This window comes from Novosphingobium sp. (assembly GCF_036803765.1).
GTDB lineage: Bacteria > Pseudomonadota > Alphaproteobacteria > Sphingomonadales > Sphingomonadaceae > Novosphingobium.
Genome location: NZ_DAIRTS010000013.1, coordinates 54431 through 111597, shown reverse-complemented (window position 1 = coordinate 111597; position 57167 = coordinate 54431). Strand labels below are relative to the sequence as shown.

51 protein-coding genes (2 of these 51 running past the window's edge) are annotated in these 57167 nt (G+C 67.8%); 31 read left to right on the top strand and 20 right to left on the bottom strand.

The features are described from left to right. The 3 genes from V7Q48_RS10755 to cobT form a co-directional block, all read left to right on the top strand. Nucleotides 1–407: the 3' end of a TadG family pilus assembly protein gene (locus tag V7Q48_RS10755; RefSeq protein WP_333838060.1), read on the top strand. The gene continues 1231 nt to the left of window position 1, outside the view; the window shows 407 of its 1638 coding nt (coding positions 1232–1638); its start codon lies off the left edge, out of view; the stop codon is at nt 405–407. A gap of 140 nt (nt 408–547) precedes the next feature. After that, complete coding sequence (gene fsa, locus V7Q48_RS10750) at nt 548–1201, top strand: fructose-6-phosphate aldolase (RefSeq protein WP_333838058.1); 654 nt, start codon at nt 548–550, stop codon at nt 1199–1201. Between the two features lie 56 nt (nt 1202–1257). Beyond that, on the top strand, nt 1258–3078 hold the full coding sequence (cobT, locus tag V7Q48_RS10745; protein ID WP_333838056.1) for a cobaltochelatase subunit CobT: 1821 nt from the start codon (nt 1258–1260) through the stop codon (nt 3076–3078). 372 nt (nt 3079–3450) lie between these two features. Here the strand turns inward: cobT and V7Q48_RS10740 are convergent, their stop codons facing one another. Next, on the bottom strand, nt 3451–3867 hold the full coding sequence (locus V7Q48_RS10740) for a MerR family transcriptional regulator (RefSeq protein ID WP_333838054.1): 417 nt from the start codon (nt 3865–3867) through the stop codon (nt 3451–3453). A gap of 182 nt (nt 3868–4049) precedes the next feature. Here V7Q48_RS10740 and V7Q48_RS10735 point away from each other — a divergent pair, with 182 nt between their 5' ends. Together V7Q48_RS10735 and cysS are read left to right on the top strand one after the other, a co-directional pair. After that, nucleotides 4050–5483 carry a hypothetical protein gene (locus tag V7Q48_RS10735; RefSeq protein WP_333838052.1) on the top strand — a complete coding sequence of 478 codons (1434 nt, stop codon included), beginning with the start codon at nt 4050–4052 and terminating at the stop codon, nt 5481–5483. 85 nt (nt 5484–5568) lie between these two features. After that, nucleotides 5569–7041, top strand: a complete 1473-nt coding sequence (gene cysS / locus V7Q48_RS10730) for a cysteine--tRNA ligase (protein WP_333838050.1) — start codon at nt 5569–5571, stop codon at nt 7039–7041. Nucleotides 7042–7078: 37 nt separating this feature from the next. On the opposite strand, the gene V7Q48_RS10725 is transcribed toward cysS, so the two are convergent. Next, nucleotides 7079–7759: an RBBP9/YdeN family alpha/beta hydrolase gene (locus V7Q48_RS10725; protein ID WP_333838048.1), complete on the bottom strand. Its 681-nt coding sequence runs from the start codon at nt 7757–7759 to the stop codon at nt 7079–7081. 254 nt (nt 7760–8013) lie between these two features. On the opposite strand from V7Q48_RS10725, the gene V7Q48_RS10720 reads away from it, so the two are divergent. From V7Q48_RS10720 to V7Q48_RS10700, 5 genes are all read left to right on the top strand, one after another. Beyond that, nucleotides 8014–8790: a polysaccharide deacetylase family protein gene (locus V7Q48_RS10720; protein WP_333838046.1), complete on the top strand. Its 777-nt coding sequence runs from the start codon at nt 8014–8016 to the stop codon at nt 8788–8790. A gap of 20 nt (nt 8791–8810) precedes the next feature. Then, complete coding sequence (locus V7Q48_RS10715) at nt 8811–9932, top strand: glycosyltransferase (RefSeq protein WP_333838045.1); 1122 nt, start codon at nt 8811–8813, stop codon at nt 9930–9932. A gap of 85 nt (nt 9933–10017) precedes the next feature. Continuing rightward, on the top strand, nt 10018–10917 hold the full coding sequence (locus V7Q48_RS10710; protein ID WP_333838043.1) for a hypothetical protein: 900 nt from the start codon (nt 10018–10020) through the stop codon (nt 10915–10917). Beyond that, entirely contained in the window at nt 10914–11462 is a 549-nt protein-coding gene (locus V7Q48_RS10705; RefSeq protein WP_442947124.1) for a DUF2141 domain-containing protein, read from the top strand. The genes V7Q48_RS10710 and V7Q48_RS10705 overlap by 4 nt, the downstream gene beginning before the upstream one ends. Next, nucleotides 11462–12634 carry a glycosyltransferase gene (locus V7Q48_RS10700; RefSeq protein ID WP_333838042.1) on the top strand — a complete coding sequence of 391 codons (1173 nt, stop codon included), beginning with the start codon at nt 11462–11464 and terminating at the stop codon, nt 12632–12634. The genes V7Q48_RS10705 and V7Q48_RS10700 overlap by 1 nt, the downstream gene beginning before the upstream one ends. Nucleotides 12635–12683: 49 nt before the next feature. Here the strand turns inward: V7Q48_RS10700 and V7Q48_RS10695 are convergent, their stop codons facing one another. After that, nucleotides 12684–12995 (bottom strand): 5'-nucleotidase, encoded by a 312-nt coding sequence (locus tag V7Q48_RS10695; RefSeq protein ID WP_333838040.1) that lies wholly within the window; start codon nt 12993–12995, stop codon nt 12684–12686. A gap of 115 nt (nt 12996–13110) precedes the next feature. Between V7Q48_RS10695 and V7Q48_RS10690 the strand changes: the two genes are divergently transcribed. Genes V7Q48_RS10690 through V7Q48_RS10670 form a run of 5 tightly spaced genes read left to right on the top strand, consistent with a single transcriptional unit; the run spans nt 13111 to nt 22151 of the window. Further along, nucleotides 13111–14592, top strand: coding sequence for a DUF4403 family protein (locus V7Q48_RS10690; RefSeq protein WP_333838038.1), 1482 nt, complete (start codon nt 13111–13113; stop codon nt 14590–14592). 23 nt (nt 14593–14615) lie between these two features. Continuing rightward, nucleotides 14616–15314 (top strand): trimeric intracellular cation channel family protein, encoded by a 699-nt coding sequence (locus tag V7Q48_RS10685; protein WP_333838037.1) that lies wholly within the window; start codon nt 14616–14618, stop codon nt 15312–15314. Between the two features lie 39 nt (nt 15315–15353). Then, nucleotides 15354–18749, top strand: coding sequence for a transglutaminase family protein (locus V7Q48_RS10680; RefSeq protein ID WP_333838035.1), 3396 nt, complete (start codon nt 15354–15356; stop codon nt 18747–18749). A gap of 4 nt (nt 18750–18753) precedes the next feature. Then, the gene (locus V7Q48_RS10675; protein WP_333838034.1) at nt 18754–21258 is read left to right on the top strand and encodes a circularly permuted type 2 ATP-grasp protein; all 2505 of its coding nucleotides are present in this window, start codon (nt 18754–18756) and stop codon (nt 21256–21258) included. Beyond that, nucleotides 21255–22151 carry a transglutaminase family protein gene (locus V7Q48_RS10670; protein ID WP_333838033.1) on the top strand — a complete coding sequence of 299 codons (897 nt, stop codon included), beginning with the start codon at nt 21255–21257 and terminating at the stop codon, nt 22149–22151. The genes V7Q48_RS10675 and V7Q48_RS10670 overlap by 4 nt, the downstream gene beginning before the upstream one ends. Nucleotides 22152–22242: 91 nt before the next feature. Here the strand turns inward: V7Q48_RS10670 and V7Q48_RS10665 are convergent, their stop codons facing one another. Both V7Q48_RS10665 and ettA read right to left on the bottom strand, forming a co-directional pair. Continuing rightward, complete coding sequence (locus V7Q48_RS10665; RefSeq protein ID WP_333838032.1) at nt 22243–22551, bottom strand: hypothetical protein; 309 nt, start codon at nt 22549–22551, stop codon at nt 22243–22245. A 120-nt stretch (nt 22552–22671) separates the two neighbouring features. Then, a complete protein-coding gene (ettA, locus tag V7Q48_RS10660) occupies nt 22672–24351 on the bottom strand; it encodes an energy-dependent translational throttle protein EttA (protein ID WP_333838031.1) in 1680 nt (559 codons plus the stop codon). Between the two features lie 240 nt (nt 24352–24591). On the opposite strand from ettA, the gene V7Q48_RS10655 reads away from it, so the two are divergent. After that, nucleotides 24592–25977, top strand: a complete 1386-nt coding sequence (locus tag V7Q48_RS10655) for a M20/M25/M40 family metallo-hydrolase (RefSeq protein WP_333838030.1) — start codon at nt 24592–24594, stop codon at nt 25975–25977. Between the two features lie 45 nt (nt 25978–26022). Here V7Q48_RS10655 and V7Q48_RS10650 read toward each other — a convergent pair whose 3' ends face one another. After that, on the bottom strand, nt 26023–27084 hold the full coding sequence (locus V7Q48_RS10650) for a sensor histidine kinase (protein WP_333838029.1): 1062 nt from the start codon (nt 27082–27084) through the stop codon (nt 26023–26025). A gap of 202 nt (nt 27085–27286) precedes the next feature. On the opposite strand from V7Q48_RS10650, the gene V7Q48_RS10645 reads away from it, so the two are divergent. The 3 genes from V7Q48_RS10645 to trxB all read left to right on the top strand — a co-directional run bounded on the left by V7Q48_RS10645 (nt 27287) and on the right by trxB (nt 29848). Then, nucleotides 27287–28396 (top strand): PAS domain-containing protein, encoded by a 1110-nt coding sequence (locus V7Q48_RS10645; RefSeq protein WP_333838028.1) that lies wholly within the window; start codon nt 27287–27289, stop codon nt 28394–28396. Beyond that, nucleotides 28393–28785: a response regulator gene (locus tag V7Q48_RS10640; protein WP_333838027.1), complete on the top strand. Its 393-nt coding sequence runs from the start codon at nt 28393–28395 to the stop codon at nt 28783–28785. Before V7Q48_RS10645 ends, V7Q48_RS10640 begins: the two co-directional genes overlap by 4 nt. Nucleotides 28786–28879: 94 nt before the next feature. Beyond that, nucleotides 28880–29848 carry a thioredoxin-disulfide reductase gene (gene trxB, locus V7Q48_RS10635; protein ID WP_333838026.1) on the top strand — a complete coding sequence of 323 codons (969 nt, stop codon included), beginning with the start codon at nt 28880–28882 and terminating at the stop codon, nt 29846–29848. Between the two features lie 86 nt (nt 29849–29934). Here trxB and V7Q48_RS10630 read toward each other — a convergent pair whose 3' ends face one another. Beyond that, the gene (locus tag V7Q48_RS10630; protein ID WP_333838025.1) at nt 29935–30450 is read right to left on the bottom strand and encodes a sterol desaturase family protein; all 516 of its coding nucleotides are present in this window, start codon (nt 30448–30450) and stop codon (nt 29935–29937) included. A gap of 153 nt (nt 30451–30603) precedes the next feature. Here V7Q48_RS10630 and V7Q48_RS10625 point away from each other — a divergent pair, with 153 nt between their 5' ends. The 5 genes from V7Q48_RS10625 to leuD all read left to right on the top strand — a co-directional run bounded on the left by V7Q48_RS10625 (nt 30604) and on the right by leuD (nt 33910). Beyond that, complete coding sequence (locus tag V7Q48_RS10625) at nt 30604–30984, top strand: hypothetical protein (protein ID WP_333838024.1); 381 nt, start codon at nt 30604–30606, stop codon at nt 30982–30984. Nucleotides 30985–31088: 104 nt separating this feature from the next. Further along, nucleotides 31089–32519, top strand: a complete 1431-nt coding sequence (leuC, locus tag V7Q48_RS10620; RefSeq protein ID WP_333838023.1) for a 3-isopropylmalate dehydratase large subunit — start codon at nt 31089–31091, stop codon at nt 32517–32519. A gap of 29 nt (nt 32520–32548) precedes the next feature. Then, the gene (locus tag V7Q48_RS10615) at nt 32549–33028 is read left to right on the top strand and encodes a DNA-deoxyinosine glycosylase (RefSeq protein WP_333838022.1); all 480 of its coding nucleotides are present in this window, start codon (nt 32549–32551) and stop codon (nt 33026–33028) included. 58 nt (nt 33029–33086) lie between these two features. Further along, nucleotides 33087–33251, top strand: coding sequence for an isopropylmalate isomerase (locus tag V7Q48_RS10610; RefSeq protein ID WP_333838021.1), 165 nt, complete (start codon nt 33087–33089; stop codon nt 33249–33251). A 65-nt stretch (nt 33252–33316) separates the two neighbouring features. After that, nucleotides 33317–33910: a 3-isopropylmalate dehydratase small subunit gene (gene leuD / locus V7Q48_RS10605; RefSeq protein ID WP_333838020.1), complete on the top strand. Its 594-nt coding sequence runs from the start codon at nt 33317–33319 to the stop codon at nt 33908–33910. Nucleotides 33911–33923: 13 nt separating this feature from the next. On the opposite strand, the gene V7Q48_RS10600 is transcribed toward leuD, so the two are convergent. Further along, entirely contained in the window at nt 33924–34505 is a 582-nt protein-coding gene (locus V7Q48_RS10600; protein ID WP_333838019.1) for a pyridoxamine 5'-phosphate oxidase family protein, read from the bottom strand. 182 nt (nt 34506–34687) lie between these two features. Here V7Q48_RS10600 and V7Q48_RS10595 point away from each other — a divergent pair, with 182 nt between their 5' ends. Then, nucleotides 34688–35638, top strand: a complete 951-nt coding sequence (locus V7Q48_RS10595; protein ID WP_333838018.1) for an RcnB family protein — start codon at nt 34688–34690, stop codon at nt 35636–35638. 82 nt (nt 35639–35720) lie between these two features. Here the strand turns inward: V7Q48_RS10595 and V7Q48_RS10590 are convergent, their stop codons facing one another. Beyond that, nucleotides 35721–36074, bottom strand: coding sequence for a winged helix DNA-binding protein (locus V7Q48_RS10590; RefSeq protein WP_333838017.1), 354 nt, complete (start codon nt 36072–36074; stop codon nt 35721–35723). Nucleotides 36075–36397: 323 nt separating this feature from the next. Here V7Q48_RS10590 and V7Q48_RS10585 point away from each other — a divergent pair, with 323 nt between their 5' ends. Continuing rightward, on the top strand, nt 36398–37066 hold the full coding sequence (locus tag V7Q48_RS10585) for a prolyl hydroxylase family protein (RefSeq protein ID WP_333838016.1): 669 nt from the start codon (nt 36398–36400) through the stop codon (nt 37064–37066). Beyond that, nucleotides 37057–38991 (top strand): DUF885 domain-containing protein, encoded by a 1935-nt coding sequence (locus V7Q48_RS10580; protein ID WP_333838015.1) that lies wholly within the window; start codon nt 37057–37059, stop codon nt 38989–38991. Before V7Q48_RS10585 ends, V7Q48_RS10580 begins: the two co-directional genes overlap by 10 nt. On the opposite strand, the gene V7Q48_RS10575 is transcribed toward V7Q48_RS10580, so the two are convergent. Both V7Q48_RS10575 and V7Q48_RS10570 read right to left on the bottom strand, forming a co-directional pair. Beyond that, on the bottom strand, nt 38945–40558 hold the full coding sequence (locus V7Q48_RS10575; RefSeq protein WP_333838014.1) for a phytoene desaturase family protein: 1614 nt from the start codon (nt 40556–40558) through the stop codon (nt 38945–38947). The two genes, V7Q48_RS10580 and V7Q48_RS10575, sit on opposite strands and share 47 nt — an antisense overlap. After that, the gene (locus V7Q48_RS10570) at nt 40555–41835 is read right to left on the bottom strand and encodes an aromatic ring-hydroxylating oxygenase subunit alpha (protein WP_333838013.1); all 1281 of its coding nucleotides are present in this window, start codon (nt 41833–41835) and stop codon (nt 40555–40557) included. Before V7Q48_RS10570 ends, V7Q48_RS10575 begins: the two co-directional genes overlap by 4 nt. An 83-nt stretch (nt 41836–41918) precedes the next feature. Between V7Q48_RS10570 and betI the strand changes: the two genes are divergently transcribed. Beyond that, entirely contained in the window at nt 41919–42512 is a 594-nt protein-coding gene (gene betI / locus V7Q48_RS10565; protein ID WP_333838012.1) for a transcriptional regulator BetI, read from the top strand. A gap of 305 nt (nt 42513–42817) precedes the next feature. Here betI and V7Q48_RS10560 read toward each other — a convergent pair whose 3' ends face one another. After that, complete coding sequence (locus V7Q48_RS10560; protein WP_333838011.1) at nt 42818–45484, bottom strand: EAL domain-containing protein; 2667 nt, start codon at nt 45482–45484, stop codon at nt 42818–42820. Nucleotides 45485–45641: 157 nt separating this feature from the next. Between V7Q48_RS10560 and V7Q48_RS10555 the strand changes: the two genes are divergently transcribed. Further along, complete coding sequence (locus V7Q48_RS10555; protein WP_333838010.1) at nt 45642–46442, top strand: alpha/beta fold hydrolase; 801 nt, start codon at nt 45642–45644, stop codon at nt 46440–46442. A 30-nt stretch (nt 46443–46472) separates the two neighbouring features. Here V7Q48_RS10555 and V7Q48_RS10550 read toward each other — a convergent pair whose 3' ends face one another. From V7Q48_RS10550 to V7Q48_RS10520, 7 genes are all read right to left on the bottom strand, one after another. Further along, nucleotides 46473–47906, bottom strand: coding sequence for a globin-coupled sensor protein (locus V7Q48_RS10550; protein WP_333838009.1), 1434 nt, complete (start codon nt 47904–47906; stop codon nt 46473–46475). A 161-nt stretch (nt 47907–48067) separates the two neighbouring features. Then, nucleotides 48068–49186 carry a DNA polymerase III subunit beta gene (gene dnaN / locus V7Q48_RS10545; RefSeq protein WP_333838008.1) on the bottom strand — a complete coding sequence of 373 codons (1119 nt, stop codon included), beginning with the start codon at nt 49184–49186 and terminating at the stop codon, nt 48068–48070. Nucleotides 49187–49401: 215 nt separating this feature from the next. After that, nucleotides 49402–49935: a hypothetical protein gene (locus V7Q48_RS10540; protein ID WP_333838007.1), complete on the bottom strand. Its 534-nt coding sequence runs from the start codon at nt 49933–49935 to the stop codon at nt 49402–49404. After that, nucleotides 49932–50696 (bottom strand): 3-oxoacyl-[acyl-carrier-protein] reductase, encoded by a 765-nt coding sequence (gene fabG, locus V7Q48_RS10535; RefSeq protein WP_333838006.1) that lies wholly within the window; start codon nt 50694–50696, stop codon nt 49932–49934. Before fabG ends, V7Q48_RS10540 begins: the two co-directional genes overlap by 4 nt. A gap of 51 nt (nt 50697–50747) precedes the next feature. After that, complete coding sequence (locus V7Q48_RS10530) at nt 50748–51140, bottom strand: GxxExxY protein (RefSeq protein ID WP_442947123.1); 393 nt, start codon at nt 51138–51140, stop codon at nt 50748–50750. Nucleotides 51141–51182: 42 nt separating this feature from the next. Further along, nucleotides 51183–52121 carry an ACP S-malonyltransferase gene (gene fabD / locus V7Q48_RS10525; protein WP_333838005.1) on the bottom strand — a complete coding sequence of 313 codons (939 nt, stop codon included), beginning with the start codon at nt 52119–52121 and terminating at the stop codon, nt 51183–51185. A gap of 32 nt (nt 52122–52153) precedes the next feature. Next, complete coding sequence (locus tag V7Q48_RS10520) at nt 52154–52990, bottom strand: LD-carboxypeptidase (protein WP_333838066.1); 837 nt, start codon at nt 52988–52990, stop codon at nt 52154–52156. A 286-nt stretch (nt 52991–53276) separates the two neighbouring features. On the opposite strand from V7Q48_RS10520, the gene V7Q48_RS10515 reads away from it, so the two are divergent. Continuing rightward, on the top strand, nt 53277–54692 hold the full coding sequence (locus V7Q48_RS10515; protein ID WP_333838004.1) for a glutamate ligase domain-containing protein: 1416 nt from the start codon (nt 53277–53279) through the stop codon (nt 54690–54692). Between the two features lie 4 nt (nt 54693–54696). On the opposite strand, the gene V7Q48_RS10510 is transcribed toward V7Q48_RS10515, so the two are convergent. Then, complete coding sequence (locus tag V7Q48_RS10510; RefSeq protein WP_333838003.1) at nt 54697–55233, bottom strand: GNAT family N-acetyltransferase; 537 nt, start codon at nt 55231–55233, stop codon at nt 54697–54699. 497 nt (nt 55234–55730) lie between these two features. Here V7Q48_RS10510 and rpsA point away from each other — a divergent pair, with 497 nt between their 5' ends. Further along, nucleotides 55731–57167, top strand: partial view of a 30S ribosomal protein S1 gene (gene rpsA, locus V7Q48_RS10505; protein WP_333838002.1) — the 5' portion only. It continues 264 nt past the right edge of the window; 1437 of the gene's 1701 nt are visible here — the first part of the coding sequence; the start codon lies at nt 55731–55733; its stop codon lies beyond the right edge, outside the window.

The window sequence follows — 57167 nt, the reverse complement described above, 5'->3', positions numbered from 1 at the left end:
TGACCGACATGACCAGCCCGATGCCGCTTGGCACGGCGACGCTCGCCAACATCACGCTGCTCAAGATCAACGGCTATTCGAACGTCGCGCTGGGCGGCACGCATGCGCAGACCGTGACGTTCTCGCGCGCCGAGATCGACCGCCGCGCGGTGCGACAGGTGGTGACCGACGACATCGTCACCGGCATCGCCGCCTCCGTGCTGCGACAGACCAAGCTGACGGTCGCCACCGGCCTGCTGACGGTCAATGCCTCGCTGGTCACGAGTGCGGTCGGCACCACGCTCGGCACGCTCGGGCCGGGCCTCGACAGCGTGCTCAACGACCTCACCGCCGCGCTCGGGGTGCGGCTGGGCGCGGCCAATGTCGCGGTGGACCAGGTGCGCTGCGGCATGCCGGTGCTCATCTGACCATGCGCCAATGCCTCTTGATAGCGCTATCAATTGCCGCTTCCCAAGATTGCGGATGATGTGTCACAAGGCCTGACAGTCCGCGGCGCCTCGCCTATAGGGGCCGCGGAATCGCCTTCACCGCAGGAAAGCTCGCACCCATGAAGTTCTTTGTCGACACGGCCGACACCGCCGAAATCGCCGATCTTGCCGCCACCGGCCTGCTCGACGGCGTCACCACCAACCCCACCCTGATCGCCAAGTCGGGCCGCGACTTCATCGAGGTGACCAAGGAAATCTGTGGCCTGACGCATGGCCCGGTCTCCGCCGAAGTCGTCGCCCTCGATCACGAGACGATGATGCGCGAGGCCGAAATCCTGCGCAAGATCGCCGACAACGTGTGCATCAAGGTGCCGCTGACCGTCGACGGCCTCAAGACCTGCAAGAAGCTGACCGGCGACGGCACGATGGTCAACGTCACGCTGTGCTTCTCGGCCAACCAGGCGCTGCTCGCCGCCAAGGCCGGCGCCACGTTCATCTCGCCCTTCGTCGGCCGTCACGACGACAACGGCTTCGACGGCATGGACCTGATCCGCGACATCCGTCTGATCTACGACAACTATGCCTTCGAGACCGAAATCCTCGTCGCCTCGATCCGCCACGGCGTTCACGTGCTGGAAAGCGCGCGCATCGGCGCGGACGTGATCACCGCCCCGCCGGCGGTCATCAAGGGCTTGTTCAAGCACGTCCTGACTGACAAGGGTATCGAAGGGTTCCTTGCAGATTGGGCCAAGACCGGCCAATCTATCGGTTGATGATGACCGATGCGCCCCGGCCGCCGTGCCGGGGCGCCTGACTTACTGGACCTGACTTGGCTGCCGAATCCCCCCTCGATACCTTCCGTTCCGTGCTCACCGGCGCCTCGCGCGCGATTGCCGAGCAGCCCGAGGTGGAAGTGGCCTGGACCTCGGACCAGGCGAGCCAGACCGGCAAGCTGATGCGCGTGCCCATGCCCGGCCGTGCCCTGCCCGAGGCGCAAGTCGCCGAGGCGCGCGGCGCCGCGGATTCGATGGCGCTGCGCCTGAGGCACCATAACGAGAGCATCCACCAGGCCGGCGCGCCCGCCGACATGCTCGCCCGCGCCTGCTACGACGCGGTCGAACGCGTCCGCTACGAGGCGCTCGGCTCGGACGGTTACGCCGGCACGCGCGAAAACCTGGGCGCCGTGACCGCGCTGCGCGTCGCCGCCGATCCGATCTCGCGCGCGACCAAGCCCGAGGAAGTGCCGCTGCCCACCGCGCTCTCCCTCATCCTGCGCGAAAAGCTGACCGGGCAGCCGGTGCCGGCGCTGGCGAAGGTCGGCACCGACATGGTGCGCAGCTGGATCGAGGCACGCGCCGGCGAGGACATCGCGCGGCTGGGCGAGACGCTGGACGACCAGAAGGCCTTCCAGAATCTGGCGCTCAGCATGCTCGGCCATCTCGACCTCACGCAGGCCGCCGCCCCCGAGGATAACGAGAGCGAGGACAGCGAAGACGAGAACGAGGAAGACGACGGCACCGAAAAGCCCGAGGAAGCTGAAAGCTCGGCCGACGAACAGCAGCCGATCGAGCAGGCTGGCGACACCTCGGAAGGCGACGACGAGGGCGACCCGCAGGAGGACATGGACCGCCCGGACGACGCCGCCGACGCCGACATGGCCGACGAGGGCGAGGACGGCATGCTGCCCACCCGCCCCAATCGGCCGTGGACCGAGCTGCCCGAAGACTTCGACTACAAGAGCTACACCACCCGCTTCGACGAGGTGATCGCGGCCACCGACCTGTGTGACGAGGTAGAGCTGACGCGTCTGCGCGCCTATCTCGACACGCAGATGAAGGGGCTGCAAAGCGTGGTCACGCGGCTTGCCAATCGGTTGCAGCGTCGCCTCATGGCCGCGCAGAACCGCAGCTGGGACTTCGACCAGGAAGAAGGCCTGCTCGACGCCGCCCGCCTCGCGCGCGTGGTGATCGCGCCGGGGCACTCGCTGTCGTACAAGATCGAGCGCGATGTCGAGTTCAAGGATACCGTCGTCACGCTGCTGATCGACAATTCCGGCTCGATGCGCGGCCGGCCGATCTCGATCGCCGCGATCAGCGCCGACATTCTCGCGCGTACGCTAGAGCGTTGCGGGGTGAAGACCGAAGTGCTCGGCTTCACCACCCGTGCGTGGAAGGGCGGGCAATCGCGCGAGGCCTGGCTCGCCGGTGGCAAGCCCGCACATCCCGGCCGCCTCAACGACCTGCGCCACATCGTCTACAAGAAGGCCGACGAGCCGTGGCGCCGCGCCCGCAAGAACCTCGGCCTGATGATGCGCGAGGGTCTGCTCAAGGAAAACATCGACGGCGAGGCGCTGCTCTGGGCGCACACCCGCCTGCTCGCCCGGCCCGAGGATCGCCGCATCCTGATGGTGATCTCCGACGGCGCGCCGGTCGACGACAGCACGCTCTCGGTCAACCACGCCGGCTATCTCGAGCAGCACTTGCGCCGCGTGATCGAGTGGATCGAGAAGCAGAGCCCGGTACAGCTGGTCGCCATCGGCATCGGCCACGACGTGACGCGCTATTATCGCCGCGCCGTGACGATCATGGACGTCGAGCAACTGGGCGGCACGATCGTCGAGCAGCTGGCCGACCTGTTCGAAGTGGACTGATGAGCGTTGATCCGAGAACCGTTCTGTCGCCCCGGTCACGGCTGAAATCGCTGCACGTCGTTCTTCGTTGGGCAAAAGACTGGTCTCTTGCACTGGGAACGTGGGACGATCACGACAACCGGGTGTTGCTGATAAGGTGGAACGGAAACGAAAACCGACCGTCGGGCAACCCAGTGTCGCACGGCTACCCTACCTGGTTTGTAATGCCGCCGGATTTTCATAGCACAGCGCTAGCACACGTTGCCGAACCAAACCGTTCAAAGGCGATGTCGTGGTTAACTGGCGGCAATCCATCAGACTGGAACCAACCATCATCACCGCAAGAATGACATCGCTTCAGATGATGCAAATGGCCTACCAAGTATAGCGTCCTCACCCCTCGAAAGCGGAGAGGATCGGGCACGGACCGCCGCTGCCCGTGGCGCAATCGTCGACGAGGCGGCCGAGCGCGGCGCGCGCGTTGGTCAATTCCTCGATCCGCGCGTCGAGCGCGGCCAGCCGCGCCGTCGCCACGGCCCGGACTTGTGCCCGATCGGCCTGGGCGTCGAGTTGCAGCAGCCCGCCGATCTCCTCGAGCGAGAACCCGGCGGTCTGTGCCGAGCGAATGAAGCGCAGACGGCGCAAGTCTTCCGCACCATAGCGGCGGACCACCGCACTGCCGGTGCCGCGTGGCGGGCAATCGAGCAATCCACGCCGCTGGTAAAAACGGATCGTCTCGACCCCCACCCCGCCAAGGCGCGCGAGCGTGCCGATCGTCATCGCCCGCGTGGCACCCTGCACATCGTTCATCACTTCACCACTCCGTCACCCCGGGCGAAGACCCGGGGTCCCGCTTTGAAACCTCGAGCGCCGCCAGTGAAAGCGGGATCCCGGGTCTCCGCCCGGGATGACGACGCTATGCTCATCATTACCTGGCGCCCTATCAATCAAACCTTGACTCTGTACCGTGGTACGGAGGGTAAATGCCGCGCATGACCAGTTTCGACAAGTCCGCATTTCCCCTCGCCCTGGCCTTTGCCGCCATTGTGGCCGGCGCGCCCATGGCTGCCGGCGCGCAGACTGCCGACCCCGCCATGCCCATGGATCACACGATGCCCATGGACCATGCCATGCCGATGGACCATGCCATGCCGATGGACCATGCCATGCCGATGGACCATGCCATGCCGATGGACCACAGCGCGCACGACATGGCCGGCATGGACGCCATGCACGGGATGAAGGGCATGCTCGGGCCCTATAGCATGATGCGCGACGCCTCGGGCACTGCATGGCAGGCGGATTCGGCGCCGATGCAGGCGATCATGGGCCACACCGGCGATTGGTCGACGATGATCCACGGCATGGTCACGCTGATCTACGACAAACAGGGCGGCCCGCGCGGCGCGGACAAGACCTTTTCCACCTCGATGCTGATGGGCATGGCGCAACGCCCGCTCGGTGGCGGCACGCTCACATTGCGCGGCATGGGCAGCCTCGACCCGCTCATGGGTCGCAGCGGCTATCCGCTGCTGCTGGCGACCGGCGAGACGGCGGACGGCCGCACCCCGCTGATCGATCGCCAGCATCCCCATGACGCGCTGATGGAACTGTCGGCCACCTATTCGCATCCGCTGACCGACGGGCTCAGCGGCTTCGTCTACGCCGGTATGCCAGGTGAGCCAGCGCTGGGGCCGGTCACTTTCATGCACCGCTTTTCGGGGATCGCGAATCCCGAAGCACCGATCGCGCATCACTGGCTGGATTCGACGCACGTCACGTTCGGGGTCGTCACGGCCGGGCTCACCACGCGCCGCGTCAAGCTCGAAGGATCGGTGTTCACCGGGCGCGAACCGGACCAGAAGCGCTGGAATTTCGACAAGCCCCGGTTCGACAGCTGGTCGGCCCGCGTGACGTTCAATCCGACCGACAACCTCTCGTTGCAGGTCAGCCATGGCTATCTCAAAAGTCCCGAGCAGCTGACGCCCGACGACAATGAGCATCGCACCACCGCTTCGGCCACCTGGAATCGCGCGCTGGGGCCGGGCCGCACCTGGCAGACGACCTTTGCCTGGGGGCGCAATCGTCACAGCGGCGGCGATCACCACGCTGCTCAGGATGAGGCGCCGAGCGATGCCTTCCTGCTCGAGAGCGCGCTGCAATGGCGCCGCTGGACCGCGTTCGGCCGCGCCGAGAACGTCGACAAGGACGAACTCTTCCTCGAACCCGACCCACTCGCCGGCCAGCGCTTCAACGTCAGCAAGCTGACGCTCGGCGGCTATCACAGCGTCCCGCTCGGCCCGCTCGCCTTCGATCTCGGCGGGCTCGTCAGCGGCTACGCCCTGCCCCATGCGGCAGAGGCGCGATACGGCGGGCATCCCACCAGCTTCATGCTGTTCACCCGGCTGCGGATCGTCGGCCGCTGAGCGCGACGGAAGACCGCCCCACCCGGCGCCTCCCGATACACAACCCGATTGACCGCGCGCCCCCCGGCGGGGCAAGGCGCAAGCCATGACCGATACCGCTGCCCCGCTCGTCCTGTTCAACAGCCTGACCCGTGCGCTCGAGCCGTTCGCGCCGGTCCATCCCGGCGAGGCGCGGGTCTATTCGTGCGGGCCGACGGTCTACAATTATCCCCACATCGGCAACATGCGCGCCTATGTCTTCGCCGACGTGCTCGGCCGCACGCTGACGTGGAAGGGTCTCAAGCTCACGCACGTCATCAACATCACCGACGTCGGCCACCTGACCGATGATGCCGATGCCGGCGAGGACAAGCTGGAGAAGGCCGCGCGCGCCAATGCGCAGTCGATCTGGGACATCGCGCGCCATTACACGCAGGCCTACTGGGCCGACATCGCCGCGCTCAACATCCGCCAGCCCGCACACTGGTCGATCGCCACCGACTACGTGCCGGCGATGATCGAGTTCGCACAGTCGATCGCCGACAAGCACTGCTACGAGCTGCCCGGCGGCCTCTATTTCGACGTCTCGACCGTGGCCGACTACGGCCGCCTGGCCCGCGCCGCCACCGACGAGGGCGAAGGCCGGATCGAGCAGGTCGAGGGCAAGCGCCACCAGGCCGACTTCGCGATCTGGCGCAAGACCCCCGCCGGCGAGACCCGCCAGATGGAATGGGACAGCCCCTGGGGCAAGGGCGCGCCGGGCTGGCATCTCGAATGCTCGGTCATGTCGGGCAAGCTGCTAGGCTTCCCCTTCGATATCCACACCGGCGGCATCGACCACCGCGAGATCCATCACCCCAACGAGATCGCGCAGAACCAGGCGTTCTGCTGCGCCGGCAGCCTTTCAGACGCGGCCAATTCGGGCGCGAACGTGTGGATGCACAACAACTTCCTGGTAGAACGCTCTGGAAAGATGAGCAAATCCTCGGGCGAGTTCCTGCGCCTGCAACTGCTGATCGACAAGGGCTATCATCCCCTCGCCTATCGCCTGCTGTGCCTGCAGGCGCACTATCGCAGCGAGCTGGAGTTTTCGTGGGAGGGTCTGGGCGCCGCGCTCACGCGCCTCAAGCGCATGGTCATGGCGGTCAGCCAGCTGCGCGAGCGCGCCGGCGAAGGTGTGGCTGCCGCGGACTGGGCGCAGCACCCCAAGGTCGCGCCGCTCTTGGCCCGCTTCGATGCCGCGATCAGCGAGGACCTCAACACCGCAGTCGCGCTGACCGTGCTCGACGAGGTAATCGCGCTCAAGAAGATCGACGCGGGCGTCAAGCTGGCCGCGATCACGGCACTCGACGACGTGCTCGGGCTGGGTCTTGCCCACCTGACGCGCACCGACCTGCGCCTGCGTCCGGTGGCGGCGACGATCGACGAGGCGGAGATTGCCGCCATCGTCGACCAGCGCGCCGCCGCCCGGGCCGATAAGGACTTCAGCCTCAGCGACGCGCTGCGCGATCGGCTGGCCGAGCAGGGCGTCGAGGCGATGGACGGCGACCCGCTCGGCTGGGACTGGCGCCTCGGCTGATCGCCGGGCGCTACCCACACCATCGAGAGCGGCGCGATCAGGCCCCCAAGCGGCGCAGCGCCGGATCGAGCGTCGGGCGCGGGATGGGCGTGTAGCGCGCCGGTGCGTCGTCGAGCGAGAGCGGCCGGGGCAGCAGCCGGTTGAGCAGCAGGCGTCCAAACGCCCAGTCGCCAAGCGCGGAATCGGCGTTGATGTGGCCCACGGCGCCGGCGTCGGCATAGCGGGCGCCCCATTGCCGCGCGATCCGCCGCGTCGCACCCGGCGTGGCATAGGGATCGTCGCGGCTGCCGACCACGATCGAGGGAAACGGCAGCTCGTGCGACGGCAGCGGCGCGAACCGCGTCAGCCGGCGATCCTTGACCGCGTCCTCGACCTCGGGCGGCGCGACCAGCAGCGCGCCGATCACCGGTTGTTCGCGCGGCCCGCTGGCCAGCCGCTCGTATTCGGCCCACCACGCCACGGCCATGCAGCCCAGGCTATGCGCGACCAGCACCACTGGCCGTTCGGCGACGGCGTGCGCGCGCTGGATCGCCAGCGCCAGCTTGTTGACCCAGGTGTTGCGATGGGGATCGTCCCACAGCCCCAGATCGACGCGATGGCAGTCGGGCAGCGTCTGCTCCCAGCGGGTTTGCCAGTGCTCGGGGCCGGAATTGCAGAGGCCCGGCACGGTCAGGATGACCGGATCGGCGCGCTGCGAAACAGCATGTTCATGCGCCATACAAGCTCTCCCTCGAAAAGACGCCGCTGACCGACTCGCCATGGCATCGTGAAGCCTTCGAAACGTAACTCAACCGCCGCGATAGACAATTGACGATCGCTCAAGCGACGCGGGCCTGCGCCGATCCGCGCAGGGCCGGTTCGCGAGGGCGTCGCGGGGCGAACCGCCTGCCCCGTTGCAATTTGCCCCGGATTGCAGCAGGCCCCGCAGCGCCTGTACCGACAAGCCTCACCCAGGAACCGTAGCGCCGCCGCATGACCGCCCACGAAACTTCCGAACCCCGCCGCCGGCTGCTGGCCTCGATTCACGACGTCAGCCCGCGATTCGAGCGCGAGGTCGACCAGTTGGCCGAGCGTCTGAGCGGCCATCTCGGCACCGGGCGGTTTGCCATGCTGGTCATTCCCGATCACTGGCGCAGCGCGCCCCTGGCCGGCAATGCCGCGTTCCAGGCGCGGCTGCGCGGCTGGGCCGACATGGGGATCGAGATGTTCCTGCACGGCTGGTGCCACAAGGACGAGACCCCGGCGACCGAGGGGCTGGCCGGCTTCAAAGGCAAGCACATGACCGCCGGTGAGGGCGAGTTCCTCAACCTGCCCTACGAGCAGGCCCGCGCGCGGATGGTCGAGGGCCGCGCGCTGGTCGAGGACATCTTGGGACGCCCGGTCACGGGGTTCATCGCGCCGGCCTGGCTCTATGGCGACGGCGCACACCGCGCGCTCGACGAGCTCGGCTTCGCGCTGGCCGAGGATCACATGAAGGTCTGGCGCCCCGGCAGCGGCGAAGTGCTGGCCAAGGGCCCGGTCATCACCTGGGCGAGCCGCAGCAAGGCGCGTATCCGGTCCTCGCTGTGGTTCTCCGCGCTGGCACGCCAGGCCCTGCCGCTCACCCGCACCGTGCGCGTGGCGGTTCACCCCGGCGACACCACCGTGCCCGCGCTGCTGACCTCGATCGACCGCACGCTGGCCGGTTTTGCCCGCACGCACCAGCCGTCGCGCTACGCTGGCCTCAGCGGCCCGGCCGGACTGTTTTGACGCATCGCGACCGGCGCGCCTTGCGCATCCTGACTTTCCTCCACAGCTTCGAGCCGGGCGGTGTCGAGCGGGTTGCACTGCGCCTGCATGGCGCGTGGCTGGCGCAGGGCGCGGATGCGCGGCTGGTATTCGGCCGCACCGGTGGCGCGATGCGCCGCGAATGGCCGGGCCTGGCGTTCGAGGTCTTCCCCGGCATCGGCGTGCCGACCTCCGCGTGGGAAACGCTGTGGATGATGTGCCGCCTGCCCGGCGCGATCCGCCGCCATCGCCCCGACGTGCTGTTCTGCGCAGGCAATTCCTATACCGTCGTCGCCGTGACGATGCGGCTGCTGCTCGGACGCCGCTGCCCGCCGATCCTCGCCAAGATCAGCAACGACTTGTCACGCGCCGACCTGCCCGCGCCCGCGCGGCCGTTCTACCGGCTATGGCTGCGCATCCAGGGGCGGATGCTTCACCGCCTCGTCGGCATGGCCGAGCCGATGCGCGCAGAACTGCAGACGCTGATGCATGCGCCCGCAAACCACGTCGCCATCATCGACGATCCCGCGCTCGACGAGGCCCAGGTCGCGGCCCTCGAGACGGCGCGGCACCAGCCTGCGATCCGCCCCGCCGGTTACACCGGTCGCCGCTTCCTCGCCATCGGGCGGCTCGCAGGGCAGAAGAACTTCCCGCTGCTGCTGCGGGCCTTTGCGCGCATGGCACGGCCGGATGATCGGCTGGCGATCCTTGGCGAAGGCGGTGCCCGGCGCAGCCTCGAGGCACTCGCCGCAGCGCTCGGCATCACGGACCGGGTTGCTCTGCCCGGCCACGTCAACCCGGTGGCCGATGCACTGCTGGCCGCCGATGCGCTGGTGCTGTCGTCGGACTACGAGGGCGTCCCCGCCGTCGTGCCCGAGGCGCTGGCGGCGGGCCTGCCGATCGTGTCCACCGATTGCAGCGTCAGCATGGCCGATCTGCTCGGCCATGGCCGCTTCGGCCTGCTCGTCCCCGTGCGGGACGAAGCCGCGCTTGCCGATGCGATGAACCGCATCGGTACCATGCCCTTCGACATCGACGCCGCGCGTGCGCAGGCCCGGCGCTTCACCGTCGAGATCGCCGCCCGGCGCTATCTCGAGGAAATGGAGCGCCTCGTCGATGGCTGATGCCTCCCCCGACAGCGGCGATGATAATCGCGATGGCGCCGCGCCCCGGTTCGCGGTAACGCCGCCTGCGGCTGAACGAGATACAATGACAACACCAGCGATTCCCGAAACCGCCCCCGTCGAGAGCGGCCTGCGCAAATGGAGCGCCTATCTGGGGCCGGTCGTCTCCGTGGCGATCCTGTGCGCCGTGCTGTACCAGTTGCGCCAGCTCAACTGGCCGATGGTCATCTCGATCATCCCGCGCTCGCCGACGATCTGGCTGGTGCTGGCCGCCAGCTATTTCGCCGGCCCGATCGCCGACTGGGTGATTTTCCGCAAGCTCTGGGGCATCCCGCTCTCGGGCCTTGCCCCCCTGCTCAAGAAGCTGGTCGGCAACGAACTTCTGCTCGGCTATGTCGGTGAAGTCTACTTCTACGACTGGGCGCGCCGCCATGTGAAGATGGAGGGCTCGCCGTTCGGCGCGGTCAAGGACGTGGCGATCCTGTCCGCGCTGGCCGGCAACATCACCACCATCGCCATGCTGGCGATCACCTGGCCGCTTATCAGCCCGCTCGGCTTCGGCGCCGACGGCAAGGTGCTGGTCGGCTCGATCGTGGTGGTGCTGGTCACCTCCGGCCTCATCATGTTCTTCCGCAATGGCCTGCTCAGCCTGCCGCGGCGCGACCTGTGGTTCGTGTTCAACGTCCACTCGGTCCGCATCATCGTCGGCACCGCGCTCTCCGCACTGGCCTGGCACCTCATTCTTCCTGAAGTGGGCATCGGCTCCTGGCTGCTGCTGTCCACGATCCGCCTGCTCCTCGCCCGCCTGCCCTTGATCCCGAACAAGGATCTCGCGTTCGCCGGCATTACCGCGCTTCTCGTCGGCCGCGAGGTTCAGACCGGGGTCATGATCGCCATGATATCCATGCTGATCGTCGCCACCCACGTCGTGCTGTTCATCGCGCTGATGCTGCTCGATCTGGTGCAGAAGGAGAAGAACGCGTGAAGAAGCTGGCCTTCCTCGCCCCCATACTGGCGCTGTCGTCGACGCCGCTGCCGGCGCTTGCCGCGCCGCTGCCGCCCTCGACGCCCGAGCTGGGCAAGGCCGAGGGACAGTGCCGCCCCGGCGAGAGCGGCCCCTCGTTCCAAGTCGAGGTGCTCGGCCTCAAGGATCATACCGGCAAGCTCAAGCTGGAAGTCTATCCCGCCAACGACGAGGATTTTCTCGCCGACGACAACGTCCTGGTCGCGGCCGGCAAGACCTTCCGCCGCGTCGAGATCGCAACGCCCGCCGATCCCACGCCGCGCCTATGCGTGCGGCTGCCGGGCCCCGGTCGCTATACCGTCTCGGTGCTCCACGACCGCGACAACAACCGCAAGTTCAACTGGCAGCGTGACGGCATCGGTTTCTCGGGCAATCCGCGCCTCGGCTGGTCCAAGCCCAAGGCGGCAAGCGCCTCCGTTACGGCGGGCAACGGGCCCACGCCGTTGCGGATCGTCATGAACTATCGTAACGGCCTGATGTCGGTGGGGCCAATCAAGGGTACGTGATGAAGCTTGTCGATGTCTGCGCATTCTACGCGCCCAAGGGCGGCGGCGTGCGCACATATGTCGATCGCAAGCTCAAGGCCGGCGCTGCGCTGGGTCACGATGTCACGGTCATCGCGCCGGGGCAGGAAGACCGGGTCGAGGAACGCGGGCCGAACGCGCGCATCGTCTGGCTGAAGAGCCAGCTCTTCCCGCTCGACTTCAATTACCGCTGGTTTTCCGACATTCCCGCGCTCTACGCCGCGCTCGATGCGCAGAAGCCCGACTTTGTCGAGGCATCCTCGCCGTGGCGCAGCGCCAGCGTGATCGCCGAATGGCCGGGCAGCACGCCGCGCGCGCTCATCATGCACGCCGACCCGCTGTCGGCCTATGCCTATCGCTGGTTCGACCCGGTCGCCACGCGTCCAACGATCGACAAGGCGTTCGAGCGTTACTGGCGCCACCTGCGCCGGCTCGATACGCGCTACGACATGATCGTCAGCGCCAGCGCCAGCCTTTCGGAGCGGCTGACCGGCGGCGGGCTGACCCGCGTGGTCACCAATCCGATGGGCGTCGATCCGGGGATCTTCACCCCGACCCTGCGCGATACGGCGCTGCGGCGCGGCATGCTCGAACTGTGCGAACTGCCCGAGGACGCGACGCTGTTGCTGGGCGTCGGCCGGTTCGCGCCGGAAAAGCGCTGGCCCATGCTGGTCGATGCCGTCACGGCTGCCGGATCGCGCCGCCCCGTCGGCCTCGTGCTGGCGGGCCAGGGCCGCGAGCGCAAGACGATCGAGCGGCGCATCGGCCAGAACCCGCACATCCGCGTGCTCGCGCCGATCACCCAGCGCCATGAACTGGCACGCGTCATGGCCAGCTGCGACGCCCTGGTCCACGGCTGCGAGGCCGAGACCTTCTGCATGGTCGCCGCCGAAGCGCGCGCCAGCGGCCTGCCCCTGATCGCGCCCGACCAGGGTGGCGCCAGCGACCAGGCCCGCGCCTCGAACGGCTGGATCTACGAATCCGCCAATACCGCCGCCGCGACCGACGCGATCGCCGAATACTGCGTCGCGCGCGAACTCGGCCTTGACGGCCCTCGCGCCGACCTGCCGCCCCCGCGCACGATGGACGACCACTTCCGCGAACTGTTCGCCAGCTACGAAGCGGTGCTGACGGGGCAGCGCCAGGCGGCCTGAACGACGGCCTCGTCCAGGGCGAGCGGACCTGGCTGGTCCGGACCTGCGATCAAAGACCGATCTTCAACGTCAGCATTGCCGCCGGCGCGCTCGCTCCGGGCAGGCTGCGTTGCACGGCCTCGGCACGCACGTTCACGCCCGGCGCCAGTTGGACTTGCGCCACGCCCGGCGCCGTTTCGAATTTCGTCAGCGGATGAACGCGAAATTGCTCGCGATCGACGGCACAGACCACGATCGCGCCATCGGCGGCAGGCTCGCCGCACTTGCGCTTGACCGGCGCGATCCGTGCCAGGTCGAAGGCGGCGGCAGACGGGTCGGCCGGGGCGGAAATGGCGGGTGGAGGCGCGGCAGCATCGGGCATCGGTCGTCGGCTCCCGCGGGCAAGATACTAGGATTGCATGCAAAATATGGCGCCTTTAGGGCGCAGGGAACCTGCGACGAAATGGGGCGTAGTTGCGCCAAACGGGGGTTTTTGGATGCAACGAAAGTATATCGCCGGCACTGTCTGCACGATGGCCGCGGTCGTCACGCTGGCCGCGTGTCATCGCCGCGCGGTCGATGCCGCGCCGCCCGTCGCGCATGATACCATCAGCGTCCCGCCCCAGTCCTCGACCATCGCTGTGCCCATCGTTGCCAATCTCGGCGAGTTGTCCGCCGCGCTCGAACGCGAAGTGCCGCGCTCGCTGTGGACGATCGACAAGCCCGGGCAGGACTGCATGGCCTCGAAGAAGGTCGACGTGCTCGGCGTCAAGATCAAGACGCCCCGCATCAAGTGCCACATCGTCGGCGAAGTCACCCGCGGCGCCATCGCGCTGTCCGGCCAGGGGCAGGACCTCGTGGTCACGCTGCCGATCCATGCCACCGTGCGCGCGCGTGATATCGCGGGCGTGCTCAAGCAGGAGACCGCTACCGGCGATGCCGTGGTGCGCGCTCATGTCCGCCTCTCGCTGACGCGCGAATGGAAACCGCGCGCCGCGCTGGACATCGCCTACGACTGGACCAACGAGCCGGGCATCGATTTCCTCGGCCAGCGGATCACCTTCACCAGCAAGGCCGACGCCAAGCTGCGCGGCGTGGTCGCGCGGCTGGAACGGACGCTGCCAGCCGAGCTCGACAAGCTGCACCTCGAGCGGCAGATCGACAAGGCCTGGCGCAGCGCGTTCACCTCGCTCGAACTCAACGAGGCCGACCCGCCCGTGTGGATGCGCGTGACCCCGCAATCGCTCGCCTATGGCGGCTATGCCGTCGAGGGGCGCAAGCTTATCCTGCGCCTCGGCATGCAGGCGCAGACCGAGACCTTCGTCGGCAAGCGGCCACCTGATCCGGCCTCGACGCCGCTGCCGCCGATGCAGCCGCTCAAGGGCCCGCCCGGCCGGCTGCGCTTCGTAATCCCGGTGATCGCCGACTACCGCGAACTGGAGCCGGTGATCCACAAGGCGTTGGTCAAGCGGCAGGCGCGGCCGTTCGATCTGCCCGGCCTCGGCGCGATCCGTGCGCAGTTCGGCAAGGTTACCGTCTATGGCACCACGGGCGGGCGGATCGCGGTGGGCGTAGCGTTTTCAGGCAAGAGCGACGACGGCACGATTGGCCCTGCCCATGGGACGGTGTGGCTCACCGGCACCCCGGTCAACGCCGCCAATTCGCGCGTGGTGAGCTTCGGCAACCTGGCCGTGTCGGGCGTGACGGACAGCACCGGCGGCGATGTCCTGCTCCAGCTCGCCAATGCGCCCGGGCTCTCGCAGACCATCGGCACCGCGCTGGCGCAAAACTTCGAGCGCGACTACGACAAGCTGATGGGCAAGATCGGCCGCGCAATCAGCGACAAGCGGACCGGCGATTTCCTTATTCGCGCCGCGATCGACGACGTAAAGACCGGGCAACTCAAGGCCGCCGGCCAGGGCCTCTACCTGCCGGTCGAAGGCACGGGCCGGGCGACGGTGGTTCTCGACATGCGGTGAGCGGGCGGGCAAGGATGCCGGCGATGCCGCTGATCCCTGCCCTGCCCACCCATCTTCCCGCGACGCTCGCTCCTGCGGTGGCACCGGCACTGCCGCATGTCATCGGCGTGCTGGATCTCGCCGGCATTGCGGTCTTTGCGATCTCGGGCGCGCTGGTGGCTGCGCAATTGCGCCAGACGCTGGTGACGATGTGCTTCTTCGCGGTCATCACCGGCGTCGGTGGCGGGTCTGTGCGCGACCTGCTGATCGGCGCGCCGGTGTTCTGGGTGCACGACCCTTTGGTGGCGCTGGTGTGCCTCGGGGTCGCGGTGCTGTGCTGGATCACTCCGCATCGCTGGTGGCAGGGCGCCGCACTCGAATGGGCAGACGCGATCGGCTTGGGCGCCTATGCCGTGCTCGGCACGACCAAGGCGCTGGCTTACGGCATCCCGCCGGTCCCCGCGATGATCATGGGCTGCATCACCGGCTGCATCGGCGGGGTGATCCGCGATGTCGTCGCGGGCCGGCCCTCGATCCTGATGCGCCCCGAACTCTATGTAACGGCCGCGGCACTGGCCTCGGCGATGTGTGCGGCGGGACAGGCCCTGCACTTGCCCAAGGGCTGGGTCTGGGCAGTCTCCGCCGCCGCCGGCTTCGCGCTGCGCGCTGCCGCAATCCGCTTCAAGCTGGCGATCCCGCCCTATGGCGGCGACCTTGCCGCCGCCGACGTCGAGCGCGATTGACGTTGCGGTGCAGCATTATTTGCGGCACCCTCCTCCGTCATGATCAAGGCCGGCCTGCACCACCTCACCCGCTATTCCTACGATCATCCGGTGCGGCTCGGCCCGCAGGTGATCCGATTGCGGCCTGCCGCGCACAGCCGCACCGCGGTGCCGAACTATTCGCTGAAGATCAGCCCGGCCAACCACTTCATCAACTGGCAGCAGGACCCTTACGGCAACTGGCTGGCGCGCGTCGTTTTTCCCGATCCGGTCGACCATTTCCAGATCGAGGTCGACCTGCTTGCCGATCTCGTCGTCATCAATCCCTTCGACTTCTTCGTCGAGGACTACGCCGAGACCTACCCCTTCGCCTATACCGCCGAGACGCGCACCGACCTCGCGCCCTGCTTCGAGACCGAGGCCCAGGGCCCGCTGTTCGAGGCGCTGCTGGCGCAGTTCACCGGCCACGAAGGCGGGACGATCGATTTCCTCGTGGCGATCAACCAGGCGGTCAACGCCCGGGTCGGCTACGTCATCCGCATGGAGCCGGGCGTGCAAACCCCGGAGGAGACGCTCGGCGTCGGCACCGGATCGTGCCGCGATTCGGCCTGGCTGCTCGTGCACCTGCTGCGCCGGCTGGGTTTCGCCGCACGCTTCGTCTCGGGCTATTCGATCCAGCTGACGCCCGATGTCGCGGCGGTCGACGGGCCGGCCGGCGTCGCCCGCGATGTCTGCGACCTCCACGCCTGGACCGAGGTGTTCATTCCCGGCGCCGGCTGGATCGGCCTCGATGCGACCTGGGGCCTGTTCGCGGGCGAAGGCCACATCCCGCTCTGCGCCACCCCGCATTATCGCACCGCCGCCCCGATCGAGGGCGCGGTGCTCGAGCCGGTAAAGTCCGACTTCCACTTTGACATGGACGTCTCGCGCATTGCCGAGGCGGTACGCATCACCAAGCCGTTCACCGATGCGCGCTGGGCCGCGCTCGACGCGCTCGGCGCACAAGTCGATGCCGATCTGGCTGCGCAGGACGTGCGCCTGACCATCGGCGGCGAGCCGACCTTCGTCGCCGATGGCGATTTCGAGGCGCCGGAATGGAACAGCGCCGCGGTCGGGCCGACCAAGGCCTGGTACGCCGACAGGCTGATCCGCAAGCTGCGCGACCATTTCGCGCCCGGCGCCCTGCTCCACCATGGCCAGGGCAAGTGGTATCCGGGCGAGAGCCTGCCACGCTGGGGCTATTCGATCTACTGGCGCCGCGATGGCGAGCCGGTCTGGCGCGATGCCAGCCTGATCGCCGGCGATCCGGCGCCCGCGGGGGAAGCACCGCGCGCGATCGACGCCGAGGCCGCGGAGAACTTCCTGCGCGAAACCGCGCTGACCCTGGGCGTGCCCGACGACAACGTCGCGCCGGTCTATGAAGACGCGCTCGAGTGGATCGTGCGCGAGGGCGAGTTGCCCGAGAACGTCTCGCCGCTCGACCCACAGCTGGAGGACCCCGAGGTCCGCCAGCGCTTCGTGCGCGCCTTCCAGCGCGGCTTGACGACCCCGGTCGGCTACGTCCTGCCCTTGCAGCGCCAGCAGCCCTGGCAGGGCCGCGCGATGCCCGGCCAGCGCAGCTGGTATTCGGAAAAGTGGCGGGTGAGGCGCGGCGCGCTCTTTGCGGTGCCCGGCGACAGCGCGCTGGGATACCGCCTGCCGCTCAGCGCCCTGCCCTCCGTCCCGCCCTCGGCCTATCCCTATATCCACCCGCGCGACACCGCCGAGCCGCGCGAGCCGCTCGCCGATTTTCGCAGCCAGGCGGCGGAACGCGGCAGCGAAACGCGCGAGGCGCTCGCCAGCCCGTCACCCATTCCCGCCGAGCAGGCGAGCCTCGCCGTCAAGGCCACTGGCCAGGCGCGCCAGTCGCGCGTCGAGCAGGTCGCGATCGAGGGCGCGGTGCGAACCGCCATAACGGTGGAGCCGCGTGGCGATCACTTGTGCGTCTTCATTCCCCCGGTCGAGGCGCTGGAGGATTACCTCGACCTCGTCGCCTCGATCGAGACGGTGGCCGAGGAAACCCGACTGCCGGTGCGGATCGAGGGCTATCCCCCGCCGCCCGACCCGCGGCTCATGGTGCTCAAGGTCACGCCAGACCCCGGCGTGATAGAGGTCAACATCCAGCCCGCCGCAAGCTGGGCCGAATCGGTCGAGATCACGCAGACGCTGTACGACTTCGCCCGCGAGGTCGGCCTGACCGCGGACAAGTTCATGGTCGACGGGCGTGCCACCGGCACCGGCGGGGGCAATCACATCGTGCTGGGCGGGCCGAGCCTGCTCGACAGCCCGTTCATCCGCCGGCCCGATCTGCTCAAGTCCTTCGTCATCTACTGGCAGCGCCACCCGGCGCTCAGCTACCTGTTCTCGGGCCTGTTTATCGGCCCGACCTGCCAGGCGCCCCGCATCGACGAGGCGCGCCACGACGGCTTGTACGAGCTGGAGATCGCGCTGGCGCAAGTGCCGGGGCCGGACCAGCCGCAGCCGCTCGCCTGGGTGGTCGACCGCCTGTTCCGCAACCTGCTGGTCGACGTGACCGGCAACACGCACCGCACCGAGATCTGCATCGACAAGCTGTTCTCGCCCGACGGGCCGACCGGGCGGCTCGGCCTCGTCGAGTTCCGCGGCTTCGAGATGCCGCCGGATGCGCGCATGTCGCTTGCCCAGCAACTGCTGCTGCGCGCGCTCTGTGCCTGGTTCTGGCGCCAGCCGGTGGATGGGCCGCTGGTGCGCTGGGGCACGCAACTGCATGACCGCTTCATGATGCCGCACTTCGTCTGGGCCGATTTCCTCGACGTGCTCACAGACCTGCGGGGCACCGGCTACGACTTCGACCCCGCGTGGTTCGAGGCGCAGCGCCAGTTCCGTTTCCCCGTCCACGGCGCGGTATCGGGCGGCGGGGTCCACCTGGAGATCAGCCATGCTCTGGAGCCGTGGAACGTGCTGGGCGAGACCGGCGCGATCGGCGGCACCGTGCGCTATGTCGACAGCTCGACCGAGCGTCTGCAGGTCCGCGCCGAGGGCCTCGTCCCGGGGCGTCACGTCGTGACCTGCAACGGCCGCCGCGTGCCGATGACGCCGACCGGCACCCCCGGCGAGGGCGTCGGCGGGGTGCGCTACAAGGCATGGTCGCCGGCGAACTGCATGCATCCGATGATGCCGCCGCATGCGCCGCTGACCTTCGACATCCTCGATACCTGGAGCGGGCGTTCGCTCGGCGGCTGCGTCTATCACATCGCACATCCGGGCGGCCGCAGTTACGACACCGTGCCCGTCAATGGCTACGAGGCCGAAGCGCGGCGCAAGGCGCGGTTCCAGGATCACGGCCATTCGCCCGGCCCGGTGGCTGTCCCCGCACCCGAGTACCCCAGCGAATTCCCGCTGACGCTCGACCTGCGCCGTCCCGCCGGCCTGCCCTGATCGCATGGCCACCGCGCACGACCAGACCCTGCCGGCCGGCCTTGCCGGCTATCCGGCCGATGTCGCGGCGGGCGATCTCTATCGCGATGCCGCCCCCGAAGTCGCGGCGGCATGGCGCCAGACGGCGCAGGGGCTGCAGGCGCTGCGCGAGGAATCGGGCGTGGCGGTGCAGGAACTGGTCGCACGCCAGATCCTCGACCTCGGCATGGCGTTCCGCCTGACCGGCGAGGACGAGGAGCGCGAGTGGCCGCTCTCGCCGATGCCGCTCATCATCGGGGCGGGCGAATGGGCCGAGGTGGAGCGCGGCCTGATCCAGCGCGCGCGCCTGCTCGAGGCCGTGGTCGAGGACATCTATGGCGAAGGCCGGCTCGTGGCGGATGGCCACCTGCCCGCCGCGCTCGTGGCAGGCAGCCGCTATTTCGCGCGCAGCATGGTCGGCGTGGCACCGCGCAACGCCCCGCACCTGCACGTCTATGCGGTGGACCTCGCGCGCGGTCCGCAAGGGCAATGGCGCGTGCTCGAGGATCGCATCCGGCTGGCCAACGGGGCCGGCTATGCGCTGGAAAACCGGCTGGCCCTCTCGCGCGTCACCGGCGGATTGCTTACCCAGATCGGAGCGCGCCGCGTGGCGCAGTTCTTCTCGGACCTTCGCGGCGGCATTGCCCGCGCCTGCCAGCGCGAGAACCCGCGCATCGCGCTGCTGACGCCGGGCCGCTTCAACCAGTCCTATCCCGAACAGGCGCACCTTGCGCGCTATCTCGGCTTCCCGCTGGTCGAGGGGCGCGACCTGACCGTCAGCGATGCGCGCGTCTATGTGCGCACCATCGCCGGCCCCAAGCGCGTCGATGCCTTGTGGCGCTGGATCGACACCAACGCGCTCGACCCGCTGCGGTTCGACGCGCGCTCGGCCATCGGCGTGCCCGACCTGTTCGAGGCGATGGAGCATGGCGGGGTCACGCTCGCCAACTGGCCGGGCGCCGAAGTGCTCGAGGCTCCGGCTTTCGCCGCCTTCATGCCGCGCCTGTTCGAGGTCTTGCTGGGGGAAGCCCCGCTGCTGCCCAATGTCGCGACCTGGTGGTGCGGCCAGCCGCGCGAGGCCGAGGACGTGCGCGCCCGCCTCGATGACCTGATGATCACCCCGGCGTTCGGCCAGCCGGTCGAGGGCCTGCCCGGCGGGCGCCCGGTGGCCGTGCGGCGGCTCGACCCGGCGGCGCGCACCGCGCTGCTGGCCGCCATGGCGCGGCGCCCGGTCGACTATTGCGGGCAGGAGATCGTCACGCTGTCGACCACGCCGGCGCTGGTGGGCGAGAGCTTCGCCCCGCGCGCTTTCACCGTCCGTGCCTTCGTCGCGCGCAATGCTGCCGGAGCCTGGACGGTCATGCCCGGTGGCTTCGCGCGGTTGTCGTCCTCGGGCGAGATCCGCACCACGCTGATGGGCGAAGGCGACATGTCGGCCGACGTCTGCATCGTCGACAGGCCCGATGCCACGGCATTCGGCACGCCCATCGCCAAGGCGGCGGCCGCCCCCCGGCAAACCGCTCTGCCCCAAACCGTTCTGCGCGGCGGGGGCATCCTCGCGAGCCAGGCGGCAGACAACCTGTTCTGGTTCGGCCGCTACATGGAGCGGGCCGAAACCACCGTGCGGCTGGTCCGTGCCGTGCTGGGCAGCTCGATCGAGGCGGACGCCGGCGCGGGCCACAATCCCGAGGTCATCGCGCGACTGGTCGACCTGCTGGTCAGCTGGGGCGCGATCGCGCGCGAGGATGCCGATGGCCCGGTGTCCAAGGCCTGCCACGCCGCGCTGACGGATGCCGCGCGCGACGGATCGGTCAGCGCGCTGTTCGCCGCCTTGCGCGCCACCGGCCTTACCCTGCGCGACCGGCTGACCAGCGATTTCTGGCGCATCGCCAGCCGCCCGCTGCCGACGACCGACGGGCATCGCCCCGGTGTCGTGCTGCGCGCCGCGCGCGAGCTGGTCGAACGCTTGTCGGCGCTGTCGGGCCTGCTGGCGGAAAACTTCACGCTCGGCCCCTCGCGCCATTTCCTCGACATGGGCCGCCGGCTCGAACGCGCGGTGGCGCTGTGCCAGACCGTGCGCGCGCTCGCCCCGCAGATCGAGACACCCGAGGCGCTCGGCGTGCTGCTCGACCTGTCGGACAGCCAGATCACCTATCGCGCGCGCTATCTCGCCGCGCCAAGCCTCGCGCCGGTGCTCGACATGCTGCTGCTCGATCCCGCCAACCCGCGCTCGCTGGCGTTCCAGGCCGAGGCGCTGCTGGGGCACATCGCCGCACTGCCGGCGCTGGGCGAAGGCAACCTGCCCGAGCCTCCCCTGCTCGAGGCCCGCGCGCTGCTTGCCCCACTCGCCAGCCTGCCCGTGGCGGACTGGGACGTGGCGCGCATCGCCGAGACTGAACAGCGCCTCCTTGCCCTGTCCGACACCATCGCCACCCGCTACTTCCTGCAGTTCGAGAAGACCGAGCCGATCAAGGGTAGCCTGCTGGGATGATCTACGACATCCGCCACGTGACCACGGTGACTTACGCCAACCCGGTACGGCTGGCGCGGTTCAACCTGCGCCTGCGCCCTGCCCCCTGGCCTGGACAGACCGTCAGCCGCTATCGCCTGACCGTCGACCCCGAACCGTGGATGATCGAGGACGACAGCGGCCCGTTCCGCGTCAACCGCAGCCGCCTCATCATTCGCGAACCGATCGACCGCCTGACCGTCAAAAGCGGCTTTCGCGTCGATGTGGCGCCGACCGTGCTCGACGTGATCGGCCAGCCCGCCCCGACCATCGCCGAGGTGGCCGCACGTGCCGCCGCGCACCGCGATCTCTCGGCGATGGGCCCGGCCAGCTACATCTATCCTTCGCTGCTTGCCCCCATCGCACCCGAGATCGTCTCGTGGGCCGCGCGCTTCCTCTCCCCGCGCGCCGGCGTGGTCGAGGGCGCGCTCGCCCTGATGCACGCGATCCACGACGAGTTCACCTACGACGGCAGCGCCACCACCGCCGACACCCCGCCCGAGGTCGCGTTCCGCGCCCGCCACGGCGTGTGCCAGGATTTCGCGCATGTCATGATTGCGGCGGCGCGCGGGCACGGGCTGCCCGCCGCCTATGTCAGCGGCTACTTGCGCACCCTGCCCCCACCCGGCCGCCCCCGCCTCGTCGGCGCCGATGCGACGCATGCCTGGGCGGCACTGTGGTGCGGGGATGCGCTGGGGTGGGTGGGCTTCGATCCCACCAATGCGGTGCTGACCTCGAGCGACCACATCTTCACCGCAATGGGCCGCGACTATGCCGACGTGGCGCCGATGGACGGCGTGTTCCACGGCAGCGGCGCGCAGAAAGTCGCGGTCTCGGTCGATGTCCGCCCCGAAAGCGAGGTGGTCGGGGCCTAGGGCGCGAGCGAGTGAGATGAGCGGTTCAGGATCGAGCTGGGTTGCGGGATTCGACATCCCGCGCGCCGACGTCGTTTTTGCCGCAAACCCGTCATTCCCGCAAAGCGCGCCGGGACAGGAACATGACGGTAAAACGACTGGCGAACAGCGCGAATGGTGTGACCACCGCAACGGCGGTCAAAGAGCCCATCAGCACGTTGCCCGGTGGTGCATCGTCCACCTCCATCGTGAGCGCCCAATATCCGAACGATAGGCAGATCAGTGCCGGCATCGTCAGCGTTCCGATCGCTATCGACACAGAGTTACGCTGCGTAGCGATGCGGCTAACGGCTGCTACCGTGCCTGAAATCAGGGAGATAGCTGCGACGACGCCAACGATGACAAGCAGGGCAATAAGCATCCGAACCTCGTGCAGGCGATCTCGAAGGCCCGCCATTAGCAAGCCCCGCATCCGAACACGCCCACCCATCGCAGTAGCGGGGCAGCCGCGTCTTTCGACAACGGCCGCCCCTCTGCGCAATCAGCGCGTCAGCTTCTTGTAGGCCAGGCGCGTCGGCCGGTCGGCGGCATCGCCCAGACGACGGCGCTTGTCTTCCTCGTACATGGCGAAGTTGCCTTCGAACCATTCGACGTGGCTGTTGCCCTCGAAGGCGAGGATGTGCGTGGCGAGACGGTCGAGGAAGAAGCGGTCGTGGCTGATGACCACGGCGCAGCCCGCGAAGTTCTCGATCGCTTCTTCGAGCGCGGCCAGCGTTTCGACGTCGAGGTCGTTGGTCGGTTCGTCGAGCAGCAGCACGTTGCCGCCCTGCTTGAGCATCTTGGCCATGTGCACGCGGTTGCGTTCACCGCCCGAGAGCTTGCCGACGTTCTTCTGCTGGTCCTGGCCCTTGAAGTTGAAGGCGCCAACGTAGGCACGGGTCGAGGTGTCGAACCCGTTGACCTTCATGTAGTCGAGCCCGTCAGAGATTTCCTCCCAGACGTTCTTCTTGGGGTCGAGGTGATCGCGGCTCTGGTCGACATAGCCGAGGCGCACGGTCGAGCCGATGTCGACTTCGCCGCTGTCGGGCGTTTCCTGGCCGGTGATGAGCTTGAACAGCGTGGACTTGCCCGCGCCGTTGGGCCCGATCACGCCGACGATGCCGCCCGGCGGCAGCATGAACGAGAGGTTCTCGAACAACAGCTTGTCGCCATAGGCCTTCGAGATGTTCTTCGCCTCGATGACCTTGCCGCCAAGGCGCTCGGGCACCTGGATGACGATCTGGGCCTTGCCGGGCGAACGGTTTTCCTGGCTGGCGACCAGTTCCTCGAACTTCTTGATACGCGACTTCGACTTGGTCTGGCGGCCCTTGGTGCCGGCGCGGATCCACTCGAGTTCGTCGTTGATCGCCTTCTGGCGGCCGGTCGCCTCGCGGTCTTCCTGCTCGAGGCGCTTGGCCTTCTTTTCCAGGTAGGTCGAGTAGTTACCCTCGTAGGGGAAGTACTTTCCGCGGTCGAGCTCGAGGATCCAGCCCACCACGTTGTCGAGGAAGTAGCGGTCGTGGGTGATCATCAGCACCGCGCCGGCATATTCCTTGAGGTGGTTTTCCAGCCATTCGACGCTTTCGGCATCGAGGTGGTTGGTCGGTTCGTCCAGCAGCAGGATCGAGGGCTTCTGGATCAGCAGGCGTGTCAGCGCGATGCGGCGCTTTTCACCGCCCGAGAGGCTTTCCACCGACCAGTCGCCCGGCGGGCAGCGCAGCGCTTCCATCGCGATCTCGAGCTGGTTGTCGAGCGTCCAGCCGTCGACCGCGTCGATCTTGCCCTGCAAGTCGCCCATCTCGTCCATCAGCGCGTCGAAATCGACGTCTTCCGGCGGATCGGCCATGATGTTGCTGATCTCGTTGAAGCGGTCGACGAGGTCGGCCACTTCGCGCGCGCCTTCCTTGACGTTTTCCAGCACGGTCTTGGTCGGGTCGAGCTGCGGCTCCTGCGGCAGGTAGCCGACGGTGATGTGCTCGCCGGGCCAGGCCTCGCCGGTGTAGTCCTTGTCGATCCCGCCCATGATCTTCATGAGCGTGGACTTGCCCGCGCCGTTGGGGCCGACGATGCCGATCTTGGCACCCTGGTAGAACTGCAGGTTGATGTTGCTCAGCACCGGCTTCTGCGCGCCGGGGAAGGTTTTCGTCATGTTCTTCATGACGTAGGCGTATTGGGCGGCCATCTTGGGGTCCTTGCGCTAAGGCTATAGCGTTGCGTGTTCGGTGGGTTTGCCCCGCGCTCTACAGGGCGCGCGGGTCTTGGGCAAGCGGCAGGGGTGGCGATCACCCAACCCCATTGGCTGACCCTATCACCTGCCCCATCGCCTTCGCCGCAGCTTCCATTCCCGCTTGCGCCGGCGCGGCGTTGACTTTGCGCCAGAACGGGCAAGAGTGCTCACATCCCTCGCTTTTCAGGACACCCCATGCCCGCATCGCTTCTTGCCCGGTCCCTCTCCATCGCCGCGCTCGCCGCGGCCCTTCTTGCAGCGCCCGCCACCGCCGCGCCCGCCGTATCCCCCGGCAACGCCGCGCCCGGCAGCGTCGCATGGGATCTGGTCCGCGACCTGACCACCGACATCGGCCCCCGCCCCGCCGGCAGCGAGGCCGAGGCTCGCGCGCGGGACTGGGCAGCCGAGCGATTGAAGGCGCTGGGCTTTGCCAATGTCGGGATCGAGCCGTTCACGATCCGCGCCTATCGCCGCGGCACTGACAAGGCCGAACTGGTCGGCACCGCCGCGCAGCCGCTGGCGATCACGGCACTCGGCTATTCCGGCGCAACGCCCGAGGCCGGCGTGACCGCGCCGCTCGTCTATTTCGCGACGCTTGCTGCGCTGGAGGCTGCGCCTGCCGGCTCGCTCAAGGGCAAGATCGCCTTCATCGACCACGCCATGGCGCCCACGCAGGACGGCAGCGGCTATGGTCCCTATGGCAACGTGCGGCGCAAGGGCCCCGGCATCGCCGCCGACAAGGGCGCGCTGGCGGTGGTGATCCGCTCGATCGGCACCGACCATCATCGCAACCCGCACACCGGCGCGATCAGCTGGCCCAAGGGCATGAAGCCGATCCCAGCAGGCGCCGTGGCCAGCGCCGATGCCGACCAGGTGGCGCGCCTGTCCGCCGCGGGCAAGGCGCTGACCCTGCACCTCACGCTGACCGGCAAGATCATCGACGGCGCCCCCTCGGGCAATGTCGTCGGCGAATTGCCCGGCCGTGATCCCTCGCTGCCGCCCGTCCTCGTTGCCTGCCATCTCGACAGCTGGGACCTCGGCACCGGCGCGATCGACGATGGCGCCGGCTGCGCGATCGTCGCGGCAGCGGCGCTGGAAGCACGGCGCCAGCAACAGCCGCTGCGCACGATCCGCGTGCTGTTTGCCGGCAGCGAGGAACTGGGCGGGTTCGGCGGCGAAGCCTATGCCGCCCGCCACGGCAGCGAACCGCATGCGCTGGCCATGGAAAGCGACTTCGGCGCCGATCGTGTGTGGCGTGTCGTGACCAACTTTGCGCCCTCCGCCGCCGCGACCAAGGCCCAGCTCGTGGCTGCGCTCGCCCCGCTCGGCATCGTCGCGCAGGAAGGCGAGGTCGAGGGTGGTACCGATGTCGGCGCGATCATCAAGCGCCAGACGCTGCCGGTGGTGGATCTCAACCAGGACGGTACGCACTACTTCGACCTGCACCACACGCCCGACGATACGCTGGACAAGATCGACCCGGCCATGTTGGCGCAAAACGTCGAGGCCTGGACCCGTACGCTCGAGATCGTCGCCAATGCCCCGCAACCGATCGCGGCGAGCCCTGCCCCGGCGCACTGAGACTGCCGGCCTGCAGGTTTCAAAGAATGGCGCGGCGTTCGGCTCTCAGCCGGCGTCGCGCCAGACCTGCGGGAACATGACGGTCGTCGTCACCCCGTTGCGGTTGCGGGTATGGCTGATCCCGCCGAGCTGCGCGACGAGGCCGGCGATGATTGCCGAGCCCAGGCTGCGCCGCCGCACGCCGACCGCCACATCCGCCCCGGCACGGCCGGTCGCATCATCGGTCGCGAGCCCGCGCCCGTTGTCGGCAACCGTCAGGCACAGCATGCTGCCCTCGGCCTGCTCGAGCCGGACGTCGACCACCCCGTGCTGGCCCGGCTCGAAGGCATGCTTGAAGCTGTTGGTGAGCAGTTCGGTCAGAAGCAGGACGAGCGTCAGCAATCGGCCCACCTCCACGCGCACGTCATCGACCACGAGGCGCACGGCGATATGCTGCGCGCCCGACACGTCCTTGGCCTGCTCGACGGCATTGGCGAGGTGATCCTGCAACCGCAAGGTCTGCGCGGCGGGATCGTAAAGCTGGCGATGGACGCGGCCCATCAGCTCGATCCGCTCGTCGGCGCGGTCGATCAGCGCCAGCGCGGTGGTCGGGTCACGCTCGATCTGGCGCCGCTGAAGGCGCAGCATCGAGGCAACCGAGGCCAGGTTGTTGGCCACGCGATGCTGCAGCTCCTTGAACAGCAGCGACTGGTAGTCGGCCATTTCGCGCATGCGCACCTGGCTCTCCTCGAGCTGGCGCTGGCGCTTGAGCAGCCCGTCGATCAGCAGGATGTCGACCGTGACGACACCGCTGTAGAAGATCATCGCCGTCGCGACCTGCCCGTCGAGCGCAAAACTCCACTGGGGCGGGATGAAGAAGAACCAGGCGCCGAGACCGCTGAGAATGGCGCAGAGAATGCCCGCCCCGCGCCCGGCGAGGAACGTGGCAACGATCACCGCCGGAAAGAACGTGAGAAATGGATAGCCGGGCGGAAACAGCGCGTTGAATGCCATGCGGATGACCAGGCCGATCACGAACAAGGCAACGGCCATGCCGTAGCGCAGCGCCGGACCGCGGTCCGTCACGTTCAGGCTGGACCACAAAATCTTGAGCTGGGGCGCTGGCATACCGTTCGACGGTGCCCCATCCTATCGCATGATGCAACCAAACATGGCGCAAAACTGCCGAATTTGACGTAAGCTGGAAGCTATTTTTGGCGGGCACAAAGTTTTTTTGCGCGAGGTCGGAACCACTTGCACCATCTGTGCATTTTTGGCCCAAATGCGCGAGGCTCGGCAGGTTCGGGTCATGTGATCAGGATTATGCGTTTTGTCGAGTGACAGGGTAGACCCATCTGAGCGTAGCCAGGCCGTTGGCGGCCTCGCCAATGGCGAGTATGATGACAGCCCGGATCGCTTCCGGGCCAATCACCCGGAAAGTGCCTTCGCCGGATCGTCCGGCGTGCTGTTCGAGCAGGCCATGGCGCAGACGCGCATGGCGATCTGCCTCTGTGACCCCTACTCTCCAGATATTCCCATCGTCTTCGCCAACCGGGCCTTCCGTTGGTTAACCGGCTATGACGAGTCCGAAATCGTCGGGCGCAACTGTCGCTTCCTGCAAGGCCCTGCGACCGACCCGGCCGCCGTCGCGCGCATCCGAGATGCCCTGCGCAATGAGGACGTGGTCGTCGTCGAGCTGCTCAACTACCGCAAGGACGGCACCGCGTTCTGGAACGCGTTGCACCTTGGCCCGATTTACGACGCCGACGGTCGACTGCTCTATTTCTTCGGCAGCCAGTGGGACGTCTCGGACGTTCGCGCCGCGCGTGCCGACGAGCGCCATGCCCGCGAACTCGCCCGCGAGCTGTCGCATCGCATGAAGAACATGTTCGCGGTCATTGGCGGCATCGTCAACTTCACCGGACGCTCGCGCGGGATCGAACCGCACGCCCGCGAGATCAACGATCGGATTCAGGCGCTGGGGCGCGCTTACGAGACCACCCTCGACGAGGCGTCGAGCGGGTCGATCGAGGTCGGACCGGCCATTCGTTCGGTGCTGTCGCCCTACGACCCCGAAGGACATCGCATTAACTTCGTCGGCAACGGTTTGCGCAGCGACTTCTCGGCGGTTTCCGTCCTCGGGCTGTCGCTGCACGAGCTGGCGGTCAATGCGGTCAAGCATGGCGCCCTCAGCAAGGCCGGCGGCAAGGTCACCGTCGCCTGGCAGCGCAACGGTTCGACCGAGTCGCCGACCATCGTCATCGACTGGATCGAAACGGGCGGCCCGGCCGTCACTCCCCCTCCCGAGACGCAAGCGGTGCCGACGGCCGGACTTGTCGATCGTGTGCTCACCATGGCCAAAGGAAACATCATGCGCGACTGGCACCCCGAAGGCTTGCGGGCGCGCCTGCGCGTTCCCCTGCGCGAGGATGCAGCATGAGCGAAGCCTGCTGCCCCGCTGGTATGGACTGCCGCATTCTGGTGCTGGACGACGAACCGCTGATTTTGCTAGATCTCGAATTCGCGGTCGAGGACGCCGGTTGCATCCCGATCACGGCGTTGGAACTGTCCGAAGCCCTCGCCATCGCCGAGCATGAATCGATCGTCGCCGCTATCCTCGACGTTTCGCTTTCGCACGGCGAGACATGCGCGCCTGTCGCCCGTACGTTGGCCGAGCGCGGCGTCCCCTATGTCCTGCACACCGGCGACCTCGACCGCATGGACGAGGCGGTGCGCAAGCTGGGCGGCGTGCTAGTGCCCAAGCCGACCCCGGCCGCCGTGGTCGTCAGCCGCGCCCTCGAAGGCGTGACGCAGCGCCAGCAGGCCTGATCCGCCAGGACACCACGCAAGACCCGGATATTTCAGGCACTGGCATTTTCCTCTGCCAGTGCCTATTTCGCGCGCCATCGGAGGACACATTTCCATGGCGACGACGCACAAGACCCGCATGCTCATTATCGGTTCCGGCCCAGCTGGCCTCACCGCCGCGATCTATGGCGCGCGCGCCGGGATGGAGCCGATTGTCGTGCAGGGTCTCCAGCCCGGCGGCCAGCTGACCATCACCACCGATGTCGAGAATTACCCCGGTTTCCGCGACGTGATCCAGGGCCCCTGGCTGATGCAGGAAATGCAGGCCCAGGCCGAACACGTCGGCACCCGGATGCTGTGGGACACGATCACCGAGATCGACCTCGCTGGCCCGCCGTTCCGCGCCATCGGCGACGGTGGCGACGTCTATGAAGCCGATACGCTGGTGATCGCCACGGGCGCCCAGGCCAAGTGGCTGGGCGTTGCCGGCGAAGAGGAATATTCGGGCAAGGGCGTCTCGGCCTGCGCCACCTGCGACGGGTTCTTCTATCGCGGCAAGAAGGTCGTGGTCATCGGCGGTGGCAACACCGCGGTCGAGGAAGCGCTCTACCTCACCAACCATGCCGAGCACGTGACGCTCATCCACCGCCGCGACAGCCTGCGCGCCGAACGCATCCTGCAGGAACGCCTCCACGCGCATCCCAAGATCAGTGTGCTGTGGAACAAGGCGGTCGCCGCCTTTACCGGCGAGGCCACCGGCGGTCTCAAGGCGGTCGAACTGGTCGACACCGTCACCGGCGAAGGCAGCCGCATCGAGACCGACGGCGCGTTCGTCGCGATCGGTCACGCCCCTGCGACCAGCCTGTTCAAGGGCAAGCTCGAACTCGACGAGAGCGGCTACATCGTCGTGGCGCCGGGCACACCCAAGACCGCGATCCCCGGCGTCTTCGCCTGCGGCGACGTGATGGACCACACCTATCGCCAGGCCGTGACCGCGGCGGGCACCGGCTGCATGGCCGCTCTCGACGCCGAGCGCTTCGTCGCCGAGCTGGACTTCGCCATGCAGCAGCTGACCGAGGCCTGAGCCGGTCGCCTTAGGCTTCCACAACCCCCGCCCCCTCCTCTGAAGAAGAGGGCGTTGGGGGTGGGGGATGCCACCAAAAACGCTACTTAATCCACCGCATCCCGCAGCACGGCGATCCCCGCCGACCGCTGCGCCCTCAACTCGCGCTTCAACGCCGCCGGATCGCGCGCAACGATGAAGCCGAAGCTGACCCCGCCTTCCTTGCCGATCGTCGCATGGTGCAGCTTGTGCGCCTGTACCAGCCGCTTGGCATACCCGCGCTTGGGCACCCAACGGAACCAGCGCTGGTGCACCAGCCCGTCGTGGATGAAGGTGTAGATCAGGCCATATACCAGCACGCCGAGGCCGATCCACGTACCCGGCCACCAGGCATTGGCGCCCATGATGAGCGGGCTGCCGACCGCGAACATCGAGATCGACATGGCGGCGCCGACCACGGCGTAGAGGTCGTTCTTCTCGAGAAAGTTGTCGTGCGGCTCGTGATGGTCGCGGTGCCAGCCCCAGCCAAAGCCATGCATGATGTATTTGTGGCTGCTCCACGCCACGAATTCCATGGCGGCGACGGTGGCAAAAACGATGGCGATGGCGATCACGGTACCCATGCGCGCGATATAGCGAGGCCTGCGTGCGGCGGCGACGGCTTTCTTGCTGAAACCCGAACGGGCAACTCCCGTTTGGTTCAGCAACACGGTGCCAAAACGTGATTCGCAGCAGACGGAGCGATCCGGCTGCACACAGAGAAAGGAACCAGGCCCATGAAAAAGCTGATCCTCGCCGCCCTCGTCCCCGCAACGATGGCCGTGGCCGCCCCTGCGATGGCGCAGAACTGGAACGATGGCCCGCGCTGGTCCGGTCGCGGCGAAGCCGGCTGGATGACCCCGGGTCGTGACCAGGCCATCCGCAACGACATCAACCGCCTGCGCATGCAGATCGACCGCGCCCAGCGCAACCGCACGATCTCGCCGCGCGAAGCCATGGGCCTGCGTCGCCAGGCGGGTGTCGTCCAGACGCAGTACCGCATGTATGCCCGTGACGGGCTCAGCCGCAACGAGGTGCGCTGGCTCGCCAGCCGCGTGAACGACGTGCGCATGAACCTGCACATGGAACGCGCGGACTGGGATCGCGATCGCTGGTAAGCGACGCGTGCAGCCTTGCACTGTGAAATGAAATGTCGTGTCGCCCCGATGCCGCTGGCCCTTTGTGGCTTGAAAAGCATCGGGGCGATGCTTAACCGCAAGCCATGACCAGCACCGCCAAGACGCTCTACGAAAAGATCTGGGACGCACACGTCGTCGAGAACCGCGACGATGGCACCAGCCTGCTCTACATCGACCGCCATCTCGTCCACGAGGTGACGAGCCCGCAGGCCTTCGAGGCGCTTCGCATGGCCGGGCGCAAGGTCCGCCGCCCCGATCTGACGCTCGCAGTACCCGATCACAATCTTCCGACGACCGCGCGCCGCGACGCCGACGGCCATCGCATCCCGATCGCCGATCCGGAAAGCGCGCAGCAGCTTGCCGCGCTCGAACGCAACGCGCCCGAATTCGGCATCCGCTACATCGGAGATGCCGACCGCTCGCAGGGCATCGTCCACGTCGTCGGCCCCGAGCAGGGCTTCTCGCTCCCCGGCGCCACGATCGTCTGCGGCGACAGCCACACCGCCTGCCACGGCGGCCTGGGCGCGCTGGCCTTCGGCATCGGCACCTCGGAGGTCGAGCACGTGCTCGCCACGCAGACCCTGCTGCTTAAGCGCAGCAAGACGATGGAAGTGCGCGTCGAGGGCGAATTGACCCCGGGCGTTTCGGCCAAGGATGTCGTTCTGCACATTACCGGCGTGCTCGGCGCGGCCGGCGGCACCGGCTACGTCATCGAATATACCGGCTCGGTCATTCGCGGTCTGTCGGTCGAGGGCCGGCTGACCATTTCCAACATGGCGATCGAACACGGCGCACGCGCCGGCCTGATCGCCCCGGACGAGACCACCTTCGCCTATGTCAAGGGGCGCCCCTACGCGCCGGCCGGCGCGGACTGGGACAAGGCCATCGCCTGGTGGAAGAGCCTCGCGACCGATCCCGGCGCCCCATACGACAAGGTCGTCGTGATCGACGCGGCCGACATCGCGCCCTCGGTCACCTGGGGCACCAGCCCGGAGGACGTGCTGCCGATCACCGGCCAGGTTCCGGCGCCGGAAAGCTTTGCCGATCCGTCGAAGCAGGAAGCCGCGCGCAAGAGCCTGGAATACATGGGCCTTGAGCCCGGCACGCCGCTCGCGTCGGTGGAGATCCAGAACGTGTTCATCGGCAGCTGCACCAACAGCCGCATCGAGGACCTGCGCGCCGCCGCCGCGGTGCTCAAGGGTCGCCGCAAGGCCGACACCGTCAAATGGGCGATCGTCGTCCCGGGCTCGGGTCTGGTCAAGGCGATGGCCGAGGACGAGGGCCTCGACGCCATCTTCAAGGACGCCGGGCTCGAATGGCGGGAGCCGGGCTGCTCGGCCTGCCTCGGCATGAACCCTGACAAGGTCCCTGCCGGCGAGCGTTGTGCCTCCACCTCGAACCGCAACTTCGTTGGCCGTCAGGGCCCCGGCGCTCGCACCCATCTCGTCAGCCCGGCCATGGCCGCCGCCGCCGCGGTGACCGGCCGGCTGACCGACGTGCGCGAACTCGCCTGAGCGATCCGCGCAAGTCGGCCTTCGCGCCGGTGGTCGATGCGGCCACGCGCGTCCTCGTCTGCGGCAGCCTGCCCGGTGAGGCCTCGCTGGCCGCGGCGCGCTATTACGCCCACCCCGCGAACCAGTTCTGGCGGCTGATCGGCGGCGTGATCGGCCGCGACCTGGTGTCGCTGGACTACGATGCCCGGCTCGATGCCCTGCGCGGTGCGGGTGTGGGCCTGTGGGACACTATTGCCAGCGCCAGGCGGGCCGGCAGCCTCGACGCGGCCATCCGCGATGTCGCCCCTGCCCCGCTTGCCACGCTGGTGCGCACTCTGCCGGCCCTGCGCGCGGTCGGCTTCAACGGTGCGACCGCTGCGCGCCACGGCCGAACGCAACTTGCGGATTTCCCGACTGTTTCTGCCATTCAACTTCCATCAAGCAGCGCCGCCTATTGTGCGGTCTCGCTGGCGGACAAGCAGCGCGCATGGCTCGTGCTTGGGGATTTCCTCAAGGATCGGGCGGAATGAGCGTTGCAATCGCCGGTCACCGGGCCGATGGTTTCTGGCCCATCAGGAGGAGGTAAGCGTGTCCAAGAAGGAAAACTGGGCGGGAACGGCGGTTCTGGCAGGCGCGGCGGCCGTGGGCTCTGCGGCACTGGCGGCGGCGCTGCTCTACAGCAATCGCCGCAAGGACAAGGCGCCCAAGACTGCCGACACCACGCCGCTGGGCGACGCACCCGAAACCGACTGAGGCCGGGACATATCCGCCGCTATTTCCGCCGTTGCGCCGGACGCGGCGGCGGCTATAGCGGGCCCATGGAACCGGTACACCACATCGACGGCCGCGCCATTCCGTTCGGCCGGAAGAACATCGACACCGACGTCATCATCCCGGCCAAGTGGCTGAAGACGATCAGTCGCGAGGGCCTCGGCCGCGGCGCCTTCGAGACGCTGCGCAGCGATCCCGAGAACCTGTTCGACAGCCCCACCTTCAAGGGCGCGCCGATCCTCATTGCCGGCGACAACTTCGGTTGCGGGTCCAGCCGCGAGCACGCCGCCTGGGCGCTGCTCGATCTCGGGATCAAGGCGGTTATCGCTCCGTCGTTCTCCGACATTTTCTCGGGCAACGCCTTCAAGAACGGCATCCTCACCGTGGTCGTGCCACAGGAAACCATCGACCGCCTGATGGAAGTCGCGCAGACCGACCCGATCGCGATCGACCTCGAGGCGCAGACCGTCACGACACCCTTCCAGGACCGCTTCGCCTTCGAAATCGACCCGTTCCGCAAGCACTGCCTGCTCAACGGCCTCGACGAAGTGGGCCTGACGCTGGCCCGCGATGCCGCCATCGGCGCGTTCGAAGGCACCGTTGCGGCCGAGCGCCCGTTCCTCGCCCGCGGCACCGCCTGATCGACGCAGGTCCTTACGGGACCACCCAGGTCCCGCGCCATTCCGTCTCGTGGCGGGCGAACTGCGCCCGCCGTCCCCCGGTGGCGTCGAGTTGCAGCCAGTCCAGCCGATCGGGCTCTATCAGCAGGACCGCGAAATTCCGCCGCCCCTCGCGCGTTTCCGTCTCAGTGGGCCGACGCGCCACCACCGCCTCGGGCAAACCGCTGCCCGCCGATTCGCGCGGCGTGCCCGGGCCCGCCTCGGCCAGATAGCAGCGCTGGCTGAACGTCGCCGCACTGTCCCACGCCGCATCGGCCAGGGCATCATCCGCCTGGATGCGCGCCACCCCTGACAGGCGCAGCTGTACCCGCGCGGCTGGATCATAGGCGAGTACCGTCGCCCGGCCGTGCTCGCGCACTGTTGCAACTTTGGGCGCGCGCGAATCCGTATGGAAGCGCAGGGCAGAAATCCCGGCCCTGACAGCGCGCAGGACCATGATGCGCAGCTCACCGTCCCTGGTGCCGACGACCGGCGTGTGCATCGGGGCATGGCGATCGGCGACGGCCGCCACGAGACGAGCTTCGGCATCGGCGAAGAGCACGGGCAAAGTATCCATCGCTTGGCCTTGGCCTTCATCAAAGACGGCGCCAAGATGAACGACAGGGCATCAACCCGGTTCAGCACCGCGACAGCGCTCCGGGTGTAGCAACAATGGCAAGCGATGGGAAACAATCTGCCATCGCCATACGTTTGTTGAGCAATCTCGCATGACGACATGCGAACTTTAGGGAGACGGCCATGGCCGCCAGCACGAAGTGGAAAAAGAGCATCGGCGCGGCGATAGCCGTGGCCACCCTCGCCTCGGCGATCCCGGTCTCGGCCCTCGCGCAGGAGCGCGACGGACGTGGCGATCGCCATGGCGGTGAAAATCGCGGCTGGAACGGGATGCGTCCCGGCGGCGGCGAAGCGCGTCCGGCACCCGAAATGCCGCGCGGCCCGCAGGGCGGCGGTTGGAACGGTGGCGGTGGTCGCCCCGGCCCCGATGCTGCCCGCCCGCAGCCTGCCCCGCCGCAGAACCCCGGCCAGGGGTGGAACGGTGGCCAGCGCCCGGATCGCCCGGCTCCGCAGCCGGGCTGGCAGGGCAATCGTCCCGGCGACGGGCGCCCCGGTGAGGCGCGCCCCGGTTGGAACGGTGGCCGCCCCGGTGAGAACCGTCCGGGCTGGAACGACGGCCGCCCCGGTGACAACCGTCCGGGCTGGAACGGTGGCCGCCCTGGCGAAAACCGTCCGGGCTGGAACGGCGGTCGCCCCGGTGACAACCGTCCGGGCTGGAACAACGGTCGCCCCGGTGACAACCGCCCAGGCTGGAACAACGGCCGCCCCGGCTGGAACGACGGACGTCCGGGCTGGAACAATGGCCGGCCGGGTTGGGGTGACAACCGCTGGCGCAACGAGTGGCGGCAGGACCGTCGCTACGACTGGCGCGGCTGGCGTGATAGCCATCGCGACATCTTCCGCGGCCCGCGCTACTACTCGCCGATCCCCAACTACCGCTACAGCCGCCTGAATATAGGCCTCTATCTGGGGGCGCCGTTCTTCGCGCAGCAGTACTGGATCAGCGATCCCTGGGCCTACCGCCTCCCGCCGGCCGAACCGCCGTACCGCTGGGTGCGCTACTACGACGACGTTGTGCTCATCGACACCTACACCGGACAGGTGGTCGACGTGATCTACGACTTCTTCTGGTAAGACTGCCGGCCATGCAAAAAGAAAGCGCGTCATCCCGAACGGATGGCGCGCTTTTCTGTTGAAAGGTCGTTGCGATCCCGGATCAGCCGACGTTGGCCATGGCGCCCAGAATGCTTCGCATCATGGCAAGGGCGTCATCGGTCAGGCGCACGTAGCGACGACGCAAGTCGGTGCTGTCGGATGCACGATAAAGCAGGCCCTCGTTTTCAAGACGGGCAATCCAGCGCAGGATCGTGGTCGAAGGCACGCCGGCCTCGATGCATACGCTCGACACCTGCAGATCTGTCCCGCGCTTGAAGGCGATGAACAGGTCGAGCATGATGTCCCATGCGGGTTCACCGAACAGCCCCTTGACGGGCGTCATCGCATCGCGGCTGCGCCGGACGGCATAGACTGCCTTGGCGACGCGCAAGGCATCGGCATCCAAATCTACCAAGACATCCAACGGAACCGGCCCTTCTGTTGCAGTGACAGGACGACCAACTGTCAACAAACAGGCGGCCTAAACAAACCCCATTCCAACAATCTGTGGCGCAATAGGGCTCTGTCCGATTATGAATTGGCCTTGCCGGGCTTTACCCCCCGGCAAAGCGGCGCATCAGTTTCTTTTAAAACTTTAATCCCAGTTTTCGACCGTTTCTCTCCGAATTGGATCAAAAGTTCGGTCGTAGAAATTCCTGCCCGGAATTCGGTGGCCCTGCCCCTTGTGATGCAGCACGCCGCCTTGCCGCCGGGCCGGGCATGGTACATGACCCGCTGATGATGATTTCGTTCCCCCGCGATCGTGACCAGGAGCGGGCCGACCTGCAACGCACCGGCAACGCCGTACGGGCCCGGCTCGATGCCGACCCGCTTGCCTACCGGCTCGATGTCGCCGGACTGGAGATCTACGCCGTCGGGCAATTCTTCAGCCCGGTGGAGTGCGAGCGCCTCATCGCCATCGTCGATGGCGTCGCGCGGCCTTCGTCCACATACGGCGCCGACGCCGGCCGAACCAGCTACAGCGGCGACGTAGATCCCCACGATCCCTTTATCCGCATGCTCCAGCGACGGCTCGACGACCTAACGGGGCTGGACCCGGCCTGCGGCGAGACGATCCAGGGCCAGCGCTACCAGCCGGGCCAGGAATTCAAGCCGCACTTCGATCATTTCCGCCCCTCCGACCCGATGTGGCAGGACGAGATGGCGCGCGCAGGGCAGCGCAGTTGGACGGCGATGGCCTATCTCAACGCGGTCGAAGAAGGCGGCAGCACTGAGTTCCCGCAGGTCGAGCTGTCGATCCCGCCGCAGCCGGGCGCGCTGCTGGTGTGGAACAACATGCGCGAGGACGGCCGCCCCAACCCCAAGAGCCTCCATGCCGGTCGGCCCGTGGTGCGCGGGGTCAAGTACGTGGTCACGAAGTGGTACCGGTCGCGCCCATGGTTCTGACCCTGGGCCGGCGCTCCCGGCCGGGCTGGGCGGTGCTGCTGTTCATGGGCACGGCAATGCTTGCCATCGTGCCGACGACAGCGACCTCCGCAGCCCCGTCGCAGCCGCTTGCCGACGCGGCGCTCGACGCCTTCCTCGCACAGGACGATACCGCCCGCCGTGCGCTCGATCCGATTGACACGCTCGAGCGCGGCGAAGACCTGCCGGCCACGCGCTTCGTCTCGTTGTTCGAACCAGCGCTGACCGCAGCCCAGCGCGCACGCAACGCCGCTGCGCTGGGCCGTCTCGCGCGGATCGATCCCGCCTCGCTCGATGCCCGCCACCGCATCTCCGCCAAGGCCTATGCCGCCGTGCTGCGCGACGAGGAGGCGATGCTCTCGCCCGCGGTGGCCGACACCCTCGCGCTGACCCCGCTCAATCCGGTCGGCGGGCTGCAGGTCGAGTATCCCGCCCTGGCATCGACCTCCGGCCCCGACGAGGCCGACGATGCAATGACGCTCGCCCGCGACCGCGCGCTGCCCCGCGTGTTCGACACGGTGATCGCCCGGTATCGCGAGGGCATGGCCCGCGGCGTGACCAGCCCGGCTCCGGTGGTCAAAACGCTGATCGGACAGATCGATGCCGTGCTGGCCCGCGCGCCCGAGCGATCGCTGTTCATGGCCCCGGCCAGCACGGGCAACAAGGCGGGGGGCAGCCGCAAGCAGACCGCGCTCCTGCGGCAGCGTCGCTGGCAAGCCTATCGCGCCGTGACCGTCAAGGCCGTCTATCCCGCCTATCGGCGGTTGCGCGCTTTCCTGGCCGACGAATACATGCCTGCGGCGCGCACCAGCGTCGGCATCGACGCCCTGCCCGGCGGCGCCCAGCTCTATCGTGCGCTGCTGCGCCATCATACCACGCTCGATCTCGACCCGGGCGCGGTCCATACCCTCGGCCGCGCCGAAGTCGCGCGCATCCAGCGGGAGATGGACACGGTCAAGACCGAGCTCGGCTTCAGTGGCCCGCTGCCCGACTTCTTCGCCGCGCTGCGCAGCGACGCCCACTATCATCCGCGCCGGCCCGAAGACCTCGCCTCCGGCTATCGCAGCGTCGCGACGCGCGTGGCCGAGCAGGCCCCGCGCTATTTCCAGCGCATCCCGCGCACCCCGCTGCTGATTACGCCCCATCCCGCTTACCGCGCACGCTTCGAGGCCGGCGGCAGCTACAGCCCCGGCAGCGCCGACGGCACCCGGCCCGGGGTGTTCTATTTCAACACCTTCGACCTGAAGAGCCGCTTCCTCACCGGAATCGATACGCTCTATCTGCACGAAGGCGCGCCCGGCCATCATTTCCAGATCAGCCTCGCGCAGGAAGACACGAGCCTGCCCGACTTCCAGCGCTTCGGCGGCAACACCGCTTATGTCGAAGGCTGGGCGCTCTATGCCGAGACGCTGGGCTATCCCATGGGCTTCTATGCCGACCCGATGCAGCACTGGGGCACGCTCGACGACGAAATGCTGCGCGCCATGCGCCTCGTGGTCGACACCGGCCTGCACAGCCAAGGCTGGAGCCGGCAGCAGGCGCTCGACTACATGCTCGCCAATTCGGGCATGGGCCGCAGCGATGCCGAGGCCGAGGTCGATCGCTACATCGCCGATCCCGGCCAGGCGGTGGCCTACAAGATCGGCGCCCTGACCATCCAGCGCTTGCGCGCCGAGGCCGAGGCGCAGCTGGGCCCGCGCTTCGACCTCAAGGCCTTCCATGCGCAAGTGCTCGACAGCGGCGCCCTGCCCCTGCCCGTGCTGGAGGACAAGGTCCACGCCTGGATAGCCGCGAACAAGCCGGCTGCTCCGGCTCCCAGCCCCGCCCCTCTCAGCCCAGCCCCAGTCGGCCCAGCCCCCATCAGCCCCGGTGCAGCATCTTCCACAGCAGCGAGCGGTCGCGAATGATCTCGGCCGCGGCGTTGTGCCCCGGCGCGCCGGTCACGCCGCCGCCCGGATGGGTGCCCGACCCGCACATGTAGAGGCCCTTGATCGGCGAGCGATAATCGCCGTGGCCCAGCACCGGCCGCGCCGCCCAGAGCTGCTCGAGGCTCATGCGTCCGTGGAAGATGTCCCCGCCGATCAGGCCGAACTTGCGCTCGAGGTCGAGCGGCGAGTGGATCTGGCGGGCGATGACCGCGCCCTTGAAGTTGGGCGCGTGTTGCGTGATCGTGTCGATGACGTGATCGGCCACCTCCTCGCGCACGTCGTCCCAGCTGCGCCCGTCGGGCAGCTGCGGGCTGAACTGCTGGCAGAACAGGCTGGCGACGTGGCAGCCTTCGGGCGCCAGCGTCTTGTCCACGGTGCTGGGGATCTTGATCTCGACGATCGGCTTCTTCGACCAGCCGTGGACGCGCGCGTCGTCATAGGCCTGGTCCATGTAGTCCATGCCGGGCGCGATGATGATGCCGGCGGTGTGATGCTCGGCCAATTCCTTGCCCGGCAGCACGGTGAAATCGGGCAGTTCGGACAGCGCGACGTTCATGCGGAACGTGCCCGAGCCGGTCTTGTAGTTGTCGATCGCGCGCGCGAAGTCGGGCTCCATGTCGCTGCGCTCGACCAGCTGGCGATAGAGCAGCGCCGGGCCGACGTTGGCCGCGACGATCGGGGCATAGAGCTCCTCGCCGCCCGCCAGCTTCACGCCGGCAGCCTTGCCGTTGTTGACCAGCACCTTGTCGACCGGGCTCTCGAGGCTGATCTCCACCCCAGCCAGTTCGCAGGCCTTGGCCATGGCCTGCGTGATCGCACCCATGCCGCCCACCGCGTGGCCCCAGGCGCCGAGCTTGCCGTTCACTTCGCCGAAGACATGGTGCAGCAGGACATAGGCCGAGCCGGGCGTCGACACGCCGGCGAAGTTGCCGACCACCGCGTCGAAGCCGAAGGCGGACTTGACGTGGTCGTCCTCGAACCATTCGTCGAGGAAATCGCGGGCCGAACGGGTGAAGATGTTGAGCAGGTCGCGCTGTGCGGCCAGGTCCATCTTGGCCATCGGCCAGCCCTGCCGCGCCGCCGCCGCCAGCGCGTGGATGCCGCCGCCGACATTGGGCGGGGTCTGCAGCGACAGGTCGCGCAGCACTTGCGCAACACGCTCCAGCGCCGCGTCATAAGCGGGATAGGCGTCTGCATCCTTTTGCGAAAAGCGTGCGAACTCGGCCTGGGTGCGCGCGGTTCCACCGCCCAGCTTGAGGTACGTGTCCTCGAACGGGAAAAAGTTGCTGATCTGCCGCTCGAGCACGCGATAGCCGTGATCGGCCAGCTTCATGTCGGCGATGACCTTGGGACGCAGCAGGCTGACGGTATAGCTGGCGGTCGAGTTGCGGAAGCCGGGGTGGAATTCCTCGGTAACGCAGGCCCCGCCGACGATGTCGCGGCGTTCCAGCACGCGCACCTTCATCCCCGCCTTGGCGAGATAGAACGCACAGACCAGGCCATTGTGACCGCCGCCGATGATCAGGGCGTCGTAGCGGTTGCTCATCGTGGGGCTTCCTTTCCGTTGGATATGTCAGGCGTGGCTTCCCCCACCCCCAAGGCAGCGTTCCGGCTCCACCCCGCCCCCGGCGCATGGTGCAACCGTGCCTCGGGGATCAGGGTGCGGATCTTGCGGGCAAAGCTGCGCAGGCACACCTCGCTGCGCCCGATCGGCCCGGCGCCATAGCTGGCCGAATGCATGCCTTGCTGGACGCGCTCGATCAGCCAGGTGTCCTCCTGGTTGACCACGCGGTTGATCCGCCAGTTGGCATAGCGCACCAGCTTCATGCGCCGCTCCTCGCCCGGCGGGGTGTAGCGATCGGGCAAGGCAAAGGCCATTTCGCGCAGCACGCAGGTGGTCGGCGAGGTCGGCAGCCACTGCATGAAATCGATCTGGTCGGCGTAGATGTCGAACGCCATGTTGGGCCACAGCTTGTAATAGAGCCAGCGCCGCTGCGCGCCCTCGGGCAAGTGCGGCACGCGCGGCAGGTGCGCCTGGTAGAACCGCTCCCAGAAATGCGCGCTCGGCTGGTCGACGAGGTCGCCCTTCATGCGATCGACCCAGGGCTGGGCCTCGATCTCGTAGGACTTGCCGAAGATCCGCGTCAGCCCGTCGTGCGCCACCGGAATGTGCAGGTTGTCGGAATAATTGTCGCCCACGTTCTTCCAGTTCACGCTGCGCGGGCGCAGGCGAACGTCGGAAATCCGCTCCATCTCGGCGAAACGGTACGGTGCGACTTCGGCCTCGTACGGCGCCATCATCGCGGCAACGGACGGAAAACCTGCATCCTCGAGCCGGACGAAGACGAAGCCATGCCACACTTCCAGCGCGACCGGCGCCAGTCCGTTGTCTTCGAGGCGCAGCGCGGGATAGTCGCGCTTCATCGGCACCCCGGTCAGACGCCCGTCGGTCTCGTAAGCCCAGGCATGGTAGGCGCAGATGAACTTGCGCGAACAGCCCGCCTCACCCTCGACCAGCCGCATCGCGCGATGGCGGCAGACATTGTGGAACGCGCGGATGACGCCATCGTCGCCGCGCACCACCACGACGCTTTCGCCGCAATAGTCGATGGTGCGCCAGTCGCCGGGGTTGGGGATGTCGCTGGCGTGGCACACGATCTGCCACGAGGGACGGATGACCCGCTCGATCTCGAGATCGGCGAATTCGGGATCGGTATAGATCCAGCCGGGCAGGCTCCAGTCCGCATCGGGATCGGGCGCACCCTCTCCCGCGCATTGCGCGATCCGCGATTGGCGGTGTTCTTCCAGCGCAAGATCAGCCATGACTCGGTCCCCAACTCGCCCGCTTATTGAACGAACGTACAACAACTTTGGAATTGCGCAAGATGGATGCTGCTCCTGCCCCCATGGCACTGGGCCGTCGTGCCGAGCCCGACGCCCGGCGCCTCAGCCTGATCGAGGCGACGATGCGCGTCCTGGCGCGCGCGGGGGCGGGCGGTGCCAGCGTGCGGGCCATCGCGCAGGAAGCGGGCGTGTCGGCAGGCCTTGTCAGTCACTACTTCGCGGGCGTCGACGCGCTCATTGCCGAGACCTATGCCCATGTCGACGCGATGGTCGCGCAGGCGCTCGACGATGCGGTCGCCGCCGCCGGGCCTACGCCGCGCGCGCGGCTCGATGCCTTCGTCACCGCCAGCTTTGCCGCCCCCATCGCCGAGCCCGCGCTGCTCTCGACCTGGATCGCGTTCTGGAGCCTGGTGACGAGCCAGCCGCAGATCGCGCGCCAGCATGACGAGCAATATGCCAGCTACCGCTCGCGACTGGAAACCCTGCTCGCCGCCGCCGGCGTGGCAACGCCGGACCTGCGCCACGCGGCAATTGCGGTGACCGCACTCGTCGATGGACTGTGGCTGGAGCTGTGCCTCTCGCCCGACTGCTTCGACAGCGCAGAAGCCGGCGCCATCGCGCAGCGATTCCTCAACGGACTGTGCGCCGAGGCCTGACGGTTAATTTTTGCACCCAAATCCTCCCCATTCCATGGGGAGGTGGCAGGCGCGTAGCGGCTGACGGAGGGGCGAGGCCTTGCGCAACGCGCCCCTCCACCACCGGCTTTGCCGGCGGTCCCCCTCCCCGCCTTCGGCAGGGAGGATCAAATAACAACCCAGATCCTCCCCATTCCATGGGGAGGTGTCAGGCGCGCAGCGGCTGACGGAGGGGTGAAGCCTTGCGCAACTCGCCCCTCCAGCACCGACTTCGTCGGCGGTCCCCCTCCCCGCCTTCGGCAGGGAGGATCATCGAACCGTGCCGGTCAGCCGACCTTGCGCTGGATCGTCCGCTCGGCGACCGGGGGCGTGGGCTTGACCTGCGTCACGGCGATGCGGCCGTCTTCGCCCGAGCGCAGCGGCACGGTGAATTCGATGCCCATGCGATCGTCGTTGCTCCAGCGGCAGGTGCCGTTGACGCTGTGCCCATCGGCCAGCTGGATGCGGAAGACGGTGTCCACCGGCACGTTCCACAGCCCCTCGACCAGCGCGCCGGTCATCGAGATGTTGCGGATCATGCCGTTGTAGCTGTGCCCGCCGTTCTCGAGCACGACCTTGCGCAGCATCGACTGGCGGCTGGCGCGGGCCGAACGCGGGCCTTGCGCCAGCGCGACGAGGCCGGTCGACAGCCGCGCGGCGGCGTTCATCGCCGACAGCGGACGTTCGTAGATGTAGCCCTGGACATGGCTGCAGCCGAGCATGCGCACGAGGTCGAGTTCATCGAGCGTTTCGACGCCTTCGGCCGTGGTTTCCATGCCGAGCGCCTCGGCAAGGCTGACGATCGAGGCGATGATCGCGCCGTTGCGGCTGCCCGGTTGCGTCGCACCGCGCACGAACGACTGGTCAATCTTGATCTTGTCGAACGGCGCCGAGCGCAGATAGCCCAGCGAGGAATACCCGGTGCCGAAGTCGTCGAGCGCCAGGCGCACGCCGATCGCCTTCAGCTGCTTGAACATCTGGTCGGTGCCCTCGTCGTTGTTGAGGAACACGCTTTCGGTAATTTCGAGTTCGAGCCGGCCGGCATCGACACCGGCATGAGCCAGCGCCGAGGTCACGATCGTCGGCAGCTGCGGGTTTGCGAACTGCAGCGTCGAGACGTTGACCGCCACGCGCACGTTGTCGGGCCACTTGGCAAGGTCCTGGCACGCGGTGCGCAGCGCCCATTCGCCGATCGTGGCGATGAGGCCGGTTTCCTCGGCGATCGGGATGAACTTGCTTGGCGGGATGAAGCCGTGCTCGGGGTGCTGCCAGCGCAGCAGCGCCTCGAAGCCGGTGATCCGCTCCGTCGCGGTCTGGACAACCGGCTGGTAGAACAGCTCGAGCCCGCCATGGGCCACCGCGTCGCGCAGCTCTTCTTCCAGCTGGCGCCGTTCCTCGGCATCGCTGTGCAGGTCGGCTGCATAGAAGTGATAGCGCCCGCGCCCGCCATCCTTTGCGGCATAGAGCGCAAGGTCGGCATTGCGGATCAGCGCCTCGCTGGTCACGCCGTCGTCGGGCGCCAGCGCGATACCCACCGAGGCGCCGATCATCACGCGGCTGCCCTCGATCGAATAGGGCGCGGACAGCTGGTCGATCACCTGGCCGGCGAGGAAGCCGAGTTGCTCGCGCTCGACCTTGCCGGGGATGATGACCTGAAATTCGTCGCCGCCCAGGCGACCGACCCGGCCGACGTTACCGATGACGCGTTCGAGACGCTGCGCCACCTGCTTGAGCAGGGCGTCGCCCGCGGGGTGGCCGAGCGTGTCGTTAACCTGCTTGAACCGGTCGAGGTCGAGCAGGAAGACCGCGCAGGCGCGGTGCTGCACCTGCGGCGCGACGAGGATCTTCTCGAGCGTCTGCGACATGCGCAGGCGATTCGACAGGCCGGTCAGCGAATCGAACTGCGCCAGACGCGTCGCATACTCAGCCGAGCGGCGCTTTTCGGTCAGATCGGTGCCCGAGCCGCGGAAGCCCTGGAAATTGTTGAAGGTATCGTAAGTCGGGCGGCCATTGATCTGCCACCAGCGCTCCTCGATGTCGGTCGCCGCGCGCACCGCCAGCTCGTTGAAGCTCGACCGTGCCGAAAGATGGAAGGCCAGCGTCCGCTCGCCCTCGCCGGCCTGGTCGGCCAGGTTGAACAGTTCGGGGAACGGGCGCCCGATCAGTTCCTCGACGCTACGACCCAGGATCTGCGCGACGGGGCGCGACAGATAAGTGATCTGGCCGCGACGGTCGGTTTCCCAGAACCAGCCCTGCCCGGTCTCTTCGTAATCGGCGAGGATTTCCTGGGCGCGCGTCTGGATGCGCGTCTCGATCTCCATCTGCTCACGCTCGCGCTGCTCGACCTCGCGCTGGCGGAAATAGGCGGCAACCGCGACCGCGACGCCGATGCCCAGCGTGATCATGCCGCCGAGGCGGCTCGCCGAGCATGCAACGCCCGCCCAGATCGAGACCTGCGTCACCAGCAAGCCGGCCAGCTGGCCGCTTTCGAAAACCGTCGCCAAAAGCGAGACGGTCACCAGCAACGCCAGCGCCTGAAGCCAGGGAATACCGCCCATTTCGGCCCAGTGCCCGACCGCGGCACCGAACAGCACCATCGGCATGCCGACGGCGAGCGCCATCAGCACCATGCGCGCGGCCGTGCTCCTCTCGATCAGCGACTCAAGCCGGACCGCCAGCACACCGAGCAGCGCCAGCACGGCCGAGGTGGCGCCGAGTGAGACCACGGTGCTGTCGGGCAAGGTGCCGTTCAACGCCGACAGTCCGATCAGTCCGACCACCATCGGAACCGCAATCTGCGGCCATTCGCGGGCAACCAGGGCACGCCCGCGCCGCTGTGACGGGGCATAGCTGGAGGGCACGCGCTCGCGACGGCGCTGCGTGCGCGCATAGTCGCGGCGGTCCGCCATCGGCGCTTCGGTCTCGTCGGGCGTGGTTAGGGATGCGTCTGCCATGCGGCCTGCAATGCCTGAACGGCTTTGAGAAACCGTTAAGCAGACCTGATCCGCCGCCGCGAAATGTGCCCACTTTTACCACCGATATGAAGCTGCTAGGCCGCGCGCGGGGTCATCGGCCCGCCGACTGCCGGCGGGCGCGGGAGTTTTTACACAAGTGGCGAGTTCTACAGCGGATTTCGCGATGATCGGGGTGGCCGGCCGGCGCCTGCGGCTCGGCCAGTGGCACACGCGCGCCACCGGTTCGCGCCCGCTCGTCCTGCTGAACGGCATCGGCATGAACATGGAACTGATCGAGCCGGTGGCGCAGGCCCTGTCCTGCCGCCGGGTGATCAGCTTCGACATGCCCGGCATCGGCAAGTCGCCCGATCCGATCTTCCCCTATACCATCCCCTGCATGGCACTGACGCTGGCCGCGCTGCTCGACCGGCTGCACCTCGATGCCGTGGATATCCTCGGCATCAGCTGGGGCGGCGCGGTGGCGCAGCAGTTCGCCTTCCAGCATCGGGCCCGGACCGGCCGTCTTGCACTGGCCGCGACCGCTGCTGGGGCCGCGATGGTGCCGGGCAACCCCGCCCTGCTTAGCCACATGGCCGATCCACTCGAATATACCGTGGCGCGCACCCTGCAGCGCAACCTGGCGATGCTCTACAACGGCGGCGGTCGCCATGCCGTTTCGCTCAATGCGGCAACGCCGCCGTCACCCGTCGGCTGGGCCTGTCAGATGGCTGCGTTCGCGGGATGGAGCAGCGCGGGCTTCCTGCCGCTGCTCGATATTCCCACCCTCATCCTCCACGACGAGGAAGATCAGTTGATTCCCCCGGCCAACGCGCAGTTCCTCAATAGCGCGATCCCCGGAAGCCGCCTGGAGTGGTTCCATGGCGGCGGTCACCTGTTCATGCTGGCCGATCCCGAAGGATTTGCCGCCAGCCTCCGGTCCTTCCTCGACGCCGCCTGACGGGCGCATCCGCGGCGGGCGGCAGACACGCTACGCCGCGCGCCGGGGCGCAGCCGCAATCCGCGTCGGCTCGCCGTCGAGGCGGAACTTGCGCGCCAACCCGGCCATGCTGTCGGCCTCGGCGGCGAGACTGCGCGAGGCGGCGGTCGCCTCCTCGACCATCGCCGCGTTCTGCTGCGTCATCATGTCGAGCTGGTGAACCGCTTCCTGGATCAGCTTGATGTTGCCCGCCTGCTCGCGCGCACCCTCGGCGATCGCGCTAGCGACCCCGGCGATCGCCCCGACACGGCCGACGATCCGCTCGAACGTCTCGCCCGTCTGGCCGACCAGCGTTACCCCGCGCCCGACCTGCGCCGAGCTCTGCCCGATCAGCTTCTTGATATCCAGCGCCGCCTCGGCCGACCGCTGCGCCAGCGCGCGCACTTCGGTGGCGACCACCGCAAACCCGCGGCCCGCGTCGCCTGCGCGCGCGGCCTCGACCCCGGCGTTGAGCGCCAGCAGGTTGGTCTGGAAGGCGATGCCGTCGATCACGGCGATGATCTTGCCGATCTCGGAGGCGGAGCGATGGATGTCGTTCATGGCCTGCACCGCCTCCTCGAGGACGGTTCCGCCCGCCCGCGCATCGCTTTGCGCCTCCTGTACCGAGGCATGGAGCCCGGTGGCATCGTCCGCCGTCATGCGTACCGTGCCGGCGAGCGCGGTGATCGAGGCCGATGCCTCTTCGAGCGAGGCGGCCTGTTGTTCGGTCCGCCGGGCCAGATCGTCGGACGCCTGGCGGATTTCCTGCGCCCCGGTATCCACCGCGCGCGCGCCGGTGCCGACATCGCGCAGCGCATCGCGCACCTTGCAGCGCATCGTCTCGAGATCGCGCTCGAGCGTCGCGTAGGCTTCGGGCAGCCCGCTCAGCGCCACGGTGAAATCGCCCTCGGTCATCTTGCGCACGGTGTAGCCCACCTGCTCCACCACCGCCTGCCGTTTGTTCTCCTCGGCCTCGAAATAGGCCGACATGGCCACCTCCATGTCGAGCAGTGCCATCTTGACGAGCGTGCCGACCGCGCGCGCGCGCCCCTTGCCGATCCGGCCGATGCCGCTGGTCAGGTAGCGGACGATGACGTCGTCGAGCACCGTGGCATACGCGCCGATATACCAGCCGGGCGACAACCCGATGCGCGCGTGCACATCACCGATCCGCTGGGCCCGTTCCGCGTAGTCGAGGCCGGGAGGGCCCGAGAACATGGCAGCCCAGTGATCGATCTGCTTGTCGCGCGCATGGTCCATCGCCTGGCGCGAGCCGAAATACTTGGAGGTTTCGGGATTGATGGCGATCGTATCGTAGAGGCGCCCGAGCGCCGCCGGCGCCAGTGCGGCGACCGCGCCGCCGATCTGGCCGAACCGGGCGACATCGGCGGCACGGATATTGAAGAAGGATACCTTGTCGTCGATGTCCTGCTGAGACAGTGCCATAACCGCAAACCTCGCGTCGGGAAGATGCGCGGTTCTAGGTCGCAACCTGTCAAAAGGTGCACGACGACCTGTTAGGTGTTCACCCGGATCAGCACGATTGTCACCGATTACGTGAGGGGCCGGCATGTCTTGGGGTGCGGGGCCTGTCGCCCCGCCACCCGTCAGACGCGCATCGGCATCAGCACGTAGAGCGCGGGCGACTTGTCGTCCTTGCGGATCAGGGTCGGCGCACCGGCATCGGCCAAGTGCAATTCGACCAGGTCGCCATCGATCTGGCTGAGGATGTCCTTGAGATAATTGGCGTTGAAGCCGATCTCGAACCCTTGCGCGGTATAGTCGGCGGGCAATTCTTCGGCCGCGGTGCCGTTGTCCGGGCTGGTCACCGACAGCGTCACGCGGTCGGTGTCGAGCGCCATCTTGACCGCGCGGGTCTTCTCGGTGGCGATCGTCGCCACGCGATCGACGCCCTCGTAGAAGCTCTTGGGATCAAGCCGCAGCAGCTTGTCGTTGGCGGTCGGAATGACGCGGCTGTAATCGGGGAACGTGCCGTCGATCAGCTTGCTCGTCAGCACCACGCCATGTTCGCCGCCCAGCGTGAAGCGGACCTTGCTGGCCGAGAGGTCGACGAGCACGTTGGTGTCGAGCACTTCTTCGAGCAGCTTGCGCAGTTCGCCCACGCATTTGCGCGGCACGATCACGTCGGGCATGCCCTCCGCGCCCTCGGGGCGGGTCAGGGTGTAGCGCGCAAGGCGGTGACCGTCGGTAGCGGCGGCCTTGAGCACTTCGTCGGCGACGTGGAAGAAGATGCCGTTGAGGTAATAACGCGTCTCTTCGGTCGAGATCGCGAAGCGGGTGCGGTCGATCAGTTCGGCCAGGGTGCGCGCCGGCAGCTCGAAGCTGGTCGGCAGGTCACCTTCGACGATCATCGGGAAATCGTCGCGCGGCAGCGTAGGCAGTTGGAAGCGGCTGCGCCCGGCCTTGACCGTCATGCGGTTGTCCGCCGTCTCGAGGCTGACCTGCGAGCCATCAGGCAGCTTGCGCGCGATGTCGAACAGAAGGTGGGCCGACACCGTGATCGCGCCCGGCCCCTCGACCGACACGGCCGGCATGGATTCGACGATCTGCAGGTCGAGGTCGGTCGCCATCAGGCGCACCGTGTTGTCCGCCGCCGCCTCGATCAGCACGTTCGAGAGGATCGGGATGGTGTTGCGGCGCTCGACGACCGACTGGACATGGGACAGACAGCGCAGAAGCGTCGCGCGTTCGATGGTCGCCTTCATTCTCGTCTCTATCCCCAGTCTCGTTCCCGGCCGCACGGGCATATACCGGTCGGCCGACAGCGAACGCCAGACACGCGCGGATTCGCACGCGATGCGTTCTTCGGACCACCTTTCTTAGCGTGGCCCGGCCGGGCGACAAGGCTCCCCATGCACCAGCCCGGGTAAACTGTGCATAAATGCTGCAAAAAAGGAGGTTTCGGGCCTGTTTTGGCCGGTCAGTCGAGCTGGCGCTGCCCGTCGAACATCTGCGCGGTGGCCATGATCCACGCCGTGATGAGTTGCCACCCCTCGCTGGTGACGCTGGCCTGCGGCTTGCCGGCGGCGTCTAGCGCCTCTCCCACGCGCCTGAGGTCGCCGCGCGTGACCTGCTCGGCGGGGTTGTTGGTATTGCCCGGGCCGATGTCGAGCGCGGTGTCGATCAGCGCCGCGGATATGCCGAGCGCGGCCATGCGCCCGTCGAGCGCATCGCGCCCCATGCGCCCCCAGGTATAGCCGAAGTAGGCCTCGCGCTGGACATCGCTGAGCAGCTGTTCATAGGCGCAGGCATCGCTGAGCGCGCGCACGTCGGCCTGGGTCTGCGCCGCGGCCGGCGTGCTCGGTGCCAGCATGGCCGCCCCGACGCGCGCCTCGAGACCCTCGGGCGCGGCCTTGATCGCGCAGGCCATGACGTCGGGCGGGCGCGCGACAACCGGCGGCGCGGCGACGAGCGCCATCGCCAGCAGCCCCGCGATGCCCGCCCGTCGGATCATGCGAACATCGCCATGCCGCCGTTGACGTGCAGCGTCTGGCCGGTGACGTAGCCCGCTTCCTTGCTGGCGAGATAGGCGACAGCCGCGCCGATGTCCTGCCCCTCGCCCATGCGGCCCATCGGGATGCGGCCGTTGAGCGCATCCTTCTGTGAATCGGGCAGGACGTCGGTCATCGCGGTGCGGATGAAGCCCGGCGCCACGCAGTTGACCGTCACGTTGCGCGTGGCGAGTTCCTGCGCGAGGCTCTTCGACATGCCGACGAGGCCGGCCTTCGCGGCGGCATAATTGACCTGCCCGGGATTGCCGGTGGCACCGACCACGCTGGTCACCGAGATGATGCGCCCGAAGCGCGCCTTCATCATCGGCTTGGTCGCGCTGCGCATCAGGCGGAACGCCGCCTCGAGGTTGACGCGGATCACCGCATCCCATTCCTCGTCCTTCATGCGCATCGTCAGGTTGTCGCGGGTGATGCCGGCGTTGTTGACGAGGATGTCGATCTTGCCCAGCGTATCGAGCGCGGCGGGCACCAGCTTCTCGACCTGCTCGGCGTTCGACAAGTCGCAGGTCACCTCGACGTGGTCATGGCCATAGGTGTCGTTCAGTTCCTCGCGGAAGGCGCGCAGCTTGGCCGGGTTGGTCCCGGACAACGCGAGCCGCGCCCCCTGCCGCGCCAGCGCATGGCTGATCGCCGACCCGATCCCGCCGGCAGCACCCGTCACCAGCGCGGTCATGCCGGTCAGGTCGAAAAGGCGATTTTCCATGTTCGTCTCCATTTTATTCGTTCACGCAGAGGCGCAAAGGCGCAGAGGGTTTCAGGGCTTTGGGCAATGGTTGTTCACGACCCGCCGAATACCCTCTTCCATCGTCTCTCCCGAGAAATTGAGCAACAGGCCGACCGGAAGTTTCATCAGACGCAGATACGTCAGCAACTGCTTCCCATGCGCGCCGGTAATCCGTTCGACGGATTTGATTTCAACAATCAGCCTGTCTTCCACGACAAGGTCTGCTCGGAACGCAGCAGCAAAGTGCAAGCCGTCGAAGCTGATATCGACCGGCTTTTGCCGGTCGACCGCATAACCCCGGCGATGCAATTCTCCCGCTAGAACGGTTTCATAGACACTTTCCAGCAGGCCCGGCCCCAATTCACGATGAATGCGAATCGCCGCATCCACCACGTCGCCGCTGATCACATCGACGCTTTGCACCGGGCCTCTCTCTGCGCCTTTGCGCCTCTGCGTGAACCAATATTACAACTGCTTGGCCAAGGCCTCGATGTCGGCCATGGTCACTACGCTGGTCACGGCGACGTCGGCGCCGGCCGAGCGAGTGATCATCGGGGCCAGCACCTTGCCGCCCAGTTCGACGAAGTGCTCGACGCCGGCGTCCTTCAGCGCGATCGCGCTTTCGCGCCAGCGTACGCGGCCGGTGACCTGTTCGACCAGCAGGCGCTGCACCTCGGCCGGGTCGGTCACCACGGCGGCCGTGACGTTGGCGAGCAGCGGCACGCGGAACGCCTGCGGCGGGGTGGCGGCGAGCGCTTCGGCCATGGCGTCGGCGGCGGGCTGCATCAGTGGGCAGTGAAACGGCGCCGAAACCGGCAGCAGCACGCCGCGCTTGATCCCGTGATCCTTGACCAGCGCGACGGCGCGCTCGATCGCGCCCTTGTGGCCCGAGAGCACGACCTGCGTCGGGTCGTTGTCGTTGGCGACGGTGCAGACCTCGCCCTCGGCCGCCGCTTCGGCCAGTGCGCTCGCTTTATCGATATCGGCGCCGAGCAGCGCCGCCATGGCGCCCAGCCCCACCGGCACCGCCGCCTGCATCGCCTGCCCGCGCAGCTTGAGCAGCCGCGCCGTATCGGCCAGCGAAAACGCCCCGGCAGCGCAGAGCGCGGTATATTCGCCCAGGCTATGCCCGGCGACGAAATCGGCCTTGTCGGCCAGCGCGATGCCGCCTTCCTTTTCGAGCACGCGCAGCACCGCGATGGCGTGGGCCATGATCGCCGGCTGGGCATTCTCGGTCAGGGTCAGTGCCTCGTCCGGCCCCTGCGTCATGATCTGGAACAGCTTCTGCCCCAGCGCATCGTCGACTTCCTCGAAGACCTCGCGCGCGGCAGTGCTGGCGGCGGCAAGCTCTGCGCCCATGCCGACCTTCTGGCTGCCCTGTCCCGGAAAAACGAATGCCCGCATTGCTCGAAGCCTCCTCAAATGTGGCGCGCGCCCTATTGACCGCGGGCGCATCCTGCAAGCCCGAAGGGCACGATGCGGTTGTCGGCGTCGTGGCCGATGTCCGCCGCGCCGAGGTATGGCAGCCCGGCGCGCGCGCACCAGTGGCGGGCCATCGCCTCGGGCGTATGGGGGAACGGCCGGTCGTTTTCGGGCACCTGCGTCACCCGCCCCAGCCGCAATCCGGCTGCGCCCATCGCCGCCAGCGCGGGCACGACATGAAACAGCAGGCGGTCGACGGCATAGGCATACTCCGCCACTTCCTCGACCATCACGACATGCCCGGCAAGGTCGGGCATCAGCGGCGTGCCCTGCACCATCGCCAGCGTCATCAGGTTGAAGGCCACGACCGGAACGCCGGCATCGGCCAGCGAGGGTTCGAGACCTTCGCGCTTTCCTGCCAGCCATTCCAGCGTGCGACGCACCGCGCGCTCGCCCTGCTCGCGCGCCAGGTCGGACGGCATCGGGGCGTGGACCGGCTGCCCGATATCGGCGCGGTAAAGCGCAGCGAGCAGCGTGCCGCCGTCGGAGTAGCCGCAATACTGCTTGGTGCGCGCCGCCGGCCCCAGCCGCGCCACGGCGTCCTCGGCCATGCGCCCCGCGCCATATCCGCCACGCGCGAACCAGACCACGTCGACCGCCGGATCATTGGCACATTCGACGAAAGCCGCCACGCGCGCCTCGTCCGTGCCGGCCATGTGGCCATCCTCGGCAAAGCACTGTTCGTGGAGCTGGAGCGACAATTGCGGGTAGTCGGCCACCAGCGCAGCGAGACGATCGGCATCGGCACGAGGCAGCGGGCGGGACGGAGCACAGACGGCAATGTGGACCATCGCGGCTTGGTAGACGCAGCGCCGATCCTCGTCCACCGGCGAGAGCCCTCGCCATGCCTTGAATGGACGTGGTTACCGCAACCTTACCCGAACCCTTAGGGTGCGGACTTCGGGAAAGGTTTCGCGGTGCGGGGTGTTATGCTCCTCGACAGGACCGAACGAACGCCCCGGCGGATCGCTCCGGTGCTGTTTCAATCCGCCGAACATTCGCCGGGTGGCTTGGCCGAACGCTGTCTCCAGCGCTCCGGTCTTGCCACCCGGACCGTTTTCTATAGTGCCTCGCGCTATGAGCACGATCGACAGGCTTGACGCCCATCCCTGGTTCTTTTGCGGCATCGGCGGATCGGGGATGCTGCCCCTGGCCCTCATCCTCAACGGCGCAGGCGCCCGCGTCGCCGGGTCGGATCGCAGCCGCGACCAGGGCCGCACGCCCGAGAAATTCGCCTGGCTCGAACAGCTGGGCTTCGAGCTCCATCCGCAGGACGGCAGCGGCATCGTCTCGGCCGACCAGGTGCTCGTCGCGTCCGCCGCGGTCGAGGACACCGTGCCCGAAGTCGTGCGTGCGACCGCGCTGGGCTGCCCGCGTTTCACCCGCGCGCAATTGCTGGCCCGCCTGTTCAACGCCGCCGCCTTCGCCATCGCCGTGGGAGGCACCTCGGGAAAGTCGACCGTCACCGGCATGATCGGCTGGATCCTCACCGCCCTGGGGCGCGACCCCACGATCATGAACGGCGCAGTGATGAAGAACTTCGCCACGCCCGAGGCGCCGTTCGCCTCGGCCCGCGTGGGGCAAGGCGGCGCCTTCGTGGCCGAGGTCGACGAGAGCGATGGCTCGATCGCGCTTTACACGCCGCGGATCGCCGTGCTCAACAACGTCAGCCTCGATCACAAGAGCCTCGAGGAACTGCGCGACCTGTTCGGCAACTTCCTGGGCGCGGCGCAAGCGGCGGTGATCAATGCCGACGATGCCGAGAGCATGGCCCTGCTGCCCCGCGCGCCCGACGCGCTCACCTTCGGCCTTGCCGAGAGCGCGACGATCGGCGTGGTCCCCGGCAGCATCGAGGAACAGGCGCTGGGCATCGCCGCCACGATCATCGACCGCCGCAATGGCGAGACCGCAGCGCTGCACTTGCGCGTGCCCGGCCGCCACAACCTGTCGAACGCGCTGGCAGCCCTCGCCGCCGCGAGCGCCGCCGGCGTTGCGCTTGGCGAGGCGGCCGCGGCGCTGGGCGATTATGCCGGCCTCGCGCGCCGGTTCGATGTCGTCGGCACCAGCCCCGCGGGGGTGACGGTGATCGACGATTTCGGCCACAACCCCGAAAAGGTCGCCGCCACGCTCGATACGCTCAAAGCCCATTCCGGCCGCGTGCTCGCTCTGTTCCAGCCGCACGGCTACGGGCCCTTGCGCCAGATGGGTGCCGAACTCGCCGAAGTGCTGGCCACGCGCCTCGGCGCGGACGACCGCGTGATCCTGACCGACCCGGTCTATTTCGGCGGCACGGTCGATCGCACGCAAGGGTCGGAACGGATCGTCGCGCTGGTCAACGCGCACGGCGGGCATGCCGAGCATGTCGCCTTGCGCGTCGAGGCGGGAGAGCGGCTCGCGGCCCTCGCCCGCCCCGGCGATCGCATCGTCATCATGGGCGCACGCGACGATACGCTGACCGTCTTCGCGCGCGAGGTGCTGGCCCGCCTGCCCTGACGGCTCAGGCCAGGACTTTCTCCAGCATGACGAGGTGCGGGTCGCCCTCGACGCCGTGGGCGACGAAGCCGTAATCCTTCTCGAGGTCGATCGCGGCCTGGTTGCAGCGGTCCTCGATCGCGATCACCCGCTCCAGCCCGCGCCGCGCCGCTTCGTGCGCCACGAGGTCGAGCAGCGCCCAGCCCACGCCGCGCCCGCGATAGTCGCCGCGCACCGAGACAGCGACTTCGCCGGTCTCCATCGCCGCATCGCAGGCGAGCATGGCCGAGCCGACCAGTTCGCCGGTCGCCTGGTCGAACGCGAGGAAGCTCTCGGTGCGCCAGTGGTCGACCTGCGTCATCGGCAGCAGCCGCGTGTGATCGAGATGGCCCGCGGCGGCCAGGAAGCGGAAGCGCCGGTCCTCGGGCAGCACCGCGTCGAAGAATGCGGCCAGCGCATCCTCGTCCTCGGCATGGGCGGCCCGGACGGTGAGCGCGACCCCGCTGCGCGTCGGCACGGTCACGGCACGGGTGGCATCGGCAAGCGTGGTGGCAGCAGTCATGGCGGGGTCTCCGGTTGGGCGCGGCAAGGCAATGCCGCCTGCCCTTTCCCGCTAGACCTGCTCGACCACGCGCGCCTTGACCTTGCGCAAAGCGGCACCGGGCGCGTGCCGGCCTGGCCCTTCGACAGGCTCAGGGCGAACGGGGATGACAAAGACCAGCCAGCCTACCTCCGTTCGTCCTGAGCCTGGCGAAGGACGCTCCCCCACCTCCACCGCCGTTCGTCCTGAGCTCGTCGAAGGACGTACACCCCACCAGGCCTGCCCGAAACGCACGCACACCTTTGCAAACACGCGGTTCCGCTTGCATTTGTGGCCACGCGAGCCTAAGCGCGCCAGGTTCCTGCCGGCCCTGCCGACGGGGGCCTCGCACGGGCATCCGGCCCTTGCGGGAGGATCGGCCCTTTTGGCCCACCATCCTGCATGGGGCAGGCGGTGGAGAAAAGACCGGCGGAACCAACCGCCTGGCCGGAAACATCGATACCTGAGGAAGACTTTTCATGTCGACCAACCCGACGCGCGACGATTTCGCCGCGCTGCTCGACGAATCGCTCGGCGCCGGCGCCACCGGTGGCTTTGAAGGCCGCGTGGTCAAGGGCACCGTCACCGCCATCGAAAACGACAAGGCCGTCATCGACGTGGGCCTGAAGAGCGAAGGCCGCGTGGCCCTGCGCGAATTCGCCATGCCCGGCCAGCCGCACGGCCTCAAGGTCGGCGACGAAGTCGAAGTCTTCGTCGACCGCGTCGAGAACGCCGACGGCGAAGCCATGCTCTCGCGCGACCGCGCTCGCCGCGAAGCCGCGTGGGACAAGCTCGAATCCGAATTCGGCGAAGGCAAGCGCGTCGAAGGCGTGATCTTCGGCCGCGTCAAGGGCGGCTTCACCGTCGACCTCGACGGCGCCGTGGCCTTCCTGCCCGGCAGCCAAGTCGACATCCGCCCCGTGCGTGACGTCACCCCGCTGATGGACATGCCGCAGCCGTTCCAGATCCTCAAGATGGATCGCCGCCGCGGCAACATCGTGGTCTCGCGCCGCGCCGTTCTGGAAGAAACCCGCGCCGAACAGCGCTCGGGCCTGATCCAGAACCTCAAGGAAGGCCAGATCATCGACGGCGTCGTCAAGAACATCACCGACTACGGTGCGTTCGTCGACCTCGGCGGCATCGACGGCCTGCTCCATGTCACCGACATGAGCTACAAGCGCGTCAACCACCCGAGCGAAGTGATCGCCATCGGCGACACCGTGCGCGTCCAGATCATCCGCATCAACCAGGACACGCAGCGTATCAGCCTCGGCATGAAGCAGCTTGAGAGCGATCCCTGGGATGGCGTCGCCGCCAAGTACCCGGTCGGCGCGAAGCTGCACGGCACCGTCACGAACATCACCGAATACGGTGCGTTCGTCGAACTCGAAGCCGGCATCGAAGGCCTCGTGCACGTGTCGGAAATGTCGTGGACCAAGAAGAATGTCCACCCCGGCAAGATCGTCTCGACCAGCCAGGGCGTCGACGTCATGGTTCTCGAGGTCGACAGCGACAAGCGTCGCATCAGCCTCGGCCTCAAGCAGGCCCAGCAGAACCCCTGGGAAGGCTTCGCCGAGAAGCACCCGGTTGGCTCGGTCGTCGAGGGCGAAGTCAAGAACGCCACCGAATTCGGCCTGTTCATCGGCCTCGATGGCGACGTGGACGGCATGGTTCACATGTCCGACATCGCGTGGGGCATCTCGGGCGAAGACGCGCTGGCGCTGCACCGCAAGGGTGAGCAGGTCCAGGCCGTCGTGCTCGACGTCGACGTCGACAAGGAGCGCATCAGCCTCGGCATGAAGCAGCTCGAAAAGGGTGCTCCGGCTGCCGGCGGCGCCGCCACCTCGGGCTCGCTGCGTCGCGGCGAAGTCGTCACCGTCACTGTCCTCGAAGTCCGCGATGGCGGCCTCGAAGTG

Bases quoted from the DNA above. Each gene is read 5' to 3' on its own strand.
- V7Q48_RS10700 (WP_333838042.1), top strand. From the start codon at position 11,462: ATGAAGCTTGTCGATGTCTGCGCATTCTACGCGCCCAAGGGCGGCGGC.
- V7Q48_RS10670 (WP_333838033.1), top strand. From the start codon at position 21,255: ATGATCTACGACATCCGCCACGTGACCACGGTGACTTACGCCAACCCG.
- V7Q48_RS10680 (WP_333838035.1), top strand. From the start codon at position 15,354: ATGATCAAGGCCGGCCTGCACCACCTCACCCGCTATTCCTACGATCAT.
- V7Q48_RS10600 (WP_333838019.1), bottom strand. From the start codon at position 34,505: ATGGATACTTTGCCCGTGCTCTTCGCCGATGCCGAAGCTCGTCTCGTG.
- V7Q48_RS10650 (WP_333838029.1), bottom strand. From the start codon at position 27,084: ATGCCAGCGCCCCAGCTCAAGATTTTGTGGTCCAGCCTGAACGTGACG.
- leuC (WP_333838023.1), top strand. From the start codon at position 31,089: ATGACCAGCACCGCCAAGACGCTCTACGAAAAGATCTGGGACGCACAC.
- V7Q48_RS10735 (WP_333838052.1), top strand. From the start codon at position 4,050: ATGACCAGTTTCGACAAGTCCGCATTTCCCCTCGCCCTGGCCTTTGCC.
- trxB (WP_333838026.1), top strand. From the start codon at position 28,880: ATGGCGACGACGCACAAGACCCGCATGCTCATTATCGGTTCCGGCCCA.
- fabD (WP_333838005.1), bottom strand. From the start codon at position 52,121: ATGCGGGCATTCGTTTTTCCGGGACAGGGCAGCCAGAAGGTCGGCATG.
- V7Q48_RS10675 (WP_333838034.1), top strand. From the start codon at position 18,754: ATGGCCACCGCGCACGACCAGACCCTGCCGGCCGGCCTTGCCGGCTAT.
- V7Q48_RS10740 (WP_333838054.1), bottom strand. From the start codon at position 3,867: ATGAACGATGTGCAGGGTGCCACGCGGGCGATGACGATCGGCACGCTC.
- V7Q48_RS10720 (WP_333838046.1), top strand. From the start codon at position 8,014: ATGACCGCCCACGAAACTTCCGAACCCCGCCGCCGGCTGCTGGCCTCG.
- fsa (WP_333838058.1), top strand. From the start codon at position 548: ATGAAGTTCTTTGTCGACACGGCCGACACCGCCGAAATCGCCGATCTT.
- V7Q48_RS10725 (WP_333838048.1), bottom strand. From the start codon at position 7,759: ATGGCGCATGAACATGCTGTTTCGCAGCGCGCCGATCCGGTCATCCTG.
- V7Q48_RS10575 (WP_333838014.1), bottom strand. From the start codon at position 40,558: ATGAGCAACCGCTACGACGCCCTGATCATCGGCGGCGGTCACAATGGC.
- V7Q48_RS10655 (WP_333838030.1), top strand. From the start codon at position 24,592: ATGCCCGCATCGCTTCTTGCCCGGTCCCTCTCCATCGCCGCGCTCGCC.
- V7Q48_RS10695 (WP_333838040.1), bottom strand. From the start codon at position 12,995: ATGCCCGATGCTGCCGCGCCTCCACCCGCCATTTCCGCCCCGGCCGAC.
- V7Q48_RS10625 (WP_333838024.1), top strand. From the start codon at position 30,604: ATGAAAAAGCTGATCCTCGCCGCCCTCGTCCCCGCAACGATGGCCGTG.
- V7Q48_RS10630 (WP_333838025.1), bottom strand. From the start codon at position 30,450: ATGGGTACCGTGATCGCCATCGCCATCGTTTTTGCCACCGTCGCCGCC.
- V7Q48_RS10570 (WP_333838013.1), bottom strand. From the start codon at position 41,835: ATGGCTGATCTTGCGCTGGAAGAACACCGCCAATCGCGGATCGCGCAA.
- V7Q48_RS10510 (WP_333838003.1), bottom strand. From the start codon at position 55,233: ATGACTGCTGCCACCACGCTTGCCGATGCCACCCGTGCCGTGACCGTG.
- V7Q48_RS10520 (WP_333838066.1), bottom strand. From the start codon at position 52,990: ATGGTCCACATTGCCGTCTGTGCTCCGTCCCGCCCGCTGCCTCGTGCC.
- leuD (WP_333838020.1), top strand. From the start codon at position 33,317: ATGGAACCGGTACACCACATCGACGGCCGCGCCATTCCGTTCGGCCGG.
- betI (WP_333838012.1), top strand. From the start codon at position 41,919: ATGGCACTGGGCCGTCGTGCCGAGCCCGACGCCCGGCGCCTCAGCCTG.
- fabG (WP_333838006.1), bottom strand. From the start codon at position 50,696: ATGGAAAATCGCCTTTTCGACCTGACCGGCATGACCGCGCTGGTGACG.
- V7Q48_RS10550 (WP_333838009.1), bottom strand. From the start codon at position 47,906: ATGGCACTGTCTCAGCAGGACATCGACGACAAGGTATCCTTCTTCAAT.
- V7Q48_RS10690 (WP_333838038.1), top strand. From the start codon at position 13,111: ATGCAACGAAAGTATATCGCCGGCACTGTCTGCACGATGGCCGCGGTC.
- V7Q48_RS10560 (WP_333838011.1), bottom strand. From the start codon at position 45,484: ATGGCAGACGCATCCCTAACCACGCCCGACGAGACCGAAGCGCCGATG.
- V7Q48_RS10540 (WP_333838007.1), bottom strand. From the start codon at position 49,935: ATGATCCGACGGGCGGGCATCGCGGGGCTGCTGGCGATGGCGCTCGTC.
- ettA (WP_333838031.1), bottom strand. From the start codon at position 24,351: ATGGCCGCCCAATACGCCTACGTCATGAAGAACATGACGAAAACCTTC.
- V7Q48_RS10710 (WP_333838043.1), top strand. From the start codon at position 10,018: ATGACAACACCAGCGATTCCCGAAACCGCCCCCGTCGAGAGCGGCCTG.
- V7Q48_RS10580 (WP_333838015.1), top strand. From the start codon at position 37,057: ATGGTTCTGACCCTGGGCCGGCGCTCCCGGCCGGGCTGGGCGGTGCTG.
- cysS (WP_333838050.1), top strand. From the start codon at position 5,569: ATGACCGATACCGCTGCCCCGCTCGTCCTGTTCAACAGCCTGACCCGT.
- dnaN (WP_333838008.1), bottom strand. From the start codon at position 49,186: ATGAAGGCGACCATCGAACGCGCGACGCTTCTGCGCTGTCTGTCCCAT.
- V7Q48_RS10640 (WP_333838027.1), top strand. From the start codon at position 28,393: ATGAGCGAAGCCTGCTGCCCCGCTGGTATGGACTGCCGCATTCTGGTG.
- V7Q48_RS10665 (WP_333838032.1), bottom strand. From the start codon at position 22,551: ATGCTTATTGCCCTGCTTGTCATCGTTGGCGTCGTCGCAGCTATCTCC.
- V7Q48_RS10515 (WP_333838004.1), top strand. From the start codon at position 53,277: ATGAGCACGATCGACAGGCTTGACGCCCATCCCTGGTTCTTTTGCGGC.
- V7Q48_RS10585 (WP_333838016.1), top strand. From the start codon at position 36,398: ATGATGATTTCGTTCCCCCGCGATCGTGACCAGGAGCGGGCCGACCTG.
- V7Q48_RS10595 (WP_333838018.1), top strand. From the start codon at position 34,688: ATGGCCGCCAGCACGAAGTGGAAAAAGAGCATCGGCGCGGCGATAGCC.
- V7Q48_RS10685 (WP_333838037.1), top strand. From the start codon at position 14,616: ATGCCGCTGATCCCTGCCCTGCCCACCCATCTTCCCGCGACGCTCGCT.